This window comes from Streptomyces sp. NRRL WC-3626, from assembly GCF_000718785.1.
GTDB classification, from domain to species: Bacteria; Actinomycetota; Actinomycetes; order Streptomycetales; family Streptomycetaceae; genus Streptomyces; species Streptomyces edwardsiae.
In genome coordinates, this window is sequence record NZ_JOCA01000006.1 from 516,974 (window position 1) to 573,098 (window position 56,125).

Consider the following 56,125-nt stretch of genomic DNA (forward strand, 5'->3'; position numbering starts at 1 on the left):
GGCGGCGACGGCGACGGGGGCGGCGGCATCGTCATCGGCCCGGACCCGAGTACGCCGGGCAGTCCCGGACCGTCCTCCGGCCCCTCGCCCTCGCCCACCCCGGATCCGACCTCGCCGGAGCCGTCCCCGGATCCGACCACCACCACGCCGACGGATCCCCCGACGAGCGAGGACCCCTCCACGGAGCCGCCGGGCGGGACCACCTCGCCCACACCGGACCCGAGTCCTTCGCCCACCGCGTCGGACGACTGCGACGGGGAGCCGGCGACACCCGGCCCCGAGGCGACCCCGGCCACCTCGCCCTGCCCGACCGTCCCGGCGACCCCCGCCGGGTGAGGCCGGTCAGCCCAGCTGGTCCATCCCGGCCGGGTTCGGCCAGCTCTGCGCGCCCTGCCAGCCCGCCGCCGGCGCCATGGAGAGCCCGTCGGTGCCCCTGACCTGGGCGGCCGTGAGGCCACCCTGGGCGGGCACGCCGGGCGGCGTGGGGCCGGTGGGCAGCGGCATCTGGGCGGCCACCGGTGCCGGCGCGGGGTACGGCGGGACGGGCATCTGCGCCTGCGCCGCGGGCGCGAGCGGCTGGGCGGGGGCCGGTACGGGCGCCGGCTGGGGGACCGGCGCCGGTACCGGCTGCGGCGCGGGCTGGGGGACCTGCTGCGGCACGGCCTGCGGTATGGGCTGCGGTACGGGCTGGGGCGCGGGCTGAGCGCCCTGCTGCGGCATCCCCGGCTGTCCCGGAATCCCCGAGAGACCCGAGAGTCCCGGTATCCCCTGCGCACCCTGCGTCCCCGCGCTCGTCACCACCGAGGCGGCCGCCGGCACCGGCACCCCGACGCCGGGGCCCACCGCGGGGGCGGCCGCGGCTGCGGGGAGCGGCATGCCGGTGCCGGTGCCGGTGCCCGCGGCGGCGGCGAGCTCCGGGGCACCGACACCGGCGGTCTGTGCGGCGAGCCCCCGCATGCCCGCCCCGTTGGTCTCGCTCATCAGACGGTCCACCGCCGCCGTACCCGAGCTGTAGCTGGTCCCCGGGGCGTGCTCGGGCCCGGCGGCTCCCCTCCTGGGCGCCCCGTAGAGCACCTGTTCCAGGCCGGTCACCAGGCGGCGCACGTCCACTTGGGGGCGTACCACGAGACGCAGGAAGCGGCTGGACGAGCCGATCTTGTTGCCGCACTCGCGGACCAGGATCCGGTGCTCGGTGAGCATCCGGTCACGGACCACGGTCCCCTCGGCGCCCACCGGGAGGCGTACGAAGAGGAAGTTGCCCTGGGACGGGTACACGGTGAGTCCGGGCAGTGAGGAGAGCTGGCCGGACATGTCCATCCGGTCGCGGCGCACCTGGTGGAGGCTCTGCACATACTCGGGGCCGTGCTCCTTCAGCATGAACACCACGTGCTCGGCGAAGGAGTTGAGGTTCCACTTGGGCAGCATGGAGCGGACCCGGCCGGCGAGGGCCGGGTTGGCGACCAGATAGCCGAAGCGGATGCCGTGCAGGCCGAAGTTCTTGCCGAGGCTGCGCAGCACGATCACGTTGGGGCGCAGCATCGCCTCATGGACCACGCTCGGTTCGTTCTCCGCGTCGGCGAACTCCAGGAAGGACTCGTCGATCACCACCAGGTCCAGATCGGCCATGGCGTCCATGAACTGCACGATCGCGTGCTTGTGCAGGAAGCCGCCGTCGGGGTTGTTGGGGTTGCAGATGACGGCGACCTTGGTGCCGCGGGCGCGGATGAACTCGGCGTACTGCGCGAGGTCGAGGGCGAAGCCGCTGGACTCCTGGAGCGGGAACATGTCGACCCGCTTGCCGGTCTCCATGGGCTGGTCGGTCCAGCGGCCGAAGGTGGGGACGGGGACGGCGAGGGACTCACGGACGAGGAGGTGGTCGATCCAGGTGATGAGTTCGGTGGACCCGTTGCCCATCGCCACGCACTGCGGGGGGAGCTGGAGCAGGCTGCACAGTTCGGCCGTGATGGTGTCGGCGCTGCTCGGGTAGTACGTGATGATCTCGCGCAGCCGCGTCGCCATGTCCTCGAACATGGCGGGGGTCGGGAAGTACGGATTGCAGGGGATGCAGAAGTCCACCGGGCCGGCCCCGTCGCTCTCCCGTGTCAGCGCCGCCATCGACGGGCTGTGTGCCGCGGTGCCGCGGAACAACGAGGTGACGCTGTCGGCCATGGAACCTCCGTGTGTGACGGGCCCGTTGGGGACGAACGGGCCCGTCAAAGCCTGGGTGGCCCGCGCGGGGGAGCACGGGCCACCCAGGAGTACGCACCGCGGACCGCCACCGTTCAGCTCATGTGAGGAAAATGTGACGGAGGCGGTTCACGGGAACCCGGGCGCCTCAGGCGCCGAACGAGTGCACCGTCGTCGTCCGGTACGTCCGGCCCGGCCGCAGCACCGTCGAGGGGAACGACGGCTGGTTCGGGGAGTCCGGGAAGTGCTGGGTCTCCAGGCACAGTCCGTCGCCCTGCCGGTAGACCCGGCCGCTGGTGCCGACGAGGGTGCCGTCGAGGAAGTTGCCGGAGTAGAACTGCAGCCCCGGCTCGTTCGTCGCGATCCGCAGGGTGCGGCCGGAGGACGGGTCGCGCAGCGTGGCGACGTGTTCCGGGCGGGCGGTGATGCCCTTGTCGAGCACCCAGTTGTGGTCGAAGCCCTGCCCGTACAGCACCTGCTGGTGCGCGGTACGGATGTCCCGGCCGACCGGCTTGGCGCGGCGGAAGTCGAAGGGGGTGGCGGCGACCCGCGCCAGTTCGCCCGTGGGGATCAGCCCCGCGTCGACCGGGGTGTAGCGGGAGGCGTCGACGGTCAGCTCGTGGTCGTGGATAGAGCCGCTGCCCTCGCCCGCGAGGTTCCAGTAGACGTGGCTGGTGAGGTTGACGACGGTGGCCCTGTCGGTGGTGGCCTCGTAGTCGACGCGCCAGTCGCCGTCGCGGGTGAGCGTGTACGTGACCTTCGTACGGAGCGTGCCCGGGTAGCCCATCTCGCCGTCGACGCTGGTGTAGTACAGGTGGAGGCCGACGTCGGAGCCCCGGGTGAACGGCTCGACGTCCCAGACCCGCTTGTCGAAGCCCTGGGCGCCGCCGTGCAGGGTGTTCTCGCCGTCGTTGACGGAGAGCTGGTACGCGGTGCCGTCGAGGGTGAAGCGGCCCTTGTCGATGCGGTTGCCGTAACGGCCGATCAGCGCGCCGAAGTACGGGCTGGAGGCGACGTACTCCTCGAGGGTGCCGAAGCCGAGGGAGACGTTGGTGTACCGGCCGCGGCGGTCGGGGATCTCCAGCGACCGGACGATGCCGCCGTAGGAGAGGACCTCCATCCGGGTGCCGCCGTTCTCCAGCGCCCAGCTGTGCACCTTGGTGCCGTCCGCGAGCCTGCCGAAGAGCGTCCGGGCCGGCCTGCCCCGGCCCGGCGCGGCGTACGCCGTCCCGCCGAGGGCGGTGGCGGCGACCCCGGCCGCGGCGGCTCCCGCGATGACCGTGCGTCTGTTCAGTTCCATGTACGGCTCCCGAAAAGGAAAGGGCCCCGCCTTCCGGCGGGGCCCGAGCTGACTTACGAACCGGACTTGCGCTTGTTCCACACGTCGAAGCCGACCGCGGCCAGCAGGACCAGGCCCTTGATGACCTGCTGCCAGTCGGTGCCGATGCCGACGAGGTTCATACCGTTGTTCAGCACGCCCAGGACCAGACCGCCGATGATCGCGCCGAGGACCGTGCCGACGCCGCCGCTCATCGACGCGCCGCCGATGAACGAGGCGGCGATGGCCTCCAGCTCGAAGTTGAGGCCGGCCTTGGGAGAGGCCGCGTTGAAGCGGGCGGCGAACACCAGACCCGCCAGGGCCGCGAGCATGCCCATGTTCAGGAAGACCAGGAAGGTGACCTTCTTGTCCCGCACACCCGACAGCTTGGCCGCGGGCAGGTTGCCGCCGATGGCGTAGATGTGGCGGCCGATGACGGCGTTGCGCATCACGTAGCCGAAGCCGACGAGCAGCGCGCCGAGGATCAGCAGCACGATCGGGGCACCCTTGTAGCTGGCCAGCAGCATCGTCACGACGAGGATGGCGGCACCCAGCGCGACGAGCTTCAGCAGGAACAGCTTGGCGGGGAGGACCTCGAGGTCGAACTCCTTCTGGCGGCGCCGGTCGCGGACCTCCTGGAGGACCACGAGCGCGATCAGTCCGATGCCGAGGAGCAGGGTGAGGTTGTGGTAGTTGGTCTCCGGGCCGACCTCGGGCATGAAGCCGTTGGCGACCGTCTGCAGGCCCTTGGGGAACGGGCCGAGGGTCTGGCCCTCCAGGAAGATCTCGGTGAGACCGCGGAAGGTCAGCATGCCCGCGAGGGTCACGATGAACGACGGTATGCCGCCGTAGGCGATGAACCAGCCCTGTATCGCGCCGGCCAGGGCGCCCACGGCCAGACAGAGGATCACCGCGACCGGCCAGGGCAGATCGTTCCTGACCATGAAGACGGCGGCCATCGAGCCGACGAACGCCGTCAGCGACCCGACCGAGAGGTCGATGTGGCCCGCGATGATGACCAGCATCATGCCGATCGCGAGGATCAGGATGTAGCTGTTCTGCAGCACCAGGTTGGACACGTTGCGCGGCAGCAGCAGGTCGCCGTCGGTCCACACCGCGAACAGCGCCACGATGAGACCCAGGGCGATCAGCATGCCGTACTGGCGCATGTTGCGGCGCATGCCGTCCAGCATCAGCTGGAGCAGGCCGTCACCGCTGCCCGCCCCGTTCTTGCCCGGCGGCGCGGCCGCCGGCGTCTTGTCGGTGACTTCGGTGCTGCTCATCGGGATACCTCTTTGTCCTTCGTCATCTGACGCATCAGCGATTCCTGGGAGGCCTCGGCCCGCGAGAACTCACCGGTCAGCCGCCCCGCGGCCATCGTGTAGATGCGGTCGCACATGCCGAGCAGTTCGGGCAGCTCGGAGGAGATGAAGACGACCGCCTTGCCCTCGGCGGCCAGCTTGTCGATGACCGTGTAGATCTCGTACTTGGCGCCGACGTCGATGCCGCGCGTCGGCTCGTCGAGGATCAGCACATCGGGACCCGCGAAGATCCACTTGCTGAGGACGACCTTCTGCTGGTTGCCGCCGGACAGCTTGCCCACCGGCTCGAACACCGTCGGGGCCTTGATGTTCATCGACTTCCGGAAGCGCTCGGAGACCTGCCGCTCCTCGTGCTCGTCCACCACACCGCGCCTGGCGACCTTCTTCAGGGCGCTGAGCGAGATGTTGCGGTTGATGGTGTCGATGAGGTTCAGCCCGAAGTGCTTGCGGTCCTCGGTGACGTACGCGATGCCGTGTCCGACCGCCTCCGGGACGGTCTTCGTACGGATCTCCGTGCCGTCCTTGAGGACGGTGCCGGCGGCGTGCCGGCCGTAGGTGCGGCCGAAGACGCTCATCGCGAGTTCGGTACGGCCCGCGCCCATCAGGCCGGCGATGCCGACGATCTCACCGCGCCGCACCTCGAGGGACACGTCGTCGACGACCTTGCGCTGCTGGTCGATCGGGTGGTGCACGGTCCAGTTGCGGATCTCCAGGGCCGGGGCGGCGCCCTCCTCCGGCTGGTGCGGGGTGCGCTCCGGGAAGCGGTGCTCCAGGTCGCGGCCGACCATGCCGGAGATGATCCGGTCCTCGCTGGTCTCCTCGGCCTTCACGTCGAGCGTCTCGATGGTCCGCCCGTCCCGCAGGATCGTCACCGAGTCGGCGACCTTGCGGATCTCGTTCAGCTTGTGCGAGATGATGATCGAGGTGATGCCCTGTTCCTTCAACTCCAGGATGAGATCGAGGAGTTTGTCGCTGTCCTCGTCGTTCAGGGCCGCGGTCGGCTCATCCAGGATGAGCAGCTTCACCTTCTTCGAGAGCGCCTTCGCGATCTCCACCAGCTGCTGCTTGCCCACGCCGATGTCGGCGACGCGGGTGTCCGGGTGGTCGGAGAGCCCGACCCGGCGCAGCAGCTCGGTGGCGTGCTTGAGGGTGGCGTTCCAGTTGATGAACCCGCGCGTGGCGTGCTCATTGCCGAGGAAGATGTTCTCCGCGAGGGAGAGGAACGGCGACAGCGCCAGTTCCTGGTGGATGATGACGATGCCGCGCTGCTCGCTGGCCCGGATGTCCTTGAACTCGCAGGGCTCTCCCTCGAAGAGGATGTCCCCCTCGTAGCTGCCGTGCGGATGGACGCCGGAGAGGACCTTCATGAGGGTCGACTTGCCGGCGCCGTTCTCACCGCAGATGGCGTGGACCTCGCCCTCCCGGACGGTCAGGGTGACGTCCGACAGCGCCTTGACGCCGGGAAAGGTCTTGACGATCGAGCGCATTTCCAGGACGGGTCCCGCCATGGTCGTGCCTTCCAATCCTTGAAGGGGCCCGGTTACTTGAGCTGGTCCTCGGTGTAGTAGCCGCCGTCGACCAGGATCTGCTTGTAGTTGGACTTGTCGACGCTGACCGGCTGCAGCAGGTAGGCGGGGACGACCTTGGAGCCGTTGTCGTACGACTTGGTGTCGTTGACCTCGGGCTTCTTGTCGTTCAGGACCGAGTCGACCATGTTCGCGGCGACCTTGGCGAGCTCGCGCAGGTCCTTGAAGACGGTCTGGGTCTGCTGGCCCGAGATGATCGACTTCAGCGAGGCGACCTCGGCGTCCTGGCCGGTGACGACGGGCATGGCCTTGCTGCCGGAGCCGTAGCCGTCCGACTTCAGGGCGGACAGGATGCCGATGGAGATGCCGTCGTAGGGCGAGAGCACCGCGTCGACCCGGGCGCTGCGGTAGCTGGAGGTGAGCAGGTCGTCCATGCGCTTCTGCGCGGTGCCGCCGTCCCAGCGCAGCGTGGTGACCTGGTTGAGGTCGGTCTGCTTGGAGCGGACGACCAGCTGGCCCTTGTCCATGTACGGCTTCAGGACGTTCATCGCGCCCTGGAAGAAGTACCGGGTGTTGTTGTCGTCGTTGGAGCCGGCGAACAGCTCGATGTTGAAGGGGCCCTTCTTGCCGGCCTTCAGCCCCAGCTTCTCGACGATGTAGCCGCCCTGCAGCTCGCCGACCTTCTCGTTGTCGAACGAGGCGTAGTAGTCGACGTTCTCGGTGCCGAGGATCAGCCGGTCGTAGGAGACGACCGGGATGTCGGCGTCCTTGGCCTGCTGCAGGACGTTGCCCAGGGACTTGTTGTCGATCGCCGCCACGATCAGGGCGTCCACACCCTGCGTGATCATGTTCTCGATCTGCGAGACCTGCTGGTCCGGGTCGTCCTCACCGAAGACCAGCTTGGTCTTGAACCCCTTGGCCTTCAGCTCCTTCTCGACGTTGGCGCCGTCGGCGATCCAGCGCTCGGAGGACTTGGTCGGCATCGCGATGCCGATGGTGGCGCCGTCGCTGCCGCCCTTGTCCTCCTCGCTGCCGCCCTCGCCGCTCTGGCCGCAGGCGGACAGGGTCAGGGCGAGGGAGGCGGCGGTGGCCACGGCGGCGAGTGCGGCTCTGCGATTACGCATGATCATCATCCTTGATGTGTGTGCGGGGTCGGTCCGGACGGGCGAGGCGCTTCCGGGGGTGGAACGGGTGACCGAGAACAGGGTGTGTGCGATTGTGCGCGGCTGTGTCTACTTCTGTGAAGCCGGTTTTCCGGAACGTTATGACGAAATCTCGAACCGGCTCTGGGTGCCCGGGAGTCGGGACCCGAGCGGCGCCATGTCGCCGTCCGCGCCGTGCCGCGCCAGCAGGTCCAGCGCCAGCCGGCCGCGCCGCACCCGCTCCTTGGCGGTCGCCAGGGTCAGCTCCCGCATGTGGTGGCCGTACGGGTAGATGCCGGGCGCCTTGGCCAGGCCGAACTTCAGATACAGCGGGGCGCCGCGCCGGATGAGCTCGGCGACCTCGTACATCCGCACATAGCCGCCGAGGTCGTCCGGCGCCTCGATGTACATGTCCATCGGGGTGGCCGAAACCCGTCGTATCTCGGTGAGGTGAGCGAGCGTCAGATCGCTGGGCACGTTGATGGAGTCGGCGCCGAGCCGCTCGTAGACGGCGAACGAGGCCGGGTTCACCGGGCCGACGAGCGCCGACAGCTTCAGTGTGGTGTCGGCGGGCAGCAGCCCGGCCGCACGGGCCCGGTGCAGTGTCCAGAGCACGCCCTCGTCGGCGACGAGCAGGCACTTGACGCCCAACTCGGTGGCACGGACGGCGTCTTCGACACAGCCGGCCACCGCGTCGTGGCCCCGGGCCCGCAGTCCCGCGCCGCCCGAGTCGGTGCGGGTGGAGCCGCCGATGTCCCAGGTGCCGCGCGGGCCGGTGAACAGGCAGAGCTCGATGTCCCGTTCGGCGGTGGCGTCCACCATCTCGGTGATCTCGGCGTCGGTCAGCATCCAGACGCCGCTGCCCTGGCTGATCCGGTGGATCGGCACATCGAGGCGCGAGGCCTCCTTGAGGACCACGGCCAGCGCCTCGGGGCCCTCGCACGAGGGGACCTCGGTGCGCCAGCGGCCGCCGCCGGGGAAGGTGTGCGGCGAGGCGTCGGCGGGGTCGAGGGCGGGTGCGCTCAAGCCGAGCGCGGTGAGGGCGGGTTCACCGGGCCTGCGGGGAGCCGTGGCGGAAGCGTCGGTCACAGGGTGTCCTTTGGTTCGATATATCGGACGAAGTTCGCCACTCGGGGTACGAGCCGGGCGAAGTTCGCGGCCCGGGGTACGAGCCGGGCGGGGAAGGCGGTGGGTGTACGCCGGTACGGGGGCCGTCGGGTCGCCCCCGTACCGGCGTACGGACTAGGGACGCAGCAGAACCTTGCCCACCTTCGGATCGCCGGACCCCACCAACTCGATGGCCCGAGGGAACTCGGCGAGCGGCAGTTCATGGCTCACCAGCGGCAGCGGATCGAGCAGCCCGGCGGCGAACACCCGTACGGTGTGCGCCCAGGCGTCCGGCGGCGCGCCGAAGACGGTGTGCACCTCCAGCTGCCGTACGACCAGATCCGTCGGGTCGAGTCCGCCGGCACCCGGCGCGGGGATACCGGTGAGAACCAGCCGTCCGCCGCGCCGCAGCAGCGCGGCCGCCGTACGGGCCGCGTCCGCGGAGCCGGCGGTCTCGATCACCACGTCGAAGTCGTCCGGGAGCGGCTGGTCCTTGGTACGGAAATCGGTGGCCCCGTACCGCCGGGACAGTGCCTCCCGGTCGCCCCGGGTGCCCACCACCAGCAGCTCGGCCGGGGAGCCCGCGCGCAGGAACTGCACGGCGAACATCCCCAGCGTGCCGGTGCCGACCACCGCGACCCGCTCACCGGGCACGGCGTTCGCCTTCAGCGCGGCGGCGGCGATGCAGGCGGCCGGCTCCAGCAGCGCGGCCGCGCTCAGATCGGCGTCGTCCGGCAGGACGTGCAGCAGCCGGGCCGGGAGCGTCAGCGTGGCGGCCATGGCGCCCGGCCGGGTGAAGCCGGTCTCCTCGTACCCCGCCGAGCACAGCGTCGTCTCACCGGCGTGACAGCGGTCGCAGACCTGGCAGTTGCGGAAGCCCTCGCCGACGACCTTGCGGCCGGCCAGCGCCTGGGGCACGCCCGCGCCCACCCGCTCCACGGTCCCGGACCACTCGTGGCCCGGGGTGAGCGGGTAACGCACGTACCCCTCGGGCCGGTTGCCCTGGTACACCTCGCGGTCACTGCCGCAGATCCCGGCGGCGTGCACCCGGACCAGGGCCTCGCCGGGACCGGGCTCACGCGGCTCGTGCGGCTCCAGACGGTGCTCGCCCGGAGCCTGGATGACGACCTGGGTGCTCATCGCGCCCCTCCCCGGCGGCCGGCGGTCACTGCGTGCCCTTGGGCTTGCGCTGCTCCCAGCCCTCGGCCCACAGGTCGAACCGGGCCTGCTGCTGCGGGAACTCGGCCGCCGCGTCGACGTCCAGCTCCACGCCGAGGCCGGGGGCGTCGGAGAGGTGGAAGCAGCCGTCCTCCGGGTTCACCTGCGGGGCGCCCTTGACGACCTTCTTGATGTCCGCGTCCGCGAAGTCGTTGAAGTGCTCCAGGATCTTGAAGTTCGGCGAGGTGAAACCGACCTGGAGGGACGCGGCGGTGAGCACCGGGCCGCCGACGTTGTGCGGGGCGACGAGCATGTAGTGCGTCTCGGCGGTCGCGGCGAGCTTGCGGGTCTCCCAGATGCCGCCGATGTGGCCGACGTCCGGCTGCAGGATGTCCACGGCCTGGCTCTCGAACAGCTCGCGGAACTCGATCCGGTCGTGGATGCGTTCACCGGTGGCGACCGGCATGTCGACCTTCGCGGCCACCTTCTCCAGCGCCTTGAGGTTCTCCGGCGGCACCGGCTCCTCCAGCCAGGCCGGGTTGAACGGCGCGAGTTCCCTCGCCATACGGATGGCGGTGGCGGGGGAGAAGCGGCCGTGCATCTCCAGCATCAGCTCGGCGTCGGGGCCGATGGCGTCCCGTACGGCCTCGATCAGCGAGACGGCGTACAGGCTCTGCCGGTGGTCGAGTTCGAAGTGCCCGGTCCCGAACGGGTCGATCTTCAGGGCCCGGTAGCCGCGCTCCATCACCGCCTGAGCGGCCTTGTGGTACGCCTCCGGGGTGCGCTCGGTGGTGTACCAGCCGTTGGCGTAGGCCTTCACCTTGTCGGTGACCTTGCCGCCCAGCAGCTGCCAGACGGGGACGCCGAGGGCCTTGCCCTTGATGTCCCAGCAGGCCATCTCCACGACGGCAATACCGGACATCACGATCTCGCCGGCGCGGCCGTAGTCGCCGTACTTCATCCGGCGGACCAGGTCCTCGACGGCGAACGGGTCGGAGCCGAGGATGTGGTTGACCTCGGCCTCCTTCAGGTATCCCAGGAGGGCGTCGGTGTGGCCCAGCATCCGGGTCTCGCCGACTCCGGTGATTCCCTCGTCGGTGTGCACCTGTACGTACGTCAGGTTGCGCCACGGCGTCCCGACCACGTGTGTGCTGATTCCGGTGATGCGCACGGCAGTTCGCCCCTCGCTGTGATGGTGGACCCTGTCCTCGGTCTCCGCAGTTCGACACGTTCGATATTTCGTCACACGTTCGAAATGCTGGCGTGACAGTAAGGACGGGGTGGTGGGGGTGTCAATGGGTCTCGCGCATAACGGTTTCGACAGTTTCGAAACCATTGAGCATTGGTCCGCACCAAACTTTCACAACAAGGGCTATGAAGCGGACCCGAACGGAACCTAACCTTCCCGCGTCATGGACTTTTGCCAGCCGTGCCGACGGCACCTCAATGGCGCCCTTGCCTGCCCCGGCTGTGGCACGCCCGTAGAGACACTCCGCGCCGCCGCGCCCGCGGGGGGCGAGGGCGACCCGCGTGCGGTCGAGGAGACCGCGCACGTCGCGGAGGACTCCGGGGAGTACGGCGAGGAGTCGCGGGACGAGCCGCGGGACGACGAGCCGCGCGGACGTCGGGCCGGCCGGCGCCGGGGGCCGGAAGCGGAGCCCGGGCCCGAACCGGACGACGACGACCCTTCGGCGGGGCAGAGCCGTCGTGACCGCAAAGCGGCGGCGCACCGGCGGCGGCGCAACCGTACGTTGCTGATCGCGGCGGGGTTCGTTCTCGCGGCGGGCGGGCTGAGTCTCGCGGAACTCGGGATGGACGTGTCCGGGGCGCCGCCGAAGCCGGCGGCGGCGGGGGAGGAGACCGCGGACGGCGGAGCGACGGAGCTGGAGCCGTCGGCGTCGCCGAGCGGTGGGGTGAAGGGGGCGGTGGCGCCGGGCGAGTCGCCGGAGGCCAGTCCCTCCGGCTCGCCGTCGGCTTCGGGGTCCCCGTCGGAGGGGGCGTCGGAGTCGGCGTCGGCGGACCCGGACACGGACACCTCCTCCGCCCCGGCGCCCCCGCCGACATCGGCGCCGGCGCCCCCGGACGACTCCTCGCCGGACCCGCCGTCCCCGGCCCCGACGACCAAGGACCCGGAACCGGACCCGGACCCGGAACCGGAACCCACAGAAACCTGCGACCGCTTCCTGTGGTGGTGCACCTGACGCAGGTGCCGGCCGGGGGTGGGTCACGCGGCCCGGCGCCGGCGGGGTGCCGTCGCGCCCACCCGTGCCGCCCCAGCGGCACGACTGCCCGCGGAGTGCGTCGGCACCTGCGTGCCGTACCCGAGCCGACCCGGCCACTCGCAGGACGCGCCTGACCGCGCTCCCGCACATCCTCCGCCAGCCGCGGGCGCGCGAGCCCGTGAGTGACCTCCGCCGGCCGCGGTGGCGCGTAAGCGTATGAGTCACCTCCGCCGACCGCGGGCAATCGTGCCGCAGGGCGGCACGGGTGGGCGCGACGGCACCTCGTCGGCGCCGAGCAGCGCCACCCCCCCGGGGCCACACCAGCGCGGGCGTGAAGGTCGCAGGTGCCGGCCGGGGGTGGGTCACGCGGCCCGGCGTTCACGGGGTGCCGTCGCGCCCACCCGTGCCGCCCCAGCGGCACGACTGCCCGCGGGAGCGGGAGGTGGCGCCCGCGCAGGGGGTTACGTCAGCATGGTTCGTAGTGCGTCGCGCAGCGCCACCCGGGCCGGTACGGACAGCCCCGCCAGGGGCTCGCGGGCGAAGTTCAAGGACTCGCGCAGGCTCCGCGCCACCCGCCGCCCCTCCGGCGTCGCCGCCGCCAGCTTCACGCGGCGGTCCCCGGGGTCCGGCCGCCGTTCCACCAGCCCCCGCGACTCCAGCCGGTCCACGATCCCCGTGACATTCGACGGCTCGCACTTCAGCCGCTGCGCCAGCTTCCGCATCGGCAGCGGCTCCAAGGACAGCAGACTGAGCAGCTTCGCCTGGGCACCCGTCAACGCATGACCGGCGGCCGCCTCCTCGTACTCCTCGTGATAGCGGGCCACCACCGAGCCGATCAGCTCGACGACCTCCAGCGTGAGGGCGTCCGGTCGGCGCGTGGCGGTTTCGGGTGTGGCCATGCCCTCAAGGGTACCCGGTTGCTTGACATCCTGAAATATTCAGCCGCATGGTTGTTTCAGGTAATGAACTATTCCGAGGAAGGGTGCCACGCCATGACCGCCCCCACACCCCCCGCCACCGCCCGCGAGTGGCACCTGCTCACCCGCCCCGTCGGCTGGCCGAAGCCCGAGGACTTCGCCCTCGTCGAGACCGATGTCCGCGCCCCGGCCGAGGGCCAGGTACTCGTACGGAACAAGTACCTCTCCGTGGACCCGTACATGCGCGGCCGTATGAGTGCCGCGAAGTCGTACGCCGCCCCGTACGAGCTGGGCAAGGCCATGCAGGGCGGCGCCGTCGGCGAGGTCGTCGCCTCGAACGCCGACGGGATCACCCCCGGCGACCACGTCCTGCACTTCTTCGGCTGGCGCGAGTACGCCGTCATGGACGCGAAGAACGCCGTCAAGGTGGACCCGGACGCGGCCCCCCTCTCCGCGTACCTGGGCGTGCTCGGCATGACCGGCCTCACCGCCTACGCCGGACTGCTGCGCACCGCCTCCTTCAAGGAGGGCGACTCCGTCTTCGTGTCCGGCGCGGCGGGCGCGGTCGGCAGCCAGGTCGGCCAGATCGCCAAACTCAAGGGCGCCTCCCGGGTGATCGGCTCCGCCGGTTCCGACGAGAAGGTGAAGCTGCTCGTCGAGGAGTACGGCTTCGACGCCGCGTTCAACTACAAGACGGCCCCCGTGAACGAGCAGCTGCGCGCCGCCGCCCCCGACGGGATCGACGTGTACTTCGACAACGTCGGCGGCGACCACCTGGAGGCGGCCATCGGCCGGCTCAACCGGGACGGCCGGATCGCCGTCTGCGGCATGATCTCGGTCTACAACAACACCGAGCCCGCCCCCGGCCCCCGCAACCTCGCCCGGCTGATCCAGACCCGCGGCCGGATCGAGGGCTTCCTCGTCGGCGACCACTACGACCTGCAGCCGCGGTTCGTCGAGGAGGTCGGCCCGTGGGTCCGCTCGGGCGAGCTGAAGTACCGCGAGACGGTCGTCGAGGGCATCGAGAACAACCTCGAGGCGTTCCTCGGCGTCCTGCGCGGCGACAACACCGGAAAAATGATCGTCAAGCTCTGATCCGCCCGTGACACGACCGCGCCGCCGGTCGTTGCGTACGACGGGGCCGCACCCTTGGACGTGGGGTGCGGCCCCTGTCGGCGCCCGGCGCGCGGACGCCGTCAGAGGTCCAGCAGGTCCGCCAGATCCGTCGGGTCCAGCCGGCTCAGGAACCGTCCCGGCCAGGAGTACACCGCGCCGCCGAAGGAGAGGTTGCGGGTGTAGACGCTCTCCAGCAGGATCGCGAGCCCGACGTCCAGACCGTCGGCGTCACCCTCCGCGACACCCGAGATCGTCCGCGGCCGCCGCCACTCGGAGCGGGTCATGGTCACGACGACGCCCTTGCGCGTCAGCTCGTGCCGGCGCTTGTCGTCCAGCACCCGGTACCGGTACGAGCGTCCCCTGACCTCGATCCGCAGGGCGCGCTCCGACCGCCGGACGGCCAGATGACGGCGCCTCGGCCGGCAGTTGTTCACGCCGGCGCTGAGCTGCATGTGCGCCATGCGGGGAAGCCCGCGGAACCGGACGCCCCGGAAGGCCAGCGTGGGAACCCCCTCGCCCGCCACCCGGGCGGTCTGCTTCTCCCCGGAGTGCCAGGATTCCCTGGGGCACGTCAGCCGGACCTCCCCGATACCGGGCAGTGTCCCGCTCCAGACGTACGTGGCCCGTCTCAGCAGCCGCCGGCGCTCGAACTCCGCACGCGTGAGCTCGAACCTCATCGTGTCCATGTGCCCCGTCTCCCCGGTGCCGGGGTGACGCTTCCCGGCGGCTCCCCGATAGGGTTTTTTACCATGCGCGATCTTGGGGCGGGTTTCCGGTATCTCCTCGCCGGCCAGCGGTGGGTGGCCAGGCACGGCAAGCAGTACGGGTTCGGGCTGCTCCCGGGCCTGATCACCCTCGTGCTGTACGCGGCGGCGCTCGTCGCGCTGGCGCTGTGGGGCGAGGACTTCGTCACCTGGGCGACGCCGTTCGCCGACGACTGGTCCAGCCCCTGGGCCGGGCTGTTCCGCGGCTTCCTCACCGCCGTCCTGTTCGCCCTCGGACTGCTGCTGTCCGTCCTCACCTTCACCGCGGTGACCCTGCTCGTCGGCCAGCCGTTCTACGAGAACCTCTCCGAGAAGGTCGACCGGGACGTCTCGCCCGACGGCACCGCCCCCGAGTCCGGGCTGCCCCTGCTGCGGGAGCTGTGGATCTCGGCCCGCGACAGCCTCCGTATCCTCCTGCGGGCCCTGGTGTGGGGCGTGTCGCTGTTCGCGCTGGGGTTCATCCCGGTGGTCGGGCAGACCGTCGTACCGGTGATCGGGTTCTTCGTCACCGGCTTCTTCCTCACCGAGGAGCTCACCGCCGTGGCGCTCCAGCGCCGCCGGGTCGAAGTACGGGAGCGGCTCGGCCTGTTGCGCTCCCGCAAGACCCTCGTATGGGGCTTCGGCACACCCCTGGCGGTGGCCTTCCTGGTCCCGTTCGTCGCCGTGTTCCTGATGCCGGGCGCGGTCGCCGGAGCCACGCTGATGGCACGCGACCTGCTCGGAGAGGAGACCGCCGGGGACAGGGCCGAGGACTCCGGGGACGCGGAGGACGAGGACACGCCCGTATGACCGAGATCCTCGCCGTCGCCGTCATCACCGTCCTCGCGGTGATCGCGCCGGGCGCCGACTTCGCCATGGTGGTCCGCAACAGCTACCTCCACGGCCGCCGCACCGGCGTACTCGCCGCGCTCGGTGTCGCCGCCGGGGTCCTGGTGCACGTCACCTACACCATGCTCGGCGTCGGCCTGCTGATCGCCTCCTCCACCTTCCTGTTCACCGTCATCAAACTCATCGGCGCCGCCTACCTCGTGTACATCGGCGTCCGCACCTTCCGTACCCGCGGCGAGGTCACCGTCGACCTGGAGAACAAGACGGACCTGACCCCGTTCGCCGCGCTGCGCACCGGCTTCCTCACCAACGTGCTCAACCCGAAGACGACCCTCTTCGTCGTCTCGACCTTCGCCCAGGTCGTCAGCCCCGGCACCCCGCTCCTCCAGCAGGCGGGCTACGGCCTGTTCATGTCGCTGGCCCACCTGCTGTGGTTCGGCGTCGTCGCCGTGTTCTTCTCCCACGACCGGATGCGCACCCTGATGCTGCGCGGCCAGAAGGTCCTCAACAAGGTGATCGGATCCGTCCTGGCCGGCCTCGGCGTCAGCCTCGCGTTCGCTCCGTCGCACTGACCGCCACGGTCACGATCGCCCGCGTCTGCGCGATGATGTCCAGCCGGTTCCGCACGAACTCGGGGTCGGTCACCTCGGTGGTGTTCCCGGCGCCGAACTGCAGCACGGGCGTGTGCACATGGCCGCCCGGCAGACTGCCGCGCAGCCCGAGCCGGTCCCGCAGCAGCGTCGCCCGGTAGGCGATCTCGTTGGACAGATAGTCCCCGCCGCCCCCGGCCCGCGCCGTCGAACCGGGCGTCGGTCCCTGCGGCCGCACGACGGCCTCGGTACCTCCCGCCGGGATCTCCGTCACGCCGGTGTTGTCGTACACCGGGAAGCGCCCCGTCTCCGAGGCGACGATGGCCGCGTACGGCAGTGTCGTGGCCGTCCACTGCGGCTGCGAGGCCGGGTCGCTCACCGGGACCGTCTCCGTGCGGCCGATGTTCTCGTTGTCCCCGAACCCGCCCCGCCAGGCCCCGTTGGTCCGCTCCACGTCGAAACGGCCCACCCGGCCCTGGCTCACGGTGGTGAACAGATCGACCCTCGGCAGATGCGGCCGCAGCGCCCGCTCCACGGTCCCCTCCGTGAAGTCCCGCCAGCGCACCGGGAACATGGCCGTCTCGATCCGCGCCGGACCGTCCGCCGTCTCGATCACCGTGCCGTCCAGGGCGAGCGCGACGGCCCCCGACGGGTTGGAGATACGGATGTCCCGGTCCAGGGTGAACGGATCGAAGCCCGTCACCAGGATCCGCTTCACCCCCTTGCGGTGCGGATACCGGATCGCGGTCTGTCCGCGCGAGGTCCGCTCCAACTCGTCCAGCAGCCGTGCCCGCTGCTCGTCGTCGATCCCGAACCCGGGCTCCCAGGCGCGCAGTTCACGCGTCATCCCGAGCCGCGCCCAGTACAGCGGCCGGTCGTCGTCCCGGCTGAGGTCACCGCCCGCCGGACCGCGCCCCTGTGCCCGGTCGACGGCCCTGCGCCACAGCTCACCCCCTTCCCGTACGACGGCCCGGCGGGCCTGGGCGTAGGAGTGCGCGTGGTCGAGGGCACGGGCGAACTCCGGTGCCACGCCGTCGAATCCGGAACGGCGGAGTATCTCCTGCGGGGCCGCCGCGTCCAGGCGGCGTTCCTCGACGGTGGGGGCCGCGCCGGTGGCGGCGGTCGCGGTCACGGGGGCGGCGGTCAGCCCGGCCAGCAGGGCCAGACCGAGAACGCCGATGCGCGCATATACGGATCTCAAGGGGGTGGGGCCTTCCGTCGTCGTGGGGTACGGGATGCCGGAGGCCGCAGTATCGCGTGACCCACGCGGTCCCCGCCATGGGGCGCGAGGGACGGGCGGGCCAACCGCCACCCGGGACCCCGGACGCGCCGTCCGCGAGAACCCGCGGCTGCCCGGCCGCCAGGACGCCTCCGTGGAGGCCGGACCGGGGGAGCGGGCCGAGGTCACCGTCGAACGTGCGCGACGCGCGTTCGGGATCTGGGACGAGGCCGCCGCATCGTGGTCATATGTGAAGGGTTCGTACGAGATCGAGGTCGGGCGCTCGATCGAGGACCACGGGATCACCGCGACGATTAACGTCTGATCCGGAGAAGTATCCACATGAGCAGCCCCGGTCCGGGACCCTGACCCCGGACCGGGGCTCATGTGCGCGGCTACCGGGCGCCGAAGCCGTACACCGTCTCGGAGCGGAACACCTCGCCCGGCCGCAGGACCGTGCTCGGGAACTCCGGGCGGTTCGGGGAGTCGGGGAAGTGCTGGGTCTCCAGCGCGATGCCGTCACCGGGCGTGAACGGCTCCCCGATGTGGTCGGCGGTGTAGAGCTGGATCCCGGGCTCGGTGGTCGACACGGTCAGCACCCGGCCCGACGCCGGGTCGTACAGCTCGCCGATCTCCTCGGGCGCCGCCGTCACCCCCTTGTCGAGGGCGTAGTTGTCGTCGTACCCGCTGCCCGCCTTGCGCGCCTCGCGGAAGTCGAAGCGGGTCCCGGTGACGTCGGCGAGCTCACCGCTCGGGATCAGGTCCGCGCCCGACGGCGTGTAGCGGGACGCCGCGAGCCGCAGCTCGTGCCCGGAGGCGCTGCCCGAACCGGCCAGGTTCCAGTACGAGTGGTTCGTCAGGTTCACATGCGTCGGCGCGTCCGCCACCGCCTCGTACGCGATCCCCAGCGCACCCCGCTCGTCCAGCGAGTACGTCACCGCGACCTCGAGCCGGCCCGGGAACCCCTCCTCGCCGTCCTCGGCCACCAGCGACAGCCGCAGACCGTGCGCCACCGGGCTCACGTCCCACACCCGCTTGTCGAAGCCCCGCGCACCGCCGTGCAGGGAGTTCGGCCCGTTGTTCGCGGCCAGCGTGTGCTCGCGCCCCTCCAGGGAGAAGCGCGCGCCCGCGATCCGGTTGGCGTAACGGCCGATCAGGGCGCCCAGGAAGGGCTCCGGATGCCGGAGATAGCCGTCCAGGTCGGAGAACCCCAGCACCACGTTCCCGGCCCTGCCGTCCCGGTCCGGCACCTCGACGTCCTGCACGATCCCGCCGTAGGACAGGATCCGTACCCGTACGCCCGCCCGCTCCAAGGTCCAACGGTGCACCGGCGTGCCGTCGGAAAGTGTGCCGAAGAGTTCGTTCATGTGCGAAACAATAAGTCACGGCCGCTTCGCCGTGACCGTGCGGTACGCGATCTCGGCCAGCTCGGCCTGCCCGTCGACGCTGGGGTGGAACCAGTCCCATTGGCTCAGTTCATCGGTCCCGAACCGGTACGCGTACACCGCCCCGCCGTCGAAGCGGCAGCGACGGTCCTTCGCGCAGACCTCCTCCAGCACCTCGTTGTAGTCCTCCACCCGGTGACGCACCGTCTCGCGCCGCAGCGTCGCCGCCGCGTCCAGGGCGTCCGCGTCGCCCAGCATCGACGGGCAGATGCCCAGCTTCCACACCTGCTTGCCCAGCGCGCTGGTCCGGCCCTGCGACCAGAGCCGCTTCAGATCCGGCACGCTCGCCACATACACCTGCGTCCTGGGCAGCGCCGTACGCAGGGAGCGCATGGCTTTCTCGAAGTCGGCGCGGAACTCCGCCACCGGGGTCATCGCCGACGTGGTCTCCCGGCAGGCGTCGTTCGCCCCCGCCATCACCGCCACCAGCTCCGGACCGCGTCGCACGGCCCGCTCCATCTGACCCGGCAGATCCGCCATCCGGGCCCCGGTCACCGCGTAGTTCCAGCTCCGCTCGGCCGCCCGCGCCCGCCCCAGCAGCCGTACGGCGAGACTGTCGACCTCCTCACTGCTCCCCGTCGCCCACGACACCTCGGGACAGTCCGTCAGCACCGCGCACGCGTCGAACCCCCGGGTGATGGAGTCACCCACGGCCGCGACCGACTCGGGGCCGGTGTCCCACACGGGCGTGGGCGACGGCCGCGGCCTCTTCGCCGCCGGGGAGTCCCCGCCGCCGGCGTCGCACCCGGCCACGCCCAGCACCGCGGCCGCCACGACGGCGAGCAGAGCCCGCGAACGCCGCCCGCGCCTACGCGTCACCTGCCCCATCCGCTGCTCCATCCGCCGCCTCCCCGCACGTCCTGCCGGGTGAATGGTGGAGGTTTCCCGGCACTGGGACCGACGGTACGTCACACTCCTTGCACCGTCGCACGGTAGCCTCGCCATCAACGTGGTCCGCCCGGACCGCGCCCGTTCCGTCCGGAGGTTCCGGTGACGACTCGTGGAGTTCTGTACGTGCACTCCGCGCCGCGCGCGCTGTGCCCGCACGTCGAGTGGGCCGTCGCCGGGGTGCTCGGCACGCGCGTCAGCCTGGACTGGATCCGCCAGCCGGCCGCCCCCGGCACCTGGCGCTCGGAGTTCTCCTGGCAGGGCCAGGCGGGCACCGCCTCCAAGCTCGCCTCCGCGCTGCGCGGCTGGCAGATGCTCCGCTTCGAGGTCACCTCGGAGCCCTGCCCCTCCGCCGAGGGCGAGCGCTACAGCTGCACCCCCGACCTGGGCATCTTCCACGCGGTCACCGGCATCCACGGCGACATCCTCATCCCGGAGGACCGCCTGCGCGCGGCCCTGACCCGCTCCCAGACGCACCAGACCGACCTGGAATCGGAAATCGCCAAACTCCTGGGCAAGCCCTGGGACGACGAACTGGAACCCTTCCGCTACGCGGGAGAAGGAGCCCCGGTCCGCTGGCTCCACCAGGTGGTCTGACCCCCTTTAGGGGCGCGGGGCTGTGCCGAAGTGCGGCTCCGCCGCGTGGGCGCGAAAGGGGTCTGGGGGCAGAGCCCCCAGGGACGGGACGGGAAGGGGCGGCGGGGGCGAAGAAAAAAGGGCCCCCACCCCCCGCCAAGGGGGTGAAGACCCTTCAGTAGAGCCGGTCACACAGACCGGAACGCCAGCACCACGTTGTGCCCACCGAACCCGAACGAGTCGTTCAACGCGGCAATCCGCCCAGCCACAGGCAACTTCCGCGCCTCCCCCCGGACGACATCCGCCGCGGCCTCGGCCTCAGGATCAAGATTGTCCACATTGATCGTGGGCGGAGCGATCCGGTGATACAGCGCCAACACGGTGGCCACGGACTCGACACCCCCCGCCCCACCCAGCAGATGCCCGGTCATCGACTTCGTCGCGGACACCGCGAAGTGATCCGCGTCGTCCCCGAACACCTTCCGCAGAGCCTTCAGCTCCGCGATGTCCCCCGCGGGCGTGGACGTCGCGTGCGCGTTCACATGCACGATCTCCGCAGGATCGAGATCCGTCCGCTCCAGCAGGTTCTGCAGCGCGTGCGTGATCCCCCGCCCCTCCGGCTCCGGCTGCACGATGTCGTGCGCGTCGGCCGAGATGCCCTGACCGACCGCCTCCGCGTACACCCGCGCACCCCGCGCGGCCGCGTGCTCGGCGGACTCCAGGACGACGACACCCGCGCCCTCGCCCATGACGAAGCCGTCCCGGGCGACGTCGTAGGGACGCGACGCGCCCTCGGGGTCGTCGTTGTTCTTCGACATCGCCATCATGTTGCCGAACGCGGCGATGGGCAGCGGGTGGATCGCCGCCTCCGTACCGCCCGCGACGACGACGTCCGCACGCCCGGTGCGGATCATCTCGATGGCGTAGCCGATGGCCTCCGCACCCGAGGCGCACGCGGACACGGGCGTGTGCACACCCGCGCGGGCGCCCACGGCGAGTCCCACGTTCGCGGAGGGGCCGTTCGGCATCAGCATGGGCACGGTGTGCGGGGAGACGCGGCGTACGCCCTTCTCCTTCAGCACGTCGTGCTGGTCCAGCAGGGTCGTCACGCCGCCGATGCCGGAGGCGATGACGGCGCCCAGCCGGTCGGGGTCGACCTTCGGGTCCTCGCCGGCCCTGGCTTCGAAACCGGCGTCGGCCCACGCCTCCTTGGCCGCGATCAGCGCGAACTGCGCCGAGCGGTCCAGACGGCGGGCCTGCGGCCTGGGGATGACCTCGGTGGGCTCCACGGCCGCACGGGCCGCGATGCGTACCGCCTGCTCGGCGGCCCAGTCCTCCGTGAGGGGCCTGACGCCGGAACGGCCGGCGATCAGTCCCTCCCAGGTCGAGGCTGCGTCGCCACCCAGCGGTGTGGTTGCGCCGATACCGGTGACGACCACGGTGCGATTGGTCGGGCTCATCGGAATTCTTTCTCCAACGGATTACGAGGATTCGTACGGCGCCACCGCCGGGTGGCGGGGCCGGCTGCCCCGGCCCCCGGGCCTTCCGTCACCGACGGACAGCGGACGGAAGGCCCGGCAGGGCTCAGGCCTGGTGCTTGAGGATGTAGTCGGTCGCGTCGCCGACGGTCTTGAGGTTCTTGACGTCGTCGTCCGGGATCTTGACGTCGAAGCGCTCTTCGGCGGCGACGACGACCTCGACCATGGACAGCGAGTCGACGTCCAGGTCGTCGGTGAAGGACTTGTCCAGCTGGACGTCCTCAACCGGGATGCCGGCGATCTCGTTCACGATCTCCGCGAGACCGGCGACGATCTCTTCCTGAGTGGCGGCCATGATGGCGCTCCTTCGTTGTGATTCCTGAGGATGTGACGGTGGTTCCTCGCGTACCGGACCGCATGATCCGGCACGGAGTGCCTAGGGGAGGGTAACGACCGTAGCGGCGTAGACGAGACCCGCCCCGAAGCCGATGACGAGCGCGGTGTCGCCGCTCTTCGCCTCACCGGTCGCCAGGAGCCGCTCCATCGCGAGCGGGATCGAGGCGGCCGAGGTGTTGCCGGTGGTGCGGATGTCACGGGCGACCGTGACGTGCTCCGGCAGTTTCAGGGTCTTCACCATCGAGTCGATGATCCGCACATTGGCCTGGTGCGGGATGAAGACGTCCAGTTCGTCCGGCGTCAGCCCGGCGGCGTCCAGCGCCTCCTTGGCGACCTTCGCCATCTCGAACACGGCCCAGCGGAACACCGCCTGGCCCTCCTGCGTGATCGCGGGAAACTTCTCGACGGTGCCGTCGCGGTAGTCCGTCCACGGCACGGTCTGCTTGATGGTCTCGGACTTGTCGCCCTCCGAGCCCCATACGGTCGGGCCGATCGCGGGCTCCTGGGAGGGGCCCACGACGACGGCGCCCGCGCCGTCACCGAACAGGAAGGCCGTGGCCCGGTCCTCCAGGTCGGTCAGGTCGCTCAGCCGCTCCACGCCGATGACGAGCACGTACTCGGCGGAACCCTCCACCACCATGCCCTTGGCGAGCGTCAGGCCGTACCCGAAGCCCGCGCAGCCGGCCGAGATGTCGAAGGCGGCGGCCTTGTCCGTGCCCAGCTGGTCGGCGATCAGGGTGGCGACGGCCGGGGTCTGCTGGAAGTGGGAGACGGTCGACACGACCACGGCGCCGATCTGCCCGGCGTCGATCCCGGCGTCCGCGATCGCCTTGCCGGACGCCTCGACCGACATCGCGGCGACGGTCTCCTCGGGGGACGCCCAGTGCCGGGTCTCGATGCCGGAGCGCGAGCGGATCCACTCGTCGGACGAGTCGATCGTCTCGAGGATCACCTCGTTCGGCACGACCCGGGTGGGACGGTAACCGCCCACGCCGAGGATGCGTGCGTACGGGGCGCCCTTGCTGGGCTTGATCTTCGCCATGCGGGTGGGCTCCTTTGAGGCGATCAGGCGGCGTGCTCGGCGATGAGCTCGCGGGCGGCGTCGAGGTCGGCGGGGGTCTTCAGGGCCAGCGTCCGCACGCCCGGCAGGGCGCGCTTGGCGAGACCGGTCAGGGTGCCGCCGGGGCAGACCTCCAGGAGGGCGGTGACGCCGAGCTCCTTGAAGGTCTCCATGCACAGGTCCCAGCGGACCGGGTTGGCGACCTGGCCGACCAGGCGCTCGAGCACCTCGGCGCCGGTCGCGACGTCCCTGCCGTCCTTGTTGGACACGTACGTGACCTTCGGGTCGCCGGGCGTGAGCGCCTCGGCGGCCTTCGCCAGCGTGTCTACGGCGGGACCCATGTGGTGGGTGTGGAAGGCGCCGGCCACCTGCAGCACGACCACGCGGCGCACACCCTCGGGCTTGTCCGCCTCCAGCGCGGCGATCTGCTCCTTGGTGCCGGCAGCGACGATCTGGCCCGCGCCGTTGATGTTCGCCGGCGTCAGGCCCAGCTTCTCCAGGTGCGCCACGGTGGTCTCCGGGTCGCCGCCGAGCAGCGCCGCCATGCCCGTCTCCGTGATCGCGGCGGCGTCGGCCATGGCCAGACCCCGCTTGCGGACCAGCGAGAGCGCGGCGGTGTCGTCCAGCACGCCCGCGAAGGCGGCGGCGGTGATCTCACCGACGCTGTGACCCGCGACCGCGCCGGGGACGATGTCACCCAGTGCCGTGGCGGACAGCAGCCCGGCCGCGACCAGCAGCGGCTGGGCGACGGCGGTGTCGCGGATCGCGTCCGCGTCGGCCTTGGTGCCGTAGTGGGCGAGGTCGAGTCCGATGGCGTCGGACCATGCGGCGACGCGGTCGGCGGCGCCGGGGAGGTCGAGCCATTCAGTCAGGAAGCCGGGCGTCTGGGCACCCTGGCCGGGAGCGACGAGTACGAGCACTCTCACACTCTCTCTTGGGGACGGCCACGGCCGCCCGTGGGGACAAGGACGAAGAACAGCAGGGGGTTTTGTAGAGCCCCGACAAAAGGCTAGAGCTGAAGATCACCGTCGGCCAGACGCCCCAGGATCAGCGCGATCCGCAGCGTGAACGCAGAGCGTACATCGGAGGGTGACCATCCGGTGACGTCAGTCACACGTCGGAGCCGGTAACGAACGGTGTTGGGGTGAACGAACAGCATCCGCGCCGCGCCCTCCAGGCTGCTCGCCTGTTCCAGATACACACTGAGCGTTTCGAGCAGTGCGGCCCCGGCCTCTTCCAGCGGTCTGTAGATCTCCTCCACCAACTGCTCCCGCGCGGCCGGGTCTCCGGCCATCGCGCGCTCCGGCAGCAGATCGTCCGCCAGTACCGGGCGCGGGGCGTCCTGCCAGGCCGAACACGCCTTGAGCCCCGCCGCGGCGGCCTGCGCGGACCGGGTCGCGGCCAGCAGGTCGGGCACCACGGGACCGGCCACGACCGGCCCCGCGGCATACGGCCCGATGAGCGACTTGGCCACGCCCAGCGGGTTGTCGTTGCCGCCCGCGATCACCACGAGCCGGTCGCCGAGCACCCCGGTCAGCACCTGCAGTTTGGCGTGCCGGGCGGCCCGCCGGATGGCCTCCACGGTCAGCTCGGAGTCCCCGTCGGGCGCGGTGCCCAGCACCACGCACACATGGTCGGGCGAGTTCCAGCCCAGCGCTGCGGCCCGCGACACGGCACCCTCGTCGGCCTCCCCGCTGAGCACCGCGTTCACCACCAGTGACTCCAGCCGCGCGTCCCAGGCACCCCGTGCCTCGGCGGCCTGGGCGTACACCTGGGCGGTGGCGAAGGCGATCTCCCGCGCGTACACCAGCAGCGCCTCGCGCAGTACGTTCTCGTCGCCGGGCGCCGCCACCTCGTCGATGGCGGACTCCATCACCTCGATGGTGGTCCGCACCATCTCCACGGTCTGCCGCAGCGTGATGGCCCGGGTCAGCTCGCGCGGCGCGGTGCCGAAGACATCGGTGGAGATGGCCTGCGGGGCGTCCGGGTGCCGGAACCACTCGGTGAAGGCGGCGATGCCCGCCTGGGCGACCAGCCCGATCCACGACCGGTTCTCCGGGGGCATCGCCCGGTACCAGGACAGCGTGTCGTCCATCCGCGCGATCGCCTGGGCGGCGAGACTGCCGGACGACTTCTCCAGCCGCTTCAACGTCGCGGCGTGCGGATGCGCGGGGCGCGCCGCGGCTTGGTTGGTACTGGTTTCGGGTTCGGGCACGGGGACAAGACTGCCTTATCGGTACGGCCGCGCGTGTCGCCGGGGCTACGGTGGTCCATGTGATGGACGTACGGCGCGCTCACGAGCGCTATCAGGGCGGTGACCCGGCGGCCGGAATCGAGACCCGGCACGCGTTCTCCTTCGGCCCGCACTACGACCCCGACAACCTCCGCTTCGGCGCGGTGATCGCCTGCAACGAGGAGCACCTCGCCCCCGGCGCCGGCTTCGACGAGCACCCGCACAGCCACACGGAGATCGTGACGTGGGTGATCGAGGGCGAGCTGACCCACCAGGACTCCACGGGCCGGGAGACGCTCATCCGCCCCGGCGACGTCCAGCACCTCTCCGCCGCCTCGGGCGTCCGCCACGTGGAACGCAACGCGGGCGACGGCCCTCTCACCTTCCTCCAGATGTGGCTGGCCCCCCTGGACCCCGGCGGCGACCCCTCCTACGACGTGATCCGGGGCATAGCCGACTCCACCCCGTACGCCCTCCCGGCGGCAGGCGCGATGCTCCACGTACGCCGCCTGACCGCGGGGGAGCGGACGGCGATCCCGGACGGCGCGTACGTGTACGTCCACGTGATCCACGGCGAGGCGGAACTGAACGGCGAACTGCTGACCCCGGGCGACGCGGCCCGCCTCACCGCCACGAAGGACCTGGAAGCCCTCGCCAGGACCCCGACGGCGGAACTGCTGATCTGGGAGATGCGGTGAGCCCGACGGGGCTCGCCAGGGGAAGGTGCACGGAACTCAAGTAGAGCTTGAGTTTGATGTGCTCCGACGAGCCCGAGGCGAAGCGTCCGAGTCCCACCGTTCCGACAGCTTCTTTCGTGGACCGGGACAGCGGTAATCCCCATCCGGTCACCTGCAACGGGGTGCACGCCTTGGGTGCCATCTACGAAGACAAGAAGCCGCAGCATCTCACCGTGCAGGTCACCGGCGGGAACTCGACCTGGAGGATCGCGGTGATCTCCGGCAATCGGCAGTCCTAGCGCAGGCCGTCGACGAAGGTTTGCCAGGCCGGTGCGCTGATCGTGACGACCGGGCCGGTGGGGTTCTTGCTGTCGCGGACGGGGACGGCGCCGGTGGGGCAGGCGGGGGCGACCTCGACGCATTCGCCGCCGGTGTTGCCGCTGTACGACGAGGTGCGCCAGGTGGCGCCGCCGGTGACGGTGCACTCGACGCATTCGCCGCCGTTGGGGCCGCTGAAGCTGGACTTACGCCACTGGGTCTCGCTGGGGCCGGTCTGCATAGCGTTCCTCCATTACGCGGGCAATCAGCGCGGCCGAATCCTTCACGGGCAGGGCAGCCGCTTGCAAGTGAGCGTAATTGAGATTGGCCTCTTTGATGGTCTCCGGGTTGGCCGTCATGTGGCCGGACATCATGTCCTCCGTGTAGAAGACGTCCGGATGGTCATCGAAGCGCAGGATGGTGAACGCCCCTTCGAGGCCGGGGTGTTCGCCGCTGGACAGCGGCAGCACCTGGATACGCATCCAGCGATGGCTGGTGAACTTCAACAGGTGTCCCAGTTGGCGCCGCATCACGTCTTCTCCACCGATCGGTCGGTGCAGCACGGCCTCATCGAGGATCACCAACGTCAGGGGCGGCTTCTCCCAGTCGAGGATGCGCTGACGTTCCAGCCGAGCGGCCAGGAGACTGTCAAGCTGGTCCGGCTTGCCCGTAGCCAGCACCGCCCGCGCGTACTCCTCCGTCTGCAACAGCCCGTACACCAACTGTGCCTGGTACGTCGAGATGTACGCCGCCCGTGCCTCCATCTCCGCGTACGGCTGGAACCACGTGGGGAGTTGGCTGCGCAGTACCAGGCCGATCAGGCGGGAGAACAGGCCGTCCGTGCCCAGTGCCGCGTCCACGCGTTCCGAGAAGTCGCGGGTCGGGACCTTCTTCGTCGTTTCGATCTGGCCGATCAACGAGCCCGTGCAGAAGATGATCTCGCCCAGTTGGCCCTGCTTGAGGCCGTGGGCCTCGCGCTGGCGGCGGAGTTCCCAGCCGTAGTAGTCGAGCGGGGAAGCGGTGGGGTCGAGCGACTGGATGTGGACCACGGCGCACCTCACTTCAACGCCTCGCGGCGTTCGTTTCGTTCCGTAGTCGAACGTAAGCGGAGCGTCGCATCATCGTGGTGTGAATCGAGTAACCGGTCCGCGGACTGCGGACGTCCACAGCGAGTACCACGCCGACTTCGTCGTGGGGGAGCACTCGGCCCGGCATCTGCGGCGCATCCTGCGGCTGTATCTCACGGGCTCGGGGCTGGCCGGGGTGACCGACGCGGCGGAGCTGGCGCTGACCGAGCTGGTGGCCAACGTCGTACGGCATGTGCCCGGGCGACGGTGTCGCGTCTGCTTCCTGCTGCAACCGGGCGGGGTGCGGGTGGAGGTCGGGGACGACTCCTGCGTGGTGCCCGCGCCGGTGGGCGGCTCAGGGCTCGGCGAGGGCGGGCGGGGGCTGGTGATCGTGGACGCGGTGAGTGATCGGTGGGGTGTCGTCGTGCGGCCCGACGGGCGGGGGAAGGTGGTGTGGTTCGAGTGCCGGGCCGGGGAGTCGGGTCAAGCGAACTCCCTGTAGGCCGCGCCCACTTCGGTCAGGCCACGGGTGAGGGCCGCGCAGCTCGCCTTCGCGTAGCCGATGACCAGGGCCGGTGGGCCGGCGGCGGGGGAGACGGCGTAGTCGCGGCCGCCGCGCAGCAGGACCGAGCGGCGGCGGGCGGCCCGGACGAGGGCCTGCTCGTCGATGTGGCGCGGGAGCCGGACGTACGCCTGGAGTCCGCCGTCACCGCCCTGCACCCATGCCTCGGGCAACTGGGTGTGCAGATGGGTCCCGAGGATCCGGCGGCGGCGCCCCAACTCCGTACGGAGCCTGCGCTGATGGCGGTCGAAGGCGCCGGTGTCGACGAACCGGGCGAACGTGAGCTGTTCGAGCCCCGAGCACCCGATGTCCCAGCCGGCGCGTACGTGCTCGACCGACGCCATCAGTTCCGGCGGGCCCGCGAGCCAGCCCAGTCGCAGTGCCGGGGCGAGGGTCTTGCTGGCGCTGCCCGCGTAGACGACCCGGTCCGGTGCGAGACTCTGCAGCGCGGGCGGCCGGTCGGCGGGGTCCAGGAAGCCGTTGTCGAAGTCGTCCTCCAGTACGTAGCCGCCGATGCGGCGGGCCCAGGCGACGAGCGCCTCCCGGCGTTCCCGGCTCAGGCGTACGCCGGTGGGGAACTGGTGGGCGGGGGTGATCAGCACGGCTCGCGCACCGCAGGCCGCGAGGCGCTCCACGTCGAGCCCGTCGTCGTCCACGGGGACACCGACGGGCCGCAGTCCCGACTGGGCGATGAACTCCCGTTCGCCGGGGTGGCCCGGGTCCTCGACCGCCAGCGTCGTGTGGCCCCGGTCGAGCAGGACCCGGCAGATCAGTGCGAGGCCCTGGGCGAAGCCGGAGGTGATCATCAGATCCTCGGCCCGGCCGCGCACCCCGCGCACCCGGCCCAGGTAGCCGGTCAGGACGTGCCGGGCGTGCGGGACTCCGGCGAGCGGGGCGTACCCGAGTTCCTGGCGGCCGGCCCCGCCGATCACGGCGGTCGCACAGCGGAGCCACTCCGCGCGGGGGAAGTGCACCGTGTCGGACGGGCCGGCGCGCAGGTCCCAGCGGGCGCCGGGTGCCGGTTCCTCGGGGGGAGTGAGGGCGGAGGCCGCGGCCTTGTCCCCGGACCGGCCGGTGACGGAGGTGCCCGAACCGCGGCGGCCGGCCAGGTACCCCTCGGCGGCCAGCTGGTCGTACGCCTCGACCACGACACTGCGGGAAACCCTCATGTCGGCGGCGAGCTGACGGGTGGACGGTATTCGAGTTCCGGGCTTTAAAGTTCCATTTTCAATCAATGCGCGGAGTGAGTCACGTATCTGCAGGGCGAGGGGAAGCCTCGAATCCCGGTCCACCGTGAGCGCGATGTGCCGCGACAAAGTGGTCTCCTCCCGAAGGGCCGAAGTGGTATGGCCGGGGCATTGAAACATTTGATGAAGTTACTTCGCACGCGCATTCGGCGCCGGTTCAGGTCCGGTGGCCGGTGTGGCAGGGGGGCCCGGACGACGCTGTCCGGAGCGTGCGATGTTGCGGTGTTGCGCCCGGCGGAGGGGCGCTCCCACGGCTGTGTGGGATCTGTTCTTCGACGCCCCTGCGATCCTGGCGATCGAAAGGCAAGCGTTGTGTCATTGGTTTCGGTGGAATCGGCCGCGGCGTCGCCGCCCCGATCCGGAATAAAACATTCAGCATTCGACGCGCACGCACCGGCGGCGCGCGTCACGGTACAGGTGACGGCGGAGGAAATTCCCCACGTCGACGCCCTCAATCTCTACGAGGAATTGTCCGCCATTCGGACAGCGGACGACGTCTATCTCTTCGAAAGCCTCGACGGACCCGACCGGGACCGGCACTTCGCCGCCGTCGGCTGCGGACGGCTGGCCGAACTGCGGGTCTACGCGGACCGCGTGGAACTGGCCGCCCCCGGGGACCCCGGCGTGGAGCTCGCCGCCGCGGTCTCGGCCGCCGCCGGCCGCGCACCGGACCGCACCGGCACCACCGCGACCTGGCCGCTGGACGGGCCCGACACGGTGTGGCGGGTGCTGCGCGCGGCGCAGGGCGTGTTCGACGTCGACACCGACGTGCCCACCGGCACCTTCGCCTTCGGGTTCCTGACCACCCTCTCCTACGAGGCGGCCTGGGCGATGGAGGAACTGCCCGCCCAGCGGCCGGGCCCCGATCTGCCGCGGTGCACGCTCACGCTCTTCAGGGACACCTTCTGGTACGACCTGCGCGGCGGCGGACTCCGCCATCTCGCCGCGCACGGACCACGGCTCGGCCGCCCGGCACCGGACCTGCGGGCGGCCGTGGACCGGGCCCGGACACGGGGCTCCTCCCGGGCCGAGGTGCCTCAGGCGCCCAAGGCCCGCTCGGTGCGCGACACCGTGGACGAGGCGACGTTCACCGACCGTGCCCGGCGGTGCCTGGAGCACATCGGCGTCGGGGACAGCTACCAGATCCAGATCGGTCACCGCATCGACGTGGAGACGGAACTGACACCCCTCGAGGTGTACCGGCGGCTGGGCCACCGCAACCCCTCCCCGTACATGTACCTGGTGCCCTGGGCGGGCCGCACGGTCATCGGGGCCAGCCCCGAACTGTTCGTCCGCGTCCAGGACGGCACCCTCTCGATGCGGCCCATCGCGGGCACCGCGCCCCGGGCCGCCGACCCGGCCGAGGACGCCCTCCGGGTCGCCGCACTGCGCGCCAGCGCCAAGGAGCAGGCCGAACACGTCATGCTCGTCGACCTGTGCCGCAACGACATCGGACGGGTGTGCGTGCCGGACACGCTGAGCGTCGACACGATGATGGAGGTGGAACCCTTCGCCTACGTCCACCACCTGGTGTCGACGGTCTCCGGACGGCTCCGCGACGACGTCGACGTCTGGGCGGCGCTGCGCGCGACCTTCCCCGCCGGCACGATGACGGGCGCGCCCAAGCTGCGCGCCATGGAGATCATCAACAGCCTGGAGGAGGAGCCCCGCGGCATCTACGCCGGCGCGCTCGGCCTCGTCGACGTCCGCGGCTTCGCGGTCCTCACCCTGTGCATCCGTACGGCCGTCCACGACGGGGTCCGCTACAGCACCCAGGCCTCGGCCGGAGTGGTCGCGGACTCCGAGCCGGCCGCCGAATGGCGGGAGACGCTGGCCAAGCTGAGCGCCGCGCACTGGGCGCTGACCGGTGAGGAGCTGCTCGGATGAGGGTTCTGCTGGTGGACGCGTACGACAGCTTCAGCCACATCATCGACCAGTACCTGCTCAGCCTCGGCGCCCGCACGGAGGTGGTGCGCTCACGCACCCGCTCCGTCGAGGACCTGGTGGCGTCCGCGCCCGACGCGGTGGTGCTCGGGCCGGGGCCCGGCCATCCGGCGGACTCGGGCCACGTCGAGCTGGTGCACGCCTTCGCCGGGCGCGTCCCGCTGCTCGGGGTGTGCCTGGGGCACCAGGCGATCGGCCTCGCCCACGGGGCCCGGATCACCGTCGCCGAGCGGCTGATGCACGGCAAGACGAGCCCCGTCGAGCACGACGGACAGGGCGTCTTCGCCGGGGCGCCGAACCCGCTCACGGTCACCCGCTACCACTCCCTGGTCGTCACGGAGCCCACCGCACCGCTCGTGGTCACGGCGACGTCCGTGGACGACGGCAGCGTCATGGGCATACGCCACCGCGACCTGGACGTCGAAGGGGTCCAGTTCCATCCGGAGAGCGTCATGACCCAGGACGGGATGCGGCTCTTCGGCAACTTCCTGGCCCGCGCGGAAGCGGCCGCCGGAGCGCTGAGATAGCGCCCCGCGCGCCCGGACTTCGGCCTACCGGCCACCTGGGCTTCCCGGCCACCCGGCTACCTGGGCCTCCTGGCCACCCCGGCCTACCGGCCACCTCGCCACCTCGCCACCTCGCCACCTCGCCACCGAGCTTCCGCCACCCGCCCGCCCGGCACAGGGCACGGGTGTCGCCCCGGTGTGTCCGTACGCGGCCGCCCCGCCATCGAACGAACGAAGGAACCCGACGCCCATGTGGCTTCCCACGCACGGTCCCGCGGCCGAGTTCGCCGCGCGGTACCTCGAACTGCACCGCGCCTTCTACGCCCGCACCCTGGACCCCGCCGACCTCGACGACTGGCGCCGGCGCCAACTGGCCGCCGTCCTCGAACAGGTCAGCACCGGGTCCCCCTTCTACGCCCGCCACCTGAAGGGGACGGACCTGTCCGCCGTCACCCCGGACGACCTCACGGCGCTGCCCTTCACCACCAAGGCCCATCTGCGCGAGGAGATGCTGGACGTCCTCAGCCGGCCGCTCGCCGAGGCACTCTTCTTCTACGAGACGACCGGCACGACCGGCCGCGCCACCCCCTGCCCGCGCGACGGCCGGGAGATCGTCGCCAGCAACGCCCACGTCACCGAGTCCTGGGCATCGGTCTTCCGCCACCACTTCGGCGAACACGCCCCCCGCATCGGTCTGATGGGGCCGACGGAGGTGCACTCGTTCGGCGACACGCTCGGGGACATCGCACGCAACACGGGCTCCATGAACGCCAAGATCTGGCCGTACTCGCCCGTCATCGGCTTCCAGAAGGCCCTGCAGCTGATGAAGGACCTGGAGCTGGAGGTCATCTGCTGCACCCCCGGCGTCGCCCTCACCCTCGCCAAGGCCGCCGAGCACTACGGCTACGACCTGCGCCGGGACTTCGCGGTCAAGCTGCTCTTCGTCACCGGTGAGATGTGCACCCCCGCCCTCGCGCACAACCTGGAGACGGTCTGGGGCGCCGACGTCTACAACATCCTGTACGGCTCGCAGGAGGCCTTCGTCGTCGCCACCGCCTGCCGCAACAAGCGGATGCACCTCTCCCAGACCAACTACGTCGTCGAGGTCGTCGACCCGGAGACCGGCGAGTCCCACGGACCGCGCGGTACCGGCGAGCTGACGCTCACCATGCTGATGGACGGCGTCAAACCCCTGGTCCGCTACCGCACCGGCGACGCGGTCGAGGTGACGGAGTCCGACTGCGACTGCGAGATGCCCGGCGACCTCGTCAGGATCGTCGGACGCACCCTGGACCGGATCGACCTCGGGGGACGGCGGTTCACGGCCGGCCAGATCGAGACCGCCGTGATGACCGGGGTCACCGGGTCCGCCGGATACCAGGTGGTCATCGAGCGGGACGGCGCCGGACAGGACCGGCTCACGGTACGCCTGGAGCTCCTGGCGGGCCTCACCGCCGACCCCGCGGCCCTCGCCGACGAGGTGCGCGAGCGGACGTCCGACGCCCTCGGGGTGCCCGTCACGGTCGAGCTCAGCGACGGACTCGACCCCATCGTCAGCACCGGCGCGTTCGTGAGCTGGAAGGCCGCCCGGGTGGTGGACCGGCGCACCGCGACCGACCACGAGACCTCGGTGGCCCAGCGAATGGCGGCGAACCGTGGCTATACGAACTGACCCCGCGGCCCGATCCGTGTCGTCGCCCCACACCCTGGCGGACGAGTACGCCGCCCGCTGGAGCGAGCTGTCCGAGCGGTGGGCGGCGCGTCCGGGAGCCGTTCTCGGGACGCTCGGCCCGGCCGGCACCTCCAGCGACCTGACCGCACGCTTCCTCGCGGCCGAACACGGCCTGAGCGTGGAGCTGTTCCGCACCTTCGACGAAGTGCTGGACCAACTCCTGCTGGAGAAACTCGACTTCGCCCTGGTGCCGAGCGCCTACGCGGGCCTCACCCGCTTCCACTGGCACCGGGACCTGCGCCTGCGCGCCTTCTTCCCGCGCGCCACCCCGGAGTACGGCATCGCGGCCGGCGGGGACGACGGGATACCGCCGGGTGACGGACCGGTCCAGGTCGCCGCCATGTGGGAGGTCCGGCGGATCTACGCCGAAGTGGCGCCACCGGCGCTGCGGGACCGCGAGGTGCGCTGGGTGGACGCCTCCTCCACCCAGCACGCCGCCGAGATCGTCGCGGGCGGCGGCGCCCGGCTCGCGGTGACCAACGCGCCCGGAGTACGGGCGCACGGACTGCGCTGGGTGGCCACCCGGCCCGGCGCGGAGATCCTCTGGACGCTCTTCGACCGCACCGGCGAGCCCGAGCCGACGTTCACCGCCGACCGGCGACCCTGACCACCTGGGAGAGATACGACGTGTCACGCAAGACCCTGCTCCACCGCGCCACGGTCCAGGAGGGCCTCGGCCGGCCCTCCCTGCCGCGGCACAGCGTGCTGATCGACGGCGACCGCATCCAGGCCGTACTGCCCGAGGCGCTCGCCCCGCTGAACACACCCGGCGTCGACGTGCTCGACCTCGACGGGCGCACGGTGATGCCCGGCATGACCCTCGGGCACACCCACATCGCCTACCTGGACGTCCTCGACGGACGGGAGATGCTCTTCAAGTACTCCGTCCCCGAGGTCACCCTCGGCGCCGCGCGCAACGCGGAGAAGCTGCTGGGCCTCGGCTACACCGCCTTCGTGGGCGCCGGCTCGGTGTCCGGGATCGACATGGCGCTGCGCCGCGCCGTCGACGCCGGCGAGCTGCGCGGACCCCGGATCACCCCGTGCAGCCGGGACCTGATGGTGTCCGGGCCGCCCGAGCGCCGCAACCCCGAGGTCAAGAAGCGCATCCCGAGCGATCTGATGCGCCTCGCGGACACCCCGGAGGAGATGGCGGAGTACGTCGCGGGCGAGATCGCGCAGGGCGCGGAGATCGTCAAGGTCTTCTCCTCTGGCGACGACACCTTCCCCAACGGCCGCTCCCACGAACTCCTCTTCACGGCCGAGGAGCTGGTGGTCGCGGCCCGCACCGCGCACGAGCACGGCGCGCGGATACGCGCCCACTCCCGCGGACTCCAGGGCATCCGCAACGCCATCGCGGCCGGCGTCGACGTCATCGACCACGCCACCTACGCCGACGACGAGGCGCTCGACGCGATCGCCGAACAGGGCATGTTCGTCGTGCCGAGCCTCTACCAGCCGCACATGCTGCTCACCACGGGAACCGAACACGGCAAGACCACCGAGTACCTGGAGACGCTGGAGTTCGAGGCCGAGGTGGCCAACACCCTGCGCATCCTGCCGATCATGGCCGAGCGCGGCATCCCCGTGGTGGCGGGCGACGACTTCGGCTTCGCCTGGACCCCGCACGGCACCTACGCCAGGGAACTCGAGCTGTACGTCACCATGGCAGGCATCCCCGCCCCGACCGTGCTCACCTGGGCGACCGCCAACGGGGCCCGGCTCGCCGGACGCGGCGACGACGCGGGCACCGTGGCGGCCGGACGGCTCGCCGACCTCGTCGTCACGGGCGACGACCCGGCCGAGGACATCTCCGTACTGAGCCGTCCCGGCGGCATCGAACTCGTCCTCCTCGGCGGGGTCCCCGTCGCGGGCGGCACCGAGCCCTTCCGCACCGGCACAAGCACCGGCACCGGCGCCCCCGCCCCCGCCGCGGGAGCCGTGTGATGTCCGCGGCAGCCGGGCGGACCCGTCCCGCCCTCCCCGTGACCCCGCTGCTCGCCGTGGGCGCGTTCGCCATCGGGACCGACACCTTCGTGGTCGCCGGGGTGCTGCCCGAGGTCGCCCACGACCTCGGCTCCAGCCTCGCCGACACCGGCTGGGTGAGCACCGTCTTCGCGCTCACCTACGCCGTCCTCGCCCCCGTGCTCGGGGCGCTCACCGGACGGATGGAACGCAGGCGCGTCCTGGTCGTCTCGCTGACCGTGTTCGCCGCCGGCAACGCGGCCTCCGCCCTCGCCGACGACCTGGGCACACTCCTCGCTGCGCGGGTCCTGACCGCCGCCGGAGCCGCCCTCTACGTCCCGGCCGCGTCCGCGTCGGCCGCCGCCCTGGCCGCCCCCGAACGCCGGGGACGGGCCATGGCCGTCGTGCTCGGCGGACTCTCGGCGGCGACCCTCGCGGGGGTGCCGTTCGGCACATGGCTCGCCGCCGACCTGGGCTGGGCCGCCACCTTCTGGCTGCTGGCGGGGCTCGGCGCGCTGTGCGCCGCCGCCGTCGCCCTCGGACTGCCCGCCGTACGGCTGCCCACCGCGCCGGGGCTCGCGGCCCGGCTCGCCCCCGTACGGGACCCGCGGGTGCTGAGCACCGTACTCACCACGCTGGCGTTCATGACCGGCGGCTACCTCGCCCTGACGTACATCGGCGCGGTCCTCGCCCCGGCGACCGACGGCGACGGCACCACGCTCGCGCTGCTGCTGCTCGTCTTCGGGGTGTTCGCGGTGGGCGGCACGGTGATCGGCGGACGCGCCACCGACCGCTGGGGCGCGCCCCCGGTCCTGTCGGCCGCCCTCGCGGGTCTCGCCGCCGTCCTGGTGACACTGCCGCTGACCCGGGACTCCATGGCCACCGCGGTCGTCGCCATGGCGGTGTGGGGCGTCACGGCGATGGCCACCCAGCCGCCGCAGCAGCACCGGCTGTTCACCATCGCCCCGGCCTCCGGCCCGCTGCTGCTCTCCCTGAACTCCTCGGCCACCTTCGCCGGGATCTCCCTGGGCGGCTTCATCGGCGGCCGGGTCCTGGACCACGGCGGGGCCCACGGGGTGGACCGCCTCGGCCAGTTCGGAGCCGCACTGGTGGTGGCCGCCCTCCTGACGTCCGTCCTGGGCCCGCGGACCCCCGGTCCACGCGCCACCACGGCCACCGAAACCCCGGAGCCCGCCCGCGAACCCGGCTGAACCGCGCGACGACGACGGACCGCGCAGGTCAGGGGCAAGTGGCCTCACGCATTGCACCGCAATTGGCCACCGCCGGGACACCACTCGCTCCCTACTGTCGATCCGTCCCCGACGGCCGGACCACCCTCCGGCCGCCACCCCGAGAACGAAGGACCACACACCCATGGACAGCGACCGCACCCTCCCGGGTGCCCGCCCCCTCACCGTCGGCGTCGACGCGCGCCTCAGGGAGCGCGCGCCCGGCTACGTCCTCGGCCTGATCGCCGTACCCGACGCCGATGTCGTCGCGCACGCCCCCAAGGTCGCGGACCGGCTCACCGCCGCCGAGGACGTCCTGCACGGCGCGGAGCTCTCCAAGGCGGACGTCTCCGCCCTCCCCTCCATCGCCGCCTGGCGCGACACCTACCGCGAGCTGGACGTCAACCCCAACCGGTATCCCTGCGCCGCCGAGTCGGTACTGCGCCGGGTGGTCAAGGGCGACCGGCTGCCGCGCATCAACTCCCTGGTGGACCTGTGCAACGCGGTCTCCCTGGAGAGCCGGCTGCCCGTGGCCTCCTGCGACGTCGGCGACATCGAGGACGAGCTGACCGTGCGCCTCGCCCGGGGCACCGAGGTCCATCTCCCGCTCGGCGCACCCGACGCCCCCGAGCACCCCGAGCCCGGGGAGGCCGTCTACGCCGACGCCCGGGGCCGCGCCCACTCACGCCGCTGGAACTGGCGGCAGGGCGACGTGGTCAGGACGGACCTCGGGCGGCGCCGGCTCCTGCTCACCGTCGAGTCCGTGCACGAGGGAGGCCGGGGCGAGGTGGAGCTCACGCTGAGGCGGCTCACGGAGGCGCTCACCGACCTGGGGATCGCCTGGGAGCCGCCGGCGGTCCTCGACGGCGCCACCGCCCGGGTGGAGCTGTTCGCTGCCCCGTCGACCGCGACCCGTGGATGAGGAGAAGGCCGTGAACCGTACGATCCTGGTCGTCTACCGGCCCGCCGCCGGACGCTACACCGCCCAGTTCCGCAGCGTCGTGACGGCCGCCGCCGGTCTGGGCGTGGCCACCGTGGTGCTGCTGCCCACCGGATGGCAGGCACCGGAGGCCGAGGGCCTCGCGCAGTACCACGCCGACCTCGACGACCCGGCAGCCGTACGCGCCGCCGTCGACGGCATCGTCGCCGAGCACCGTGTCGAACGGATCTTCCCGCTGTTCGAGGGCGATGTGCTGCCCGCAGCCCGCGCCCGGCGCGACCACGGCATCCCCGGCCTCACCCCCGACCAGGCCCTCAACTTCCGGGACAAGAACGTGATGCACCGCCGGGCCGAGGAACTGGGCGTGCGGGTCGCCCGGTCCTGCCGCCCGGACACCGTCGGCGCGGTCCGCGAGTTCGCCGCCGAGGTGGGCTACCCCGTCGTCGTCAAGCCGTACGCCGGATGGGCCTGCGGCCGCACCTACCGGGTGGACGGCCCCGAGGCGCTGGACCGCGTCTGGGACGAGATGGGCGACGACCGGCACGAATACCGGGTCGAGGAGTTCGTCCACGGCACCGAATACCACGTCGACTCGCTCTTCAGGGACGGCGAGCCCGTCTTCGCCCAGCTCTCCCGCTACACGTACTCCGTCCTCGAGTACCGCGACGAACCGGGCGGCACCGTCTCCCGCAAGTACGACCTGTCACCGGCCGAGCGGCGCATCCTGGACCTCAACACCGTGGTGCTGCGCGGCTTCGGCCTGGACACCGGGGTCGTCCACGCCGAGTTCTTCCTCCCCGACGACGGCGACGTGGTGTTCGGGGAGGCCGGCGCGAGAGCCGGCGGCGGCTCCATCGTCCCCGCCATCGAGGCCGGACGCGGCATCAACCTCGCGGGCGAGTGGTGCCGCCTGGAACTCGACCCGGAGCACCGCACCGAGGCACGGCTTGGCCCCGAGATCGGCACCGAGTACCTGGCCTCGGACCGGTACGGACTCATCACCGCCATCACCGGCGCCGACGAACTGACCTCACTCGACAAGGTGCTGGACGCCGACGTGTGGAAGACGGTCGGCGACGTCCTCGCCCCGCCGACCGCCTCCAACGACGTACTGGGCTGGTACGTGTGCGAGGGCACCGACTTCGACGACGTACGGGCCCGCTTCAAGACCGTGCGGGACGCCTTCCGCGTGGAGACGGAACAGGACGGGCGGCAGCCATGTGGCTGACACGGTTCCGGGAACTCCCCGTCGCGCTGCGGGTGTTGTTCCTCGCCTCCTTCATCAACCGCGCGGGCATGTTCGTCTTCCCGCTGCTCGCCGTCTACCTGGTGCGCGGCAGGGACCTCAGCGCCGGCGAGGCCGGACTGCTGATCTCCGTCGGCAGCACCGGCCTGCTCGTGGGCAGTCTGCTCAGCGGACCGGTGTGCGACCTGCGCGGCAGGCGCGCCGCCCTGCTCGGCGCCCTGCTGCTGAACGCGGCGGGCTACCTCGGGCTCGCCGTGCTGGACGGGCCCCCGTGGACGTACGCCGGGCTGCTGTTCGTCGCCCTGGTCGGCATGGGCATGTTCGGGCCGGCGGCCAACACCCTGGTCGCCGACCTCACCGAGCCCGCGCAGCGGCCGTTCGCCTACACGGTGAACTACATCGGCAACAACCTCGGCATGGGCGTCGGCCCGCTGCTCGGCGGGGTCGCGGCGGCGTACTCGTACGACATCATGTTCGCGGGGAACATCCTCGCCGGTCTGGCGTGTGCCGCGCTGATCGCCCTGTGGGTGCCGCGCGACCGGCAGGGCGGGGCCGGGTCCCGCAAGGGCAGGGCCCGCCCCGGCCCGCTCGGCCATCACCACGTCCTGCTGGTGGTGCTCGTCTCCTTCTTCTACGTGGTGCCGCTGATCGGTCTCGAGTACACGCTGCCGCTCGCCGTCACCACGGTCCTGGACGAGTCCGCGGGGCTGGTCGGCGCCGTTTACACCATCAACAGCGTCGTCGTGGTCGGCCTCGGGCTGTTCCTCGAGAAGCGCATGCGGGGCCACGGCACGAAGCTGCTGCTGCTGGTCAGCGGAGTGCTGTGGGCCGCGGGGCTCGCCGTCATCGTGGTCGCCTTCTCGCTGCCGGCGATCCTGCTCTCCACGGTGATCTGGACCCTCGGCGAGATCATCGTCTCGGTGGTCGTGCCCACCTATGTCGCCGACCACGTCGACGAACGCCGGGTCGGCACCTTCATGGCGCTGAACGGCTTCGTCCTGGGCCTCGCCCGGCTCGCGGTGCCCGCGGGACTCGGCGCCCTGTGGACCGCCCACGGCCACCGGCCCGTCTTCGTCGTCCTGCTCGCGGCACCGCTCGTCGGCATGGCCGCGTACGCCGTACTGCGCATCAGGCCCTCGGCGGCGCAAGCGGCGGAAGCGGCGGAAGCGGCGGAAGCGGCGGAAGGCGCGGAAACCGAAGGGGCCGCCCTCCCGGCGAAGGCCGCCGACGCCCAGGCCCCCACCTAGACCACCTCGACCGACACACCGACACACCGACACACCGACACACCGACGAACCCAGGGGGAAGTACCCATGTCCCGCACGAAGTTCCTGCTGTCCGAAGACCAACTGCCCACCACCTGGTACAACGTGGTGGCGGACCTGCCCAAGCCGCTGGAGCCGATGCTGCACCCCGGCACCCGGCAGCCCCTCACCCCCGACGACCTGGCACCGCTGTTCCCCGCGGAGCTGATAGCCCAGGAGTTCTCCACCGAGCGCGAGACCGACATCCCCGGCGCCGTGCTGGACGTCTACCGGCAGTGGCGGCCCAGCCCCCTGGTGCGGGCACGCCGGCTGGAGCGGGCGCTGGACACCCCGGCCCGTATCTACTTCAAGAACGAGGGCGTCAGCCCGGCCGGCAGCCACAAGCCCAACACCGCCGTCCCGCAGGCCTATTACAACAAGCAGGCCGGTGTCCAGCGGCTCATCACGGAGACCGGCGCCGGACAGTGGGGCAGCTCCCTGTCACTGGCCTGCCAGTACTTCGGCCTCGTCTGCGAGGTCTACATGGTCGCGGTGAGCTACCGGCAGAAGCCCTACCGCCGCGGCCTGATGGAGACCTACGGCGCCACCGTCACCGCCAGCCCCAGCGAGCACACCGAGGCCGGCCGGGCCGCCCTCGCCGCCGACCCCGACTCGCCGGGCAGCCTCGGCCTCGCCATCTCCGAGGCGGTGGAGGCCGCGGTGAGCAGCGGCGGCACCGCCAAGTACGCGCTCGGGTCGGTGCTCAACCACGTCCTGATGCACCAGACGATCATCGGCAAGGAGGCCCAGCTCCAGATGGAACTGGCCGAGGACTTCCCGGACATCGTCATCGGCGCGGCGGGCGGCGGCTCCAACTTCGGCGGCCTGGCTCTGCCGTTCCTCGGCGAGCAGCTGCGCGGCGGGCGCCCGGTGCGGGCCGTCGCCGTCGAACCCGCCTCGTGCCCGACCATGACCGAGGGCCGCTTCGACTACGACTTCGGCGACACCGCCGGCATGACACCGCTGACCAAGATGCACACCCTCGGCCACGACTTCGTGCCGCCGAGCATCCACGCGGGCGGCCTGCGCTACCACGGCATGTCCCCGATCATCAGCCAGCTCAAGGAGTTCGGCTTCCTGGAGGCCCGCGCGGTGCCGCAGACCGCGTGCTTCGAGGCGGGCGTCACCTTCGCCCGCAACGAGGGCATCGTGCCCGCCCCGGAGTCCACGCACGCGGTGCGCGCCGCCATCGACGAGGCGCTCGTCTGCAAGGAGACCGGCGAGGCGAAGAGCATCCTCTTCTCCCTCTCCGGGCACGGCCACTTCGACATGCAGGCCTACATCGACTACTTCGGCGGCAAGCTGACCGACTGACCGACCGGCGCGACAAAGGCGGGGCGGGACGGGGAGCCCACCCCGCCGGGCGATCACATCAGGGGGAGATCATGCGCACAGCAGAGGCGACACCGCAGTCCATACGCGAGGACCGGCCCGTGATCCTCGGCATCTCGGGGTCCGAACGGGCCGGCGGCAACACCGATCTGGCACTCCAGTACGCGGGGAAACTGGTGCGTGAACGCGGCGCCGAGTTCCAGGCCGTGTATCTGCGCGACCACCGCATCTCGCCGTGCAGCCCGTGCGGCGACTGCAACAACCGCACCAGCGCCTGCGGGCTGGGGGACGACATGCCCGCCGTCGTCGACCGGATGCGGCAGGCCGACGGGATCATCTACGCCGTACCGGTGCACGGCTTCGGCCTCGCCCACCTCATGCAGATCTTCATCGAGCGGGCCGGCGTCGGCTATCTGCGCTTCGACCGGCCGCTCGCCAACAAGGTCGGCGGCATCATCGTCACCGCCCGCCGCTACAGCGACGCCTCCGTACACAACCAGCTCGTCGACAACCTGCTGCTCAACCGGATGATCCTGGTGGGCAGCGGCTTCCCGGCCCTGCTGCGCAACACGTCGAAGAAGCCGGGCCTCAACGACCCCGAGGGCGTCGACGCCCTGGAGCGCATGGCCCACCGGATGGTCGACATGACCCTGCTGCTGCGCCGCCACCGCTCGGTGACGGGCGAGCCCGTCCTGCCGGTCGACGACCGCAACGAACGCGTCGTACGCCGGCACCCGCACCTCGTGGACGGCACCCGGCGTCCCGCCTGACCGCACCGCACCGCACCGCACCACGCCGTCCCGTACCGCTCCTCACATCCGACCGACCCCATATGACCAGGAGGGCCCCATGTCCACCGTCACCCCCGCCGTCGTCGGCATCGACTTCGACGACATCCCCTGGGAGAAGTGGCACAAGCCCGGCGCCGACGGCCGGGTGAAGATCGCCTACACCGGAGGGTTCCGGGTGCGCCTGCTGGAGCTCCCCGCAGGCTTCGACGAGCAGCACTGGTGCGAGCGCGGACACCAGGGATACGTGCTGCGGGGCGAGTTCACCATCCACTTCGACGACCGCTCGGTGCCCTGCCGTCCCGGCATGGGCTTCGTCATCCCCGGTGACGAACGGCACCGCTCCCAGGGCTCCGACACCGAACCCACCGTCGTCTACGTCGTCGACGAGGTGCCCGCGCCATGAGCGGCTCGGACAGAATCGGGGAACTGCGCCTCTCCATCGACGCACTCGACCGGGACATCGTCGCCCTGCTCGCCGAACGCACCGCCGTCGTCCGTGAGCTGACCGAGTTCAAGCGCGATGAACAGACGGTCCGCTCGCCCGGACGGGTGGAAGAGGTGATCGCCAGGGTGCGTGACCTCGCCGACGCGCACGGCATGCCGCCCGGCATCGCGGAGGCCGTGTACCGCACCCTGATCGAGGAGTTGACGGCGCTCCAGCTGGAGCGCCTCGCCGAACGGCGTGCCGTCCCGCCCCCGGCCGCGAACGGGGCCGCATGACGCGCCGCGGGCTCGCCGATCTGCGCACCGCGCTCGCCGGGCTCGACCCGCTGCCCGGCGAGCTGGTGCGGGTCCGGGAGGAGGTCCCGGCCCGGTACGGGGTCACCGCCCGGTACGCCAGGTTCGCCGGGACCCCCGCCCCGCCGCCCACCGGGCCGGGACCCGCCGTCCTGTTCGAGCGGGTGACGCCCGGCGAGGGCGGCGGGACGGCCCGCTCGGTCCTCATCGGCCTGTACGGGAGCCGCCGGCGCGCCGCGGGACTGCTCGGGCTCACCCCCGGCGAGATGGCGCCCCGGCTGCTCGACGCCGTGGCCTCACCGGTGCCGCCGACACGGGTGCCGGACGGCCGGGCACAGCCCCGTGCCGTGCTCGCGCCCGACCTGACCGCCCTGCCGGTGCCCGTCGTCACCGACGAGGACGCCGGACCGTATCTGACGCTCGGCGCGGTCCTGGCCACCGACCCCGACACCGGTGTGCGCAATCTGTCCGTGCACCGCATGTGCGTCCAGGGGCCCGACCGGCTGACCATCTGGATGGTCCCGGGCCGGGATCTGGAGGCGGCCCACCGGGCGGCCCGCCGCCGGGGCGAGAACCTGCCCGTCGCGATCCATCTGGGCCTCGGCCCGGCGCTGATGCTCGCCTCGTGCTGCCCGACCTCCCTGGTCCCGGCGGGCGTCGACGAGCTCGCCGTGGCGGGCGCCCTCGGCGGGGCCCCGGTCGGGCTCACCCGGTGCCGTACCGTCGACGCGGAGTGCGTCGCCCACGCCGAGTACGTCATCGAGGGCGAACTCCTCGCGGACCTGGCCCCGGAGAACCCGGACGGGCCCTGCGCCACGCCCGAGTTCCTCGGCTACCGGGGCCGTGCGCATCCGGCCCTGCCCACGGTGCGCGTCACCGGGATCACCGCACGCGACGGGGCGATCCTGCAGACGGTCTCCGGCCCGGGGCTCGAGCAGTCGGTGCTGCTCGGCTTCGGCATGGAGGCGGCGGTGCTGGGCCGGTTGCGCGCACTGGGGGCGCCGGTGGAGGGGGTGCACTGCCACACCGCGGGCGGCGGCCAGCTGATGGTGGTCGTCCAGTGGCGGCCGAAGCGGTCCGCCGCCGACGACCTGCTGGTCCGCGAGGCGGGTGTCACGGTCCTTGAGGAGTTCCGGATGGCCAAGCTGGTGGTCTCGGTGGACGAGGACGTCGACCCGGAGTCGGACGCGGACCTGTGGTGGGCGATGGCGACCCGGCTCCAGGCGGACCAGGACCTCACCGTCCTGACCGACCGCGAGGGTTTCCCCCTCGACCCCACCCAGTCCACCGCCTACTCGCCCGCCCTCTCCGCCGACGGACGCACCGCGAAGGCCCACTTCGACTGCACCGTCCCCTACACCCACCGCACCCGCTTCCACCGCCCCCGCTTCACCCAGCCCAGCCGTGCCTCCGGGGGGTGACGTCAGGTCCGGGGAGTCGCTTCGCGTACCGCTCTGTTCAGCAGGGCGACGCCCTCGGTGATGCGGGCCGTGGTCAGGGCGGCGTAGCCGACCAGGAACGTCGGTTCGGGCGGGGGACCGAGGACGAAGTAGCCGGACGCGGGGTATATCCGTACCCCGTGTGCGGCCGCCCGGTCCACGATCTCCCGCTCCGGCACCCCGCGCGCGCCCGTGAAGGTGACCAGGACGTGCAGCCCCGCCGCCTCCCCGGAGACCCGGACCTCGGCGCCGAAGTGCTCGTACAGCGCCTCCAGGAGCCGCATTCTGCGCTGCCGGTACAGCCGCGACATCCGGCTGATGTGCCGGGCGTACGCGCCCGTCGCGATGAAGTCGGCCAGTGCCTCCTGGGACACGGCCGGACTGAGCCGGTCGGTGATCCACTTGATGCCGAGGAACGGCCGCACGAGGTGCGGCGGCAGCACCGCGTACCCGATGCGCAGCGCGGGGAAGAGCGTCTTGCTGAAGCTGCCGACGTAGACGACCGTGCCGTGGTGCCGTTCCGCGGCGAGCGCGGGCAGCCGCTCGGCGGTGAAGGTGAACTCGTTGTGGTAGTCGTCCTCCAGGACCGTCGCCCCGCGTTCGTACGCCCAGGCGATCAGGGCCCGGCGCCGCCGCTTCGACATGATGAACCCGGTGGGGAACTGGTGCGACGGCGTCACGTACACCAGCCTCACCCGCTCCGGATCGTGCCCGTGCGCCCGCACCGCGGCGTCGATGTCCGCGACCCGCAGCCCCTCCTCGTCGACCGGAACGGGCACGACGGCGGCGTCGGAACACCCGAAGACCTGCCGCAGCACGGTGTGGCTGGGGTCCTCGATGACCACCACGTCACCCGGCCGGACCAGTGACCGCACCAGGATGTCCAGCGCCTGGGTGGCGCCGCCGGTCACCATGATGTTCTCCGGCGCGGCGTCCACGGCCCGGCTCTGCCGCACCAGCGCGGCGATCTGCGCCCGCAGCGCCGCCGAGCCCTCCGCCGGTCCGTAGCCGAGCGTGGCCGCGTCGGCCCGCCCGTACGCCTCGTGCAGCGACTGGCGCCACCGGGCGACCGGGAACGCGGCGAGCGCGGGGGTGCCGTGCCGGAAGTCCAGCACGTTGCCGGGGTGGCGGAGGACGGGCGGCGGCTCCCACGGCTGCCAGAGCGGATCGCCCCCGTCGGTGGGCCGGGGCGGGGAGGGCACCGTCTGCACGGTCCCGGACCGGCCCGTACCGCTCGGCACGGGTCCCGCGGGGAGCTCCGCGACCCGGGTGCCCGAGCCCCGCCGGGCCGTCACGACGCCCCGGGCACGCAGCAGTTCGTACGCCCGGATGATCACCGTACGGGAGACGCCCAGCTGCGCCGCGAGTTCGCGCGAGGCGGGCAGCGCGTCGCCGGGGCGCAGCCGCCCCGCGTGCACCAGGGCGGTGACCTGGTCGCACACCTGCTGCTGCAGCGTGGCACCGCCCTCCCGGTCGAGAGAGATGAGCAACTCGGTCGATCCCATCAGGACCTAGCCAGGGGACGCCCCGCTTCAGCGAGGTGGGGAATGGCTTCTGAGCCCTGCTCTGACCTCAACTGTGTGTGCGGATCTGCACTGTGCACCTGTGCTCACCTCTCTGCCGCACTAGACCTACGGCGTGTGTATAGTGATCGCGTGGCCGTGACCAGGAAGGTTCGCCGATTCTCCGGCGGCGTGTACGACCTCGGGCTCCACATCGTGTGGTGCCCGAAGTACCGCCGTCCGGTCCTCGGTGGCCGGGTCGCGGAGCGGCTGGACGAACTGATCCGGCAGAAGGCTGACGAACGCGGGTGGGAGATCATCGCCCTTGAGGTGATGCCCGACCACGTGCACCTGTTCGTGAAGCACGACCCGAAATCATCAGCCTCGTACGTGGCGAACCAGTTCAAGGGCTCCACGTCCCGCGTGCTGCGCGAGGAGTTCCCGCACCTGAAGTCACGGATGCCCACCCTGTGGTCGTCGTCGTACTTCGCGGCCTCGGTCGGCGCCGTCTCGGCGGCCACCGTCGAGAAGTACATCAACACCCAGTGGGAACGCCCGGGGAAGAAGGGGGACGTCTCGTGATCCGCGCGTACAAGTTCCTCCTGCGCCCCACCGCCCGTCAGGCGGTCACGCTCAGCGAGATGCTGCGGGACCACTGCTCCCTGTACAACGGTGCGTTGCAGGAACGCCGGGGCGCCTACCGGCACACCTCGAAGACCAGCGTCCGCTACGGCGACCAGTCCGCGCAGCTCAAGGACATCCGCGCCTTCGACCCCGAACATCAGGGCCGCTGGTCGTTCTCCTCTCAGCAGGCCACGCTGCGCCGCCTCGACAAGGCGTTCCAGGCGTTCTTCCGCCGCGTCAAGGCCGGGCAGACGCCGGGCTACCCACGGTTCAAAGGCGTCGGCCACTTCGACACCGTCACCTTCCCCAAGGACGGCGACGGCTGCCGCTGGGACTCCACCCCCCACGCCCCCCGGACCCGCGTCCGCCTCCAAGGCGTCGGGCACATCCGCGTGCACCAGCACCGGCCCGTACAAGGGCGCGTCAAGACGATCAGCGTCAAGCACGAAGGCAGCCGCTGGTACGTCGTCCTCTCCTGCGACAACGTGCCCGCTGAGGAGCTGCCGCCCACCGGAGGAAACGTCGGTATCGACATGGGCGTTGCCCACTTCCTGACCACCTCGGACGGCGAACACGTCGCCAACCCGCGCTTCCTCCAGGCGATGGCCGACGAGCTGGCCGAAGCGCAGCGGCACCTCGCGACGTTTCCGAAACGGACCCGGCAGCGCACCAAGAAGCATCGCGCCGCCGTCCGGAAGGTCGCCAAGCTGCACGGCAAGATCCGCCGTCAGCGCGCCGACTTCCACCACAAGACCGCCCGCGCGCTCGTAGTCGACCACGACGTGATCGCGCACGAGCGGCTCAACACGGCGGGCATGACCAAGAGCCCCACCCCCAAGGCCGACCCCGCCCGGCCCGGCAGCTTCCTGCCGAACGGCGCTGCCGCGAAGGCCGGACTCAACCGCAGCATCCTCGACGCGGGTTGGGCGCAGTTCCTCGGAATCCTGGCGAACAAGGCTGAGAGTGCCGGTCGCCTGACGGTTCCGGTGGACGCGCGCAACACCTCCTGCACGTGCCCCGACTGCGGGCACGTCGCGAAGGAGAACCGCGCCACCCAGTCGAAGTTCGCATGCGTCACGTGCGGTTTCACCGCGAACGCTGACCACGTCGGCGCGACGAATGTCCTCAACAGGGCCGGGCTGGCCCTCTGCGCGGCGGCTTAGCCACCGACGCAGGAAGCCCGCGCGTTTACGCGTGGGTGGAGTCACACGTCCCCCCTCGGTGATGCGCCGGGGTCAGCCGCGCAGCTCCGCCAGCACCGCGTCCGTGAACGGCGGCCACGCCTCGGTCGCCCACGGCCCGAAGGCCCGGTCGGCCAGGGCCACACAGGCCGCGCCCGCGTCCGGGTCGATCCACAGGAACGTGCCCGACTGGCCGAAGTGGCCGAACGTACGGGAGGAGGACGAAGTGCCCGTCCAGTGCGGGGACTTGGAGTCGCGGATCTCGAAGCCGAGGCCCCAGTCGTTGGGGCTCTGGTGGCCGTAGCCCGGCAGGACGCCCTTCGTGCCCGGGTACTGCACGGTCATCGCGGCGGCGACCGTGCGGGGGTCGAGCAGGCGCGGGGCCTGGACCTCGGCGGCGAACCGCAGCAGGTCGTCCACCGTCGACACCGCGTCCTTCGCCGGGGAGCCGTCGAGGGAGGTCCCGGTCATGCCGAGGGGCTCCAGCACCGCCTGCCGCAGATACTCGGCGAACGGGATCTCCGTCGCCTTGGCGACATGGTCGCCGAGCTGCTCGAAGCCCGCGTTCGAGTACAGCCGGCGCTCACCCGGCGCCGAGGTCACCCTGTGCTCGTCGAAGGCGAGCCCCGAGGTGTGCGCGAGGAGGTGCCGTACGGTCGAGCCGTCCGGGCCCGCCGGTTCGTCCAGCTCGATCGCGCCCTCCTCGTACGCCACCAGCACCGCGTACGCGGCCAGCGGCTTGGTGACCGAGGCCAGCGGGAAGCGGTGGCCGGCGGGGCCGTGGGTGTCGACGACGGTGCCGTCCGCCCGTACCGCACCCGCCGCGGCGGTGGGAACCGGCCAGTTCTCGATCAACGCGAGGCTCTTGAGCGACATGCCGTCGAGCCTAAGCGCTCAGCGGGCCGGTTCCGGCAAGGGGTCCGGCCCGGGAGTGAGGCCCGGCGCCGCGTACAGCGGCTTCTGCCCATTTCTCACCCGGGTCGCTTGCTTGGAGCGCACTCAAGGGTTTTAGCGTGGGGGTATGACGGTGACGGAGACGGAGACCACGGCGGAGGGCGGCGCGGACAGCTGCGCCGGGCCCCGGCAGGGAAATCGACGGCCGGACGGCGCGGACAAGTACACGATCAGCGAGGTCGTCGCCCTCACCGGGCTGACGGCGCACACCCTGCGCTGGTACGAGCGCATCGGACTGATGCCGCACATCGACCGGTCCCACACCGGGCAGCGGCGCTACAGCAACCGGGATCTCGACTGGCTCGACCTCGTGGGCAAGCTCCGCCTGACCGGGATGCCGGTCGCGGACATGGTGCGGTACGCGGAACTCGTCCGGTCGGGCGATGACACGTACACCGAGCGTTTCGAACTGCTCCGGCAGACCCGGGAGGACGTACTGACCCGCATCGCCGAACTCCAGGGCACGCTCGCCGTGCTCGACCGCAAGCTCGGCTTCTACGCGGACGCCGGGCGCGCCCTGGCCTCGGAGAGGACGGGCTGAAGGGGCGCGGGGAACCGCGCGATCAGCCACGGACGGCCCGAGGCCGGGACACCACCGCCGTCGGCGGACGCTAAAGCTCCGAGAGCAGCTGCGCCTTCTTCGAGGAGAACTCCTCGTCGGTCACCAGGCCCGCCTGGTGCAACTCCCCGAGGTGGCGGATCCGGTCCGCGATGTCGGCCGGGTCACGCCGCGCCCGCGCCGTCGGCACCACCACCGGCGCACAGCTCCGCACCGCGGCCAGCACCGCCGCCGCGAACGGCAGCGACTCGTGCACGGGCCCGTACCCCAGCCCGAACACCACCGCCGCCGGATCCTGGTCGGGCTGTCCCGCCGTGACCCCCGCGTCCCGCCGCAGCAGCCGCAGATGCCCCTCGAACACCTCCGGCGACCGCCACTCCACGCCGCTCAACTCGCCCACCGGGAAACGCTGGTCGCCGGCCTTCCACTTCGCCGACGACGCACCCGTCCAGAACCACCGGAACGACACCGCCGTACCGTCGAAACTCGCCTTCCCGTCGTACGCCTTGAACTGCAGCGGTACCTCGGGAGCCGTCACCAGATGGCGTTCGGCGGGCCCGGACTCGGTGAGCAGAGTGCGCAGTTCGTCGGCGTAGTACTCGGCGAGCGTCTCGCGCTCGGCGGGCAGCACCAGCCGGTAGGGGTCGGTGCTCTCCTTCAACTGCCCGGCGGCCGCCTCCATCAGCGGATCCGCACCGGGCCGCAGCTCGATGCGCAGCGCCACCGTGCCGCGCTTCCCCGGTGTGAGGGTCACCCCCTCGATCGCGTCCAGGGGTATCCGCCGCTCCCCGAGGGCCTGGAACAGCTTGGGTGTTCGAATCCCACGTTCGTAGCGGATGCGCACGGAGTCGGACCCGAACTCCCAGGCGGCATGAAATCCGGCCAGTACGTCACCCATGCGGCTCATCGTATGCGGCACGAGCTTCTCCGTCCCTTCTCCACGCATACCGCAGTATCTCCGCCTCTACGCGCGTCCGGTAGTGGTCGTACCGGACAAACCCGCCCGGCAGACGTCGTCCTCTCCCGCACAGGACACCGCGCGGTATGCGCCAACACCGATCTCGGCGAAGTTCCGCAGGCTGTCCGTGCCCGGTTCGAAGTACCCGGCGTGCCCCTTCGCCTCCCGTGCCGACAGCACCCGCGCACCGAATCCCGCCGCCACCGGGTCGGCCCCGTGGCCCAGTCCGCCGAGTTCCAGGTACGGCACGTCCTGGATCCAGTCGTCGGCGTCCCGCATCGCCCACACCCGGGCGGTGGTGCGCAGTTGGGCGGCGTTCTCGGCCCGCATGCCGGGGCTGCCGGCCACCGCGATGTCGGCCACCCGCTCCGGCAGCGTGTGCGCGGCGATCCCGCACACCACGGAGCCGTAGCTGTGGCAGAACAGCGACACCGGCGCGACGCCGGGCAGTCCCCGCACCAGCGCGTCCAGCCGCTCGGCGCCGTCCTCGGCGCGCATCGCCGTGGCCGCGTCCATGCCGAGGCCGCTGGGCGCGGTGTAGTCGGCCCAGGCGATCACGGCCGTACGGGTCGAGGGCGCCGCGTCCCGCTCGGCGGCGTACAGGGACTTCGCCATGCCGACGGGGGCCGAGTACGTGCGCCGGGTGCGCTGGAAGGTGAGCAGGTCGGTGTCGACGCCGGGGACGACGACCGAGATCCGCTCGGCCCTGCCCAGATCGCCGAAGACCTCGGCGACCCGGCCGGGGCCCGCGGGGTTGAAGGCGAGGATGTGCCGGCCCGGCTCCATCAGCGCCGCGAGGCGGGTCATCCGCAGGCCCGCCTGCCGCTGGCCCGAGGGCGTGAGACGGCGGTCGTGCCGGCGGGCGACTTCGATCTTGTGCGCCTGTTCCAGCGCGATGCGGTTGGCGCGGTAGCGCAGTCGGACCGGGGCGCCGTTCATATTGCCGACCGCGAGCGGATAGCGGCGGGCGAGGCTCGTGCGCTGTCCGTCGGTGAGCGTGGCGAAGAACCGGGCGAGCCGGGTCGGCGACGACTGCGGGTTCGGCAGCCGGTGGCCGGCTATCCGGCCGTGCTCCCAGGCGGTGAGCGATGCCTGTAGCGGAGCGGGGTGGCGCTGGTGGCGCAGCGCCGTCCACCCGGTCGTCGCCAGCATCACGAAGACGACGGCGAGCGCGAGCAACGCGCGCCAGACGTTCAATTGCGGGGAAGTGTCGAAGGAAGTCACTGGGAGGACACACTAGGAGAACGAGAGGGTCTCGCGTGAACCAAGTGACCGGTATCACGTTTCGTCGCGCCCGCGCCGTGCGCGACCGCCACCGCCGTACGGCGTGAATTCCCCGCCGATACGGGGGTACCCGCCAAGTCAACCAACCCTTAAAGGGAGTTGAGGATGGCGAGCTTCGGACACGGTACGCGCAGGCACCCCCGCACACGTGGCCGGACGTGGTCACGGTCCGGGCCGGATCGCGCGACCCTCGGAATCATCGGAGTCATCTGCGCGGTCGCCGGTTTCTTCGTGCTGGGGATCATCCTCGGCCCGGTGGCGATCGTCTGCGGCTGGCTGGCCATGGGCCGCAGCTGGGCGGGCTCCCGCTCGGTACCGGCCCTGGTCGCCCTGGTCCTGGGTGCCATCGACACGCTCCTGGCCCTCCTCTGGCTGGCCGGAGCGACAGCGGGCTACGGCATGCTCTGACGTAGCACGGCATGGGGGAGCCCCCGGCAAGCTGCCGGGGGCTCCCCCATGCCGCCCCGCAGCTGCGGGCAGTCGTGCCGCTGGGGCGGCACGGGTGGGCGCAGCGGCACTGCCGCGCCACGCGCCCCCCCCACACCGCACCCCCACGAGCCCCGCACCCCGCACCCCGCAAGCCCCCGCACCCCGCCCCCGGCCAAGCCCGGCGCGGCGCTACGCGTCACCCCCGGCCACACCCGGATCCGCAGCCGCCGCATCCAGCAACTGATACCGATCGATCGCCTGCTTCAGCACCGACCGGTCCACATGCCCCTCCCGCGCCAGCTCCGTCAGCACCGCCACCACCACCGACTGCGCGTCGATGTGGAAGAACCGCCGAGCGGCCCCCCGCGTGTCCGCGAACCCGAACCCGTCCGCACCCAGCGACTGATACGTCCCCGGCACCCACCGCGAGATCTGGTCCGGCACCGACCGCATCCAGTCGGACACCGCCACCACCGGCCCCCGCGCCGCCGCGAGCTTCCGCGTGACATACGGCACCCGCTGCTCCTCCTCCGGATGCAGCAGGTTGTGCCGCTCGCAGTCCACCGCCTCGCGCCGCAGCTCGTTCCAGGAGGTCGCCGACCAGACGTCCGCCCTGACGTCCCACTCCTCCGCGAGGATCCGCTGCGCCTCGATCGCCCACGGCAGCGCCACCCCGGACGCCAGGATCTGCGCCGGCATGGAGCCCGCCGTGCCCTCGCCGAAGCGGTAGAGGCCCTTGACGATGCCCTCCGCGTCCACGTTCTCGGGCTCGGCCGGGTGCCGGATCGGCTCGTTGTACACCGTCAGGTAGTAGAAGACGTCCTCGCCGTGCGGGAACTCCTCGGAGGAGCCGTACATCCGGCGCAGCCCGTCCCGCACGATGTGCGCGATCTCGAACCCGAACGCCGGGTCGTACGCGACACACCCGGGGTTCGTCGACGCCAGCAGCTGCGAGTGGCCGTCCGCGTGCTGGAGACCCTCACCGGTCAGCGTCGTACGCCCCGCCGTCGCGCCCAGGACGAAACCGCGCGCCATCTGGTCGGCCATCTGCCAGAACTGGTCACCGGTGCGCTGGAAACCGAACATCGAGTAGAAGACGTACACCGGGATGAGCGGCTCGCCGTGCGTGGCGTACGCCGAGCCCGCGGCGATCAGCGAGGCCGTGCAGCCGGCCTCGGAGATGCCGTCGTGCAGCATCTGCCCGTTCGGCGCCTCCTTGTAGGCGAGCAGCAGCTCCCGGTCCACCGACTCGTACTGCTGGCCGAGCGGGTTGTAGATCTTCGCACTCGGGAAGAACGAGTCCATGCCGAACGTGCGGTACTCGTCCGGCGCGATCAGTACGAACCTCCTGCCGATCTCCTTGTCCCGCATGAGGTCCTTGAGGAGCCGTACGAAGGCCATGGTCGTCGCGATGGACTGCTGGCCCGAACCCTTCTTCACGGTCGCGTACGTCTTGTCGTCGGGCAGCCGCAGCGGCTTCGACCGCACGACGCGGGTCGGCACGTACCCGCCGAGCGACTTGCGGCGGTCGTGCATGTACTGCATCTCCTCCGTGTCCGGCCCCGGGTGGTAGTAGGGCGGCAGACCGGATTCGAGGTCCTGGTCGGAGATCGGCAGATGCAGCCGGTCCCGGAAGTGCTTGAGGTCGTCGACCGTCAGCTTCTTCATCTGGTGCGTGGCGTTGCGGCCCTCGAAGTTCGGGCCCAGCGTCCAGCCCTTGACCGTCTTCGCGAGGATCACCGTGGGCTGGCCCTTGTGCTCGACCGCCGCCTGGTACGCCGCGTAGATCTTGCGGTGGTCGTGGCCGCCGCGCCCCAGATGCAGGATCTGGTCGTCGGTCATGCCCTCGACCATGGCGCGCAGCCGGTGGTCGTCACCGAAGAAGTGGTCGCGGATGTACTCGCCCGACTCGGTGGCGTACGTCTGGAACTGCCCGTCCGGCGTGGTGTTCATGCGGTTGACCAGCACGCCGTCCCGGTCCTGGGCGAGCAGCGGGTCCCAGGTGCGGTCCCAGATGAGCTTGATCACGTTCCAGCCGGCGCCCCGGAAGATCGACTCCAGCTCCTGGATGATCTTGCCGTTGCCGCGAACCGGGCCGTCCAGGCGCTGGAGGTTGCAGTTCACGACGAAGGTCAGGTTGTCCAGGCCCTCGCGCGCGGCGATGGACAGCTGGCCCAGCGACTCGGGCTCGTCCATCTCGCCGTCGCCGAGGAACGCCCACACGCGTGAGCGCGTGGTGTCCGCGATGCCGCGCGCGTGCATGTAGCGGTTCATCCGCGCCTGGTAGATCGCGCCGATCGGCCCGAGGCCCATCGACACGGTCGGGAACTCCCAGAAGTCCGGCATCAGCCGCGGGTGCGGGTACGACGACAGCGTGTACGGCGCCTTGGACTTCTCCTGGCGGAAGCCGTCCAGGTGCCGCTCGCTCAGCCGGTCCAGCAGATACGCGCGGGCGTAGATGCCGGGCGAGGCGTGGCCCTGGAAGAAGACCTGGTCGCCGCCGTCGCCCTCGTCCTTGCCGCGGAAGAAGTGGTTGAAGCCGACGTCGTACAGCGACGCGGAGGAGGCGAAGGTCGCGATGTGGCCGCCGACACCGATGCCGGGCCGCTGGGCGCGGGAGACCATCACCGCGGCGTTCCAGCGGGTCGCGTTGAGGATCCTGCGCTCGATCTCCTCGTTGCCCGGGAAGAACGGCTCCGCGCGGGTCGGAATCGTGTTGACGTAGTCCGTGCTGCGCATCTCGGGCACGGCCACGCGCTTCTCGCGGGCACGCTCGATGAGCCGCAGCATCAGATAGCGGGCCCGCTCCCGGCCGCGCTCGTCGACCGCGGCGTCGAGGGAGTCGAGCCACTCCTGCGTTTCCTCGGGATCGAAGTCAGGAACCTGACTCGGAAGGCCGCCAATGATGATCGGGTTGCGATCGGATGCGGAAGCCACGCTGTTCCTTACCTGTCAGAGGGCCGTGAGTCGGGCCGCTGTTCTGCCGGTACGGCCCGGATTGCGCCGATCCCATGGTCCACCTCGGGGCCGTCGCCGTCATCTCTACCGGGAGGTAATCCGCGGCCGGGGCCAGTACGGTGTCTATGGGGCTCGTCCATTCGAGTCTTCGCACACACAGACGGTTCCCAAAGGGCCAAACGGGGCACAAAGGTGTGGTGTGCGTCACTACAGGCCATGATGGTGTGCCTGGAGTTGCGGTGACCCGGCCAGGATCGTCACCGTTTCGTCGGTCTGCACGGCCGGGTACTTGCGCGATCCGTCCCGCCCGTGTGGACTACGGCCAAGCTTCGCGCACGCGCGTGGCTGAGATATTCCCAAGACATGATCAGGAGGCAACCCGTGAGCGCGACCGCGGACCACGCGGAGGAGCGGACGAACCCTGCCGCCAGGCTGGGGTTCCAGCCCGGGCAGGTGGTCCAGGAGATCGGCTACGACGACGACGTCGACCAGGAGCTCCGCGAGGCCATTGAGGGCGTCATCGAGAGCGACCTCGTCGACGAGGACTACGACGACGTGGCTGACGCCGTTGTGCTGTGGTTCCGCGACGACGACGGCGACCTGACGGATGCGCTGGTGGATGCCACCACGTACATCGAGGAAGGCGGCGCGATTCTGCTCCTCACGCCGAAGACCGGCCGTTCGGGCTATGTGGAGCCGAGCGACATCTCGGAGGCCGCCACCACGGCGGGCCTCACGGCGGCGAAGAGCGTCAGCGTCGGAAAGGACTGGAGCGGCAGCCGGCTGGCGACGCCCAAGGCGGCCAAGTCCAAGCGGTGAACCGTCGGCGGGCGGGCCGGTCGCGTGATGCGTCGGCCCGTCCGCCGGTATGCCGTACTCCCTGCGTAGGGTGGTCGTAGCGAACCACCTCGAAGGGATGAACACGACGATGGCGATCCAGGCCGGAGACAAGGCCCCCGACTTCGAGCTCAAGGACAACCACGGTGCGACCGTGGCGCTGTCCGACTTCCGCGGGCACAAGAACGTGGTGCTGCTGTTCTACCCGTTCGCCTTCACCGGTGTGTGCACCGGCGAGCTGTGCGAGGTCCGCGACCAGCTGCCGCGGTTCGCCGACCGCGACACCCAGGTGCTCGCCGTCTCCAACGACTC

Annotated in this window: 54 protein-coding genes and 1 pseudogene (2 of these 55 cut by a window edge); 29 read left to right on the plus strand and 26 right to left on the minus strand. The window is 71.3% G+C overall.

The annotated features are described in order from the left end of the window. Positions 1–336, plus strand: partial view of a lytic transglycosylase domain-containing protein gene (locus IF28_RS0112895; protein WP_030218252.1) — the final stretch only. It extends 900 nt beyond the left edge of the window; the window shows 336 of its 1,236 coding nt (coding positions 901–1,236); the start codon falls outside the window, past its left edge; its stop codon occupies positions 334–336. A 6-nt stretch (positions 337–342) separates the two neighbouring features. On the opposite strand, the gene IF28_RS0112900 is transcribed toward IF28_RS0112895, so the two are convergent. The 8 genes from IF28_RS0112900 to IF28_RS0112935 all read right to left on the minus strand — a co-directional run bounded on the left by IF28_RS0112900 (position 343) and on the right by IF28_RS0112935 (position 10,931). Next, positions 343–2,169: a pyridoxal phosphate-dependent aminotransferase gene (locus IF28_RS0112900; protein WP_030218253.1), complete on the minus strand. Its 1,827-nt coding sequence runs from the start codon at positions 2,167–2,169 to the stop codon at positions 343–345. Between the two features lie 166 nt (positions 2,170–2,335). Beyond that, positions 2,336–3,487: an aldose epimerase family protein gene (locus IF28_RS0112905; RefSeq protein ID WP_030218256.1), complete on the minus strand. Its 1,152-nt coding sequence runs from the start codon at positions 3,485–3,487 to the stop codon at positions 2,336–2,338. 53 nt (positions 3,488–3,540) lie between these two features. Further along, positions 3,541–4,788: a multiple monosaccharide ABC transporter permease gene (gene mmsB / locus IF28_RS0112910; RefSeq protein WP_030218259.1), complete on the minus strand. Its 1,248-nt coding sequence runs from the start codon at positions 4,786–4,788 to the stop codon at positions 3,541–3,543. Further along, a complete protein-coding gene (gene mmsA / locus IF28_RS0112915; RefSeq protein ID WP_030218267.1) occupies positions 4,785–6,335 on the minus strand; it encodes a multiple monosaccharide ABC transporter ATP-binding protein in 1,551 nt (516 codons plus the stop codon). The genes mmsB and mmsA overlap by 4 nt, the downstream gene beginning before the upstream one ends. Positions 6,336–6,367: 32 nt before the next feature. Then, a complete protein-coding gene (gene chvE / locus IF28_RS0112920) occupies positions 6,368–7,477 on the minus strand; it encodes a multiple monosaccharide ABC transporter substrate-binding protein (RefSeq protein WP_030218270.1) in 1,110 nt (369 codons plus the stop codon). Between the two features lie 138 nt (positions 7,478–7,615). Beyond that, a complete protein-coding gene (locus tag IF28_RS0112925; protein ID WP_030218272.1) occupies positions 7,616–8,584 on the minus strand; it encodes a hypothetical protein in 969 nt (322 codons plus the stop codon). 153 nt (positions 8,585–8,737) lie between these two features. Continuing rightward, positions 8,738–9,742 carry a zinc-dependent alcohol dehydrogenase gene (locus IF28_RS0112930; protein WP_030218274.1) on the minus strand — a complete coding sequence of 335 codons (1,005 nt, stop codon included), beginning with the start codon at positions 9,740–9,742 and terminating at the stop codon, positions 8,738–8,740. Between the two features lie 25 nt (positions 9,743–9,767). After that, positions 9,768–10,931, minus strand: a complete 1,164-nt coding sequence (locus IF28_RS0112935) for a mandelate racemase/muconate lactonizing enzyme family protein (protein WP_030218277.1) — start codon at positions 10,929–10,931, stop codon at positions 9,768–9,770. A 241-nt stretch (positions 10,932–11,172) separates the two neighbouring features. Between IF28_RS0112935 and IF28_RS0112940 the strand changes: the two genes are divergently transcribed. Beyond that, complete coding sequence (locus tag IF28_RS0112940; protein WP_030218279.1) at positions 11,173–11,961, plus strand: SCO2400 family protein; 789 nt, start codon at positions 11,173–11,175, stop codon at positions 11,959–11,961. Positions 11,962–12,443: 482 nt separating this feature from the next. On the opposite strand, the gene IF28_RS0112945 is transcribed toward IF28_RS0112940, so the two are convergent. Further along, positions 12,444–12,881: a MarR family winged helix-turn-helix transcriptional regulator gene (locus tag IF28_RS0112945; RefSeq protein ID WP_030218281.1), complete on the minus strand. Its 438-nt coding sequence runs from the start codon at positions 12,879–12,881 to the stop codon at positions 12,444–12,446. A 93-nt stretch (positions 12,882–12,974) separates the two neighbouring features. On the opposite strand from IF28_RS0112945, the gene IF28_RS0112950 reads away from it, so the two are divergent. Beyond that, positions 12,975–13,994, plus strand: coding sequence for an NADP-dependent oxidoreductase (locus tag IF28_RS0112950; RefSeq protein ID WP_030218284.1), 1,020 nt, complete (start codon positions 12,975–12,977; stop codon positions 13,992–13,994). A gap of 101 nt (positions 13,995–14,095) precedes the next feature. Here IF28_RS0112950 and IF28_RS36345 read toward each other — a convergent pair whose 3' ends face one another. Then, a complete protein-coding gene (locus IF28_RS36345) occupies positions 14,096–14,701 on the minus strand; it encodes a hypothetical protein (RefSeq protein WP_051713726.1) in 606 nt (201 codons plus the stop codon). Between the two features lie 63 nt (positions 14,702–14,764). Between IF28_RS36345 and IF28_RS0112960 the strand changes: the two genes are divergently transcribed. Next, positions 14,765–15,568, plus strand: coding sequence for an EI24 domain-containing protein (locus IF28_RS0112960; RefSeq protein ID WP_030218290.1), 804 nt, complete (start codon positions 14,765–14,767; stop codon positions 15,566–15,568). Continuing rightward, on the plus strand, positions 15,565–16,179 hold the full coding sequence (locus IF28_RS0112965; protein WP_030218293.1) for a LysE family translocator: 615 nt from the start codon (positions 15,565–15,567) through the stop codon (positions 16,177–16,179). The genes IF28_RS0112960 and IF28_RS0112965 overlap by 4 nt, the downstream gene beginning before the upstream one ends. On the opposite strand, the gene IF28_RS0112970 is transcribed toward IF28_RS0112965, so the two are convergent. Beyond that, a complete protein-coding gene (locus tag IF28_RS0112970; protein ID WP_030218295.1) occupies positions 16,151–17,398 on the minus strand; it encodes a hypothetical protein in 1,248 nt (415 codons plus the stop codon). The two genes, IF28_RS0112965 and IF28_RS0112970, sit on opposite strands and share 29 nt — an antisense overlap. Positions 17,399–17,564: 166 nt before the next feature. On the opposite strand from IF28_RS0112970, the pseudogene IF28_RS39820 reads away from it, so the two are divergent. Continuing rightward, positions 17,565–17,741, plus strand: a pseudogene (locus tag IF28_RS39820) (fibronectin type III-like domain-contianing protein); the annotation flags it as partial. A gap of 70 nt (positions 17,742–17,811) precedes the next feature. On the opposite strand, the gene IF28_RS0112980 reads toward IF28_RS39820, so the two are convergent. Further along, positions 17,812–18,783, minus strand: coding sequence for an aldose epimerase family protein (locus tag IF28_RS0112980; RefSeq protein ID WP_030218297.1), 972 nt, complete (start codon positions 18,781–18,783; stop codon positions 17,812–17,814). A 15-nt stretch (positions 18,784–18,798) separates the two neighbouring features. Further along, positions 18,799–19,689, minus strand: coding sequence for an SGNH/GDSL hydrolase family protein (locus IF28_RS0112985; RefSeq protein WP_199808985.1), 891 nt, complete (start codon positions 19,687–19,689; stop codon positions 18,799–18,801). A gap of 162 nt (positions 19,690–19,851) precedes the next feature. Between IF28_RS0112985 and IF28_RS0112990 the strand changes: the two genes are divergently transcribed. After that, on the plus strand, positions 19,852–20,346 hold the full coding sequence (locus IF28_RS0112990) for a DUF3145 domain-containing protein (protein ID WP_030218302.1): 495 nt from the start codon (positions 19,852–19,854) through the stop codon (positions 20,344–20,346). Positions 20,347–20,513: 167 nt separating this feature from the next. Here IF28_RS0112990 and fabF read toward each other — a convergent pair whose 3' ends face one another. The 5 genes from fabF to fasR all read right to left on the minus strand — a co-directional run bounded on the left by fabF (position 20,514) and on the right by fasR (position 25,474). Then, positions 20,514–21,785 (minus strand): beta-ketoacyl-ACP synthase II, encoded by a 1,272-nt coding sequence (gene fabF / locus IF28_RS0112995; protein WP_030218305.1) that lies wholly within the window; start codon positions 21,783–21,785, stop codon positions 20,514–20,516. A gap of 124 nt (positions 21,786–21,909) precedes the next feature. Beyond that, positions 21,910–22,158, minus strand: coding sequence for an acyl carrier protein (locus IF28_RS0113000; RefSeq protein WP_004931691.1), 249 nt, complete (start codon positions 22,156–22,158; stop codon positions 21,910–21,912). A gap of 81 nt (positions 22,159–22,239) precedes the next feature. Continuing rightward, entirely contained in the window at positions 22,240–23,241 is a 1,002-nt protein-coding gene (locus IF28_RS0113005; RefSeq protein WP_030218310.1) for a ketoacyl-ACP synthase III, read from the minus strand. Positions 23,242–23,264: 23 nt separating this feature from the next. Beyond that, positions 23,265–24,179 carry an ACP S-malonyltransferase gene (locus IF28_RS0113010; RefSeq protein WP_030218313.1) on the minus strand — a complete coding sequence of 305 codons (915 nt, stop codon included), beginning with the start codon at positions 24,177–24,179 and terminating at the stop codon, positions 23,265–23,267. Positions 24,180–24,268: 89 nt separating this feature from the next. Further along, positions 24,269–25,474, minus strand: a complete 1,206-nt coding sequence (gene fasR / locus IF28_RS0113015; RefSeq protein ID WP_030218316.1) for a fatty acid biosynthesis transcriptional regulator FasR — start codon at positions 25,472–25,474, stop codon at positions 24,269–24,271. A gap of 62 nt (positions 25,475–25,536) precedes the next feature. Between fasR and IF28_RS0113020 the strand changes: the two genes are divergently transcribed. Then, on the plus strand, positions 25,537–26,190 hold the full coding sequence (locus IF28_RS0113020) for a pirin family protein (protein ID WP_030218321.1): 654 nt from the start codon (positions 25,537–25,539) through the stop codon (positions 26,188–26,190). Positions 26,191–26,464: 274 nt separating this feature from the next. Here the strand turns inward: IF28_RS0113020 and IF28_RS0113030 are convergent, their stop codons facing one another. Both IF28_RS0113030 and IF28_RS0113035 read right to left on the minus strand, forming a co-directional pair. After that, complete coding sequence (locus tag IF28_RS0113030) at positions 26,465–26,728, minus strand: DUF397 domain-containing protein (RefSeq protein WP_030218324.1); 264 nt, start codon at positions 26,726–26,728, stop codon at positions 26,465–26,467. Continuing rightward, positions 26,694–27,536 carry a helix-turn-helix domain-containing protein gene (locus IF28_RS0113035; RefSeq protein WP_030218327.1) on the minus strand — a complete coding sequence of 281 codons (843 nt, stop codon included), beginning with the start codon at positions 27,534–27,536 and terminating at the stop codon, positions 26,694–26,696. The genes IF28_RS0113030 and IF28_RS0113035 overlap by 35 nt, the downstream gene beginning before the upstream one ends. Positions 27,537–27,615: 79 nt before the next feature. On the opposite strand from IF28_RS0113035, the gene IF28_RS0113040 reads away from it, so the two are divergent. Beyond that, the gene (locus IF28_RS0113040; protein WP_030218328.1) at positions 27,616–28,056 is read left to right on the plus strand and encodes an ATP-binding protein; all 441 of its coding nucleotides are present in this window, start codon (positions 27,616–27,618) and stop codon (positions 28,054–28,056) included. Here IF28_RS0113040 and IF28_RS0113045 read toward each other — a convergent pair. Then, a complete protein-coding gene (locus IF28_RS0113045) occupies positions 28,038–29,483 on the minus strand; it encodes a PLP-dependent aminotransferase family protein (protein ID WP_234325125.1) in 1,446 nt (481 codons plus the stop codon). The two genes, IF28_RS0113040 and IF28_RS0113045, sit on opposite strands and share 19 nt — an antisense overlap. A 297-nt stretch (positions 29,484–29,780) precedes the next feature. Here IF28_RS0113045 and IF28_RS0113050 point away from each other — a divergent pair, with 297 nt between their 5' ends. From IF28_RS0113050 to IF28_RS0113115, 14 genes are all read left to right on the plus strand, one after another. Further along, positions 29,781–31,250 carry an anthranilate synthase component I family protein gene (locus IF28_RS0113050; RefSeq protein ID WP_234325127.1) on the plus strand — a complete coding sequence of 490 codons (1,470 nt, stop codon included), beginning with the start codon at positions 29,781–29,783 and terminating at the stop codon, positions 31,248–31,250. Continuing rightward, entirely contained in the window at positions 31,247–31,834 is a 588-nt protein-coding gene (locus IF28_RS0113055) for an anthranilate synthase component II (protein WP_030218331.1), read from the plus strand. Before IF28_RS0113050 ends, IF28_RS0113055 begins: the two co-directional genes overlap by 4 nt. A 229-nt stretch (positions 31,835–32,063) precedes the next feature. Beyond that, positions 32,064–33,485: a phenylacetate--CoA ligase family protein gene (locus tag IF28_RS0113060; RefSeq protein WP_030218334.1), complete on the plus strand. Its 1,422-nt coding sequence runs from the start codon at positions 32,064–32,066 to the stop codon at positions 33,483–33,485. Next, on the plus strand, positions 33,469–34,152 hold the full coding sequence (locus tag IF28_RS0113065; RefSeq protein ID WP_199808982.1) for a hypothetical protein: 684 nt from the start codon (positions 33,469–33,471) through the stop codon (positions 34,150–34,152). Before IF28_RS0113060 ends, IF28_RS0113065 begins: the two co-directional genes overlap by 17 nt. A 20-nt stretch (positions 34,153–34,172) precedes the next feature. After that, positions 34,173–35,489, plus strand: coding sequence for an amidohydrolase family protein (locus IF28_RS0113070; RefSeq protein WP_078621099.1), 1,317 nt, complete (start codon positions 34,173–34,175; stop codon positions 35,487–35,489). Continuing rightward, on the plus strand, positions 35,489–36,718 hold the full coding sequence (locus tag IF28_RS0113075) for an MFS transporter (protein ID WP_051713728.1): 1,230 nt from the start codon (positions 35,489–35,491) through the stop codon (positions 36,716–36,718). The genes IF28_RS0113070 and IF28_RS0113075 overlap by 1 nt, the downstream gene beginning before the upstream one ends. A 163-nt stretch (positions 36,719–36,881) precedes the next feature. Further along, a complete protein-coding gene (locus IF28_RS0113080) occupies positions 36,882–37,658 on the plus strand; it encodes a B3/4 domain-containing protein (protein ID WP_051713729.1) in 777 nt (258 codons plus the stop codon). Positions 37,659–37,668: 10 nt separating this feature from the next. Further along, a complete protein-coding gene (locus tag IF28_RS0113085) occupies positions 37,669–38,904 on the plus strand; it encodes an ATP-grasp domain-containing protein (protein WP_030218353.1) in 1,236 nt (411 codons plus the stop codon). After that, the gene (locus IF28_RS0113090; RefSeq protein WP_078621101.1) at positions 38,895–40,169 is read left to right on the plus strand and encodes an MFS transporter; all 1,275 of its coding nucleotides are present in this window, start codon (positions 38,895–38,897) and stop codon (positions 40,167–40,169) included. The genes IF28_RS0113085 and IF28_RS0113090 overlap by 10 nt, the downstream gene beginning before the upstream one ends. 67 nt (positions 40,170–40,236) lie before the next feature. Further along, the gene (locus IF28_RS0113095; protein WP_030218357.1) at positions 40,237–41,541 is read left to right on the plus strand and encodes a TrpB-like pyridoxal phosphate-dependent enzyme; all 1,305 of its coding nucleotides are present in this window, start codon (positions 40,237–40,239) and stop codon (positions 41,539–41,541) included. 71 nt (positions 41,542–41,612) lie between these two features. Continuing rightward, on the plus strand, positions 41,613–42,329 hold the full coding sequence (locus IF28_RS0113100) for a flavodoxin family protein (protein ID WP_051713730.1): 717 nt from the start codon (positions 41,613–41,615) through the stop codon (positions 42,327–42,329). Positions 42,330–42,408: 79 nt separating this feature from the next. Next, complete coding sequence (locus IF28_RS0113105) at positions 42,409–42,753, plus strand: cupin domain-containing protein (RefSeq protein ID WP_030218361.1); 345 nt, start codon at positions 42,409–42,411, stop codon at positions 42,751–42,753. After that, the gene (locus tag IF28_RS0113110) at positions 42,750–43,070 is read left to right on the plus strand and encodes a chorismate mutase (protein WP_030218362.1); all 321 of its coding nucleotides are present in this window, start codon (positions 42,750–42,752) and stop codon (positions 43,068–43,070) included. The genes IF28_RS0113105 and IF28_RS0113110 overlap by 4 nt, the downstream gene beginning before the upstream one ends. Continuing rightward, complete coding sequence (locus IF28_RS0113115) at positions 43,067–44,509, plus strand: UbiD family decarboxylase (RefSeq protein ID WP_030218366.1); 1,443 nt, start codon at positions 43,067–43,069, stop codon at positions 44,507–44,509. The genes IF28_RS0113110 and IF28_RS0113115 overlap by 4 nt, the downstream gene beginning before the upstream one ends. Positions 44,510–44,511: 2 nt before the next feature. Here the strand turns inward: IF28_RS0113115 and IF28_RS0113120 are convergent, their stop codons facing one another. Further along, positions 44,512–46,032: a PLP-dependent aminotransferase family protein gene (locus IF28_RS0113120; RefSeq protein WP_030218369.1), complete on the minus strand. Its 1,521-nt coding sequence runs from the start codon at positions 46,030–46,032 to the stop codon at positions 44,512–44,514. Between the two features lie 150 nt (positions 46,033–46,182). Here IF28_RS0113120 and tnpA point away from each other — a divergent pair, with 150 nt between their 5' ends. After that, on the plus strand, positions 46,183–46,611 hold the full coding sequence (gene tnpA / locus IF28_RS0113125; protein WP_030218372.1) for an IS200/IS605 family transposase: 429 nt from the start codon (positions 46,183–46,185) through the stop codon (positions 46,609–46,611). Next, entirely contained in the window at positions 46,608–47,816 is a 1,209-nt protein-coding gene (locus tag IF28_RS0113130) for an RNA-guided endonuclease InsQ/TnpB family protein (RefSeq protein ID WP_030218375.1), read from the plus strand. The genes tnpA and IF28_RS0113130 overlap by 4 nt, the downstream gene beginning before the upstream one ends. Before the next feature lie 72 nt (positions 47,817–47,888). Here the strand turns inward: IF28_RS0113130 and IF28_RS0113135 are convergent, their stop codons facing one another. Continuing rightward, positions 47,889–48,710 carry a serine hydrolase domain-containing protein gene (locus tag IF28_RS0113135; RefSeq protein WP_030218378.1) on the minus strand — a complete coding sequence of 274 codons (822 nt, stop codon included), beginning with the start codon at positions 48,708–48,710 and terminating at the stop codon, positions 47,889–47,891. 145 nt (positions 48,711–48,855) lie between these two features. Here IF28_RS0113135 and IF28_RS0113140 point away from each other — a divergent pair, with 145 nt between their 5' ends. After that, on the plus strand, positions 48,856–49,329 hold the full coding sequence (locus tag IF28_RS0113140) for a MerR family transcriptional regulator (RefSeq protein ID WP_030218381.1): 474 nt from the start codon (positions 48,856–48,858) through the stop codon (positions 49,327–49,329). 70 nt (positions 49,330–49,399) lie between these two features. Here the strand turns inward: IF28_RS0113140 and IF28_RS0113145 are convergent, their stop codons facing one another. After that, complete coding sequence (locus IF28_RS0113145) at positions 49,400–50,245, minus strand: DUF4429 domain-containing protein (RefSeq protein WP_030218384.1); 846 nt, start codon at positions 50,243–50,245, stop codon at positions 49,400–49,402. Positions 50,246–50,311: 66 nt separating this feature from the next. Beyond that, positions 50,312–51,529, minus strand: a complete 1,218-nt coding sequence (locus IF28_RS0113150) for an alpha/beta hydrolase (protein ID WP_030218394.1) — start codon at positions 51,527–51,529, stop codon at positions 50,312–50,314. A gap of 165 nt (positions 51,530–51,694) precedes the next feature. Here IF28_RS0113150 and IF28_RS0113155 point away from each other — a divergent pair, with 165 nt between their 5' ends. After that, positions 51,695–51,997 carry a hypothetical protein gene (locus IF28_RS0113155; protein WP_030218395.1) on the plus strand — a complete coding sequence of 101 codons (303 nt, stop codon included), beginning with the start codon at positions 51,695–51,697 and terminating at the stop codon, positions 51,995–51,997. Positions 51,998–52,207: 210 nt separating this feature from the next. Here IF28_RS0113155 and aceE read toward each other — a convergent pair whose 3' ends face one another. Next, entirely contained in the window at positions 52,208–54,955 is a 2,748-nt protein-coding gene (aceE, locus tag IF28_RS0113160) for a pyruvate dehydrogenase (acetyl-transferring), homodimeric type (RefSeq protein ID WP_030218398.1), read from the minus strand. A gap of 402 nt (positions 54,956–55,357) precedes the next feature. Between aceE and IF28_RS0113165 the strand changes: the two genes are divergently transcribed. Together IF28_RS0113165 and IF28_RS0113170 are read left to right on the plus strand one after the other, a co-directional pair. Continuing rightward, positions 55,358–55,795 (plus strand): DUF3052 domain-containing protein, encoded by a 438-nt coding sequence (locus IF28_RS0113165; protein WP_030218400.1) that lies wholly within the window; start codon positions 55,358–55,360, stop codon positions 55,793–55,795. Between the two features lie 109 nt (positions 55,796–55,904). After that, positions 55,905–56,125, plus strand: partial view of a peroxiredoxin gene (locus IF28_RS0113170; RefSeq protein ID WP_030218403.1) — the 5' end (the start) only. It continues 238 nt past the right edge of the window; 221 of the gene's 459 nt are visible here — the first part of the coding sequence; the start codon lies at positions 55,905–55,907; its stop codon lies beyond the right edge, outside the window.

Excerpts from the sequence above, each read along its gene's own strand:
- IF28_RS0112900 (WP_030218253.1), bottom strand. The coding sequence starts at position 2,169 with ATGGCCGACAGCGTCACCTCGTTGTTCCGCGGCACCGCGGCACACAGC.
- IF28_RS0112905 (WP_030218256.1), bottom strand. The coding sequence starts at position 3,487 with ATGGAACTGAACAGACGCACGGTCATCGCGGGAGCCGCCGCGGCCGGG.
- mmsB (WP_030218259.1), bottom strand. The coding sequence starts at position 4,788 with ATGAGCAGCACCGAAGTCACCGACAAGACGCCGGCGGCCGCGCCGCCG.
- mmsA (WP_030218267.1), bottom strand. The coding sequence starts at position 6,335 with ATGGCGGGACCCGTCCTGGAAATGCGCTCGATCGTCAAGACCTTTCCC.
- chvE (WP_030218270.1), bottom strand. The coding sequence starts at position 7,477 with ATGCGTAATCGCAGAGCCGCACTCGCCGCCGTGGCCACCGCCGCCTCC.
- IF28_RS0112930 (WP_030218274.1), bottom strand. The coding sequence starts at position 9,742 with ATGAGCACCCAGGTCGTCATCCAGGCTCCGGGCGAGCACCGTCTGGAG.
- IF28_RS0112940 (WP_030218279.1), top strand. The coding sequence starts at position 11,173 with ATGGACTTTTGCCAGCCGTGCCGACGGCACCTCAATGGCGCCCTTGCC.
- IF28_RS0112945 (WP_030218281.1), bottom strand. The coding sequence starts at position 12,881 with ATGGCCACACCCGAAACCGCCACGCGCCGACCGGACGCCCTCACGCTG.
- IF28_RS0112950 (WP_030218284.1), top strand. The coding sequence starts at position 12,975 with ATGACCGCCCCCACACCCCCCGCCACCGCCCGCGAGTGGCACCTGCTC.
- IF28_RS36345 (WP_051713726.1), bottom strand. The coding sequence starts at position 14,701 with ATGGACACGATGAGGTTCGAGCTCACGCGTGCGGAGTTCGAGCGCCGG.
- IF28_RS0112960 (WP_030218290.1), top strand. The coding sequence starts at position 14,765 with ATGCGCGATCTTGGGGCGGGTTTCCGGTATCTCCTCGCCGGCCAGCGG.
- IF28_RS0112965 (WP_030218293.1), top strand. The coding sequence starts at position 15,565 with ATGACCGAGATCCTCGCCGTCGCCGTCATCACCGTCCTCGCGGTGATC.
- IF28_RS0112980 (WP_030218297.1), bottom strand. The coding sequence starts at position 18,783 with ATGAACGAACTCTTCGGCACACTTTCCGACGGCACGCCGGTGCACCGT.
- IF28_RS0112985 (WP_199808985.1), bottom strand. The coding sequence starts at position 19,689 with ATGGGGCAGGTGACGCGTAGGCGCGGGCGGCGTTCGCGGGCTCTGCTC.
- fabF (WP_030218305.1), bottom strand. The coding sequence starts at position 21,785 with ATGAGCCCGACCAATCGCACCGTGGTCGTCACCGGTATCGGCGCAACC.
- IF28_RS0113000 (WP_004931691.1), bottom strand. The coding sequence starts at position 22,158 with ATGGCCGCCACTCAGGAAGAGATCGTCGCCGGTCTCGCGGAGATCGTG.
- IF28_RS0113005 (WP_030218310.1), bottom strand. The coding sequence starts at position 23,241 with ATGGCGAAGATCAAGCCCAGCAAGGGCGCCCCGTACGCACGCATCCTC.
- IF28_RS0113020 (WP_030218321.1), top strand. The coding sequence starts at position 25,537 with ATGGACGTACGGCGCGCTCACGAGCGCTATCAGGGCGGTGACCCGGCG.
- IF28_RS0113030 (WP_030218324.1), bottom strand. The coding sequence starts at position 26,728 with ATGCAGACCGGCCCCAGCGAGACCCAGTGGCGTAAGTCCAGCTTCAGC.
- IF28_RS0113045 (WP_234325125.1), bottom strand. The coding sequence starts at position 29,483 with ATGTTTCAATGCCCCGGCCATACCACTTCGGCCCTTCGGGAGGAGACC.
- IF28_RS0113055 (WP_030218331.1), top strand. The coding sequence starts at position 31,247 with ATGAGGGTTCTGCTGGTGGACGCGTACGACAGCTTCAGCCACATCATC.
- IF28_RS0113060 (WP_030218334.1), top strand. The coding sequence starts at position 32,064 with ATGTGGCTTCCCACGCACGGTCCCGCGGCCGAGTTCGCCGCGCGGTAC.
- IF28_RS0113075 (WP_051713728.1), top strand. The coding sequence starts at position 35,489 with ATGTCCGCGGCAGCCGGGCGGACCCGTCCCGCCCTCCCCGTGACCCCG.
- IF28_RS0113080 (WP_051713729.1), top strand. The coding sequence starts at position 36,882 with ATGGACAGCGACCGCACCCTCCCGGGTGCCCGCCCCCTCACCGTCGGC.
- IF28_RS0113090 (WP_078621101.1), top strand. The coding sequence starts at position 38,895 with ATGTGGCTGACACGGTTCCGGGAACTCCCCGTCGCGCTGCGGGTGTTG.
- IF28_RS0113095 (WP_030218357.1), top strand. The coding sequence starts at position 40,237 with ATGTCCCGCACGAAGTTCCTGCTGTCCGAAGACCAACTGCCCACCACC.
- IF28_RS0113100 (WP_051713730.1), top strand. The coding sequence starts at position 41,613 with ATGCGCACAGCAGAGGCGACACCGCAGTCCATACGCGAGGACCGGCCC.
- IF28_RS0113105 (WP_030218361.1), top strand. The coding sequence starts at position 42,409 with ATGTCCACCGTCACCCCCGCCGTCGTCGGCATCGACTTCGACGACATC.
- IF28_RS0113110 (WP_030218362.1), top strand. The coding sequence starts at position 42,750 with ATGAGCGGCTCGGACAGAATCGGGGAACTGCGCCTCTCCATCGACGCA.
- IF28_RS0113115 (WP_030218366.1), top strand. The coding sequence starts at position 43,067 with ATGACGCGCCGCGGGCTCGCCGATCTGCGCACCGCGCTCGCCGGGCTC.
- IF28_RS0113120 (WP_030218369.1), bottom strand. The coding sequence starts at position 46,032 with ATGGGATCGACCGAGTTGCTCATCTCTCTCGACCGGGAGGGCGGTGCC.
- IF28_RS0113135 (WP_030218378.1), bottom strand. The coding sequence starts at position 48,710 with ATGTCGCTCAAGAGCCTCGCGTTGATCGAGAACTGGCCGGTTCCCACC.
- IF28_RS0113140 (WP_030218381.1), top strand. The coding sequence starts at position 48,856 with ATGACGGTGACGGAGACGGAGACCACGGCGGAGGGCGGCGCGGACAGC.
- IF28_RS0113145 (WP_030218384.1), bottom strand. The coding sequence starts at position 50,245 with ATGGGTGACGTACTGGCCGGATTTCATGCCGCCTGGGAGTTCGGGTCC.
- IF28_RS0113155 (WP_030218395.1), top strand. The coding sequence starts at position 51,695 with ATGGCGAGCTTCGGACACGGTACGCGCAGGCACCCCCGCACACGTGGC.